Source organism: Roseovarius maritimus, from assembly GCF_043355895.2.
GTDB lineage: Bacteria > Pseudomonadota > Alphaproteobacteria > Rhodobacterales > Rhodobacteraceae > Roseovarius > Roseovarius maritimus.
Genome location: NZ_JBHFPF020000014.1, coordinates 1 through 56,364, shown reverse-complemented (window position 1 = coordinate 56,364; position 56,364 = coordinate 1). Strand labels below are relative to the sequence as shown.

General features: G+C 64.7%; 53 protein-coding genes and 1 pseudogene (1 of these 54 only partly in view). 29 read left to right on the top strand and 25 right to left on the bottom strand.

Annotation, left to right across the window (positions count from 1 at the left end; genetic code table 11):
* The 4 genes from ACEWPM_RS17880 to ACEWPM_RS17865 form a co-directional block, all read left to right on the top strand.
* Nucleotides 1-1,946: the 3' portion of an efflux RND transporter permease subunit gene (locus tag ACEWPM_RS17880; RefSeq protein ID WP_420768093.1), read on the top strand. 1,159 nt of this gene lie to the left of the window's left edge; 1,946 of the gene's 3,105 nt are visible here — the last part of the coding sequence; its start codon lies beyond the left edge, outside the window; the stop codon is at nucleotides 1,944-1,946.
* 81 nt (nucleotides 1,947-2,027) lie between these two features.
* Entirely contained in the window at nucleotides 2,028-2,489 is a 462-nt protein-coding gene (locus tag ACEWPM_RS17875) for a (2Fe-2S)-binding protein (RefSeq protein ID WP_420768092.1), read from the top strand.
* 3 nt (nucleotides 2,490-2,492) lie between these two features.
* On the top strand, nucleotides 2,493-4,655 hold the full coding sequence (locus ACEWPM_RS17870) for a xanthine dehydrogenase family protein molybdopterin-binding subunit (RefSeq protein ID WP_420768091.1): 2,163 nt from the start codon (nucleotides 2,493-2,495) through the stop codon (nucleotides 4,653-4,655).
* A gap of 14 nt (nucleotides 4,656-4,669) precedes the next feature.
* On the top strand, nucleotides 4,670-5,263 hold the full coding sequence (locus tag ACEWPM_RS17865; protein WP_420768090.1) for an Isoquinoline 1-oxidoreductase subunit: 594 nt from the start codon (nucleotides 4,670-4,672) through the stop codon (nucleotides 5,261-5,263).
* Here ACEWPM_RS17865 and ACEWPM_RS17860 read toward each other — a convergent pair.
* The 6 genes from ACEWPM_RS17860 to ACEWPM_RS17835 all read right to left on the bottom strand — a co-directional run bounded on the left by ACEWPM_RS17860 (nucleotide 5,260) and on the right by ACEWPM_RS17835 (nucleotide 10,298).
* Nucleotides 5,260-6,258 (bottom strand): LLM class flavin-dependent oxidoreductase, encoded by a 999-nt coding sequence (locus ACEWPM_RS17860; protein ID WP_420768089.1) that lies wholly within the window; start codon nucleotides 6,256-6,258, stop codon nucleotides 5,260-5,262. The genes ACEWPM_RS17865 and ACEWPM_RS17860 overlap by 4 nt on opposite strands.
* Before the next feature lie 69 nt (nucleotides 6,259-6,327).
* Complete coding sequence (locus ACEWPM_RS17855; RefSeq protein ID WP_420768088.1) at nucleotides 6,328-7,134, bottom strand: metallophosphoesterase family protein; 807 nt, start codon at nucleotides 7,132-7,134, stop codon at nucleotides 6,328-6,330.
* A complete protein-coding gene (locus tag ACEWPM_RS17850; protein ID WP_420768087.1) occupies nucleotides 7,131-8,063 on the bottom strand; it encodes a diacylglycerol/lipid kinase family protein in 933 nt (310 codons plus the stop codon). The genes ACEWPM_RS17855 and ACEWPM_RS17850 overlap by 4 nt, the downstream gene beginning before the upstream one ends.
* A gap of 76 nt (nucleotides 8,064-8,139) precedes the next feature.
* Nucleotides 8,140-8,871 (bottom strand): amino acid ABC transporter ATP-binding protein, encoded by a 732-nt coding sequence (locus tag ACEWPM_RS17845; protein ID WP_420768086.1) that lies wholly within the window; start codon nucleotides 8,869-8,871, stop codon nucleotides 8,140-8,142.
* Complete coding sequence (locus ACEWPM_RS17840) at nucleotides 8,868-9,542, bottom strand: amino acid ABC transporter permease (protein WP_420768085.1); 675 nt, start codon at nucleotides 9,540-9,542, stop codon at nucleotides 8,868-8,870. Before ACEWPM_RS17840 ends, ACEWPM_RS17845 begins: the two co-directional genes overlap by 4 nt.
* Before the next feature lie 3 nt (nucleotides 9,543-9,545).
* A complete protein-coding gene (locus ACEWPM_RS17835; RefSeq protein WP_420768084.1) occupies nucleotides 9,546-10,298 on the bottom strand; it encodes an amino acid ABC transporter substrate-binding protein in 753 nt (250 codons plus the stop codon).
* Between the two features lie 251 nt (nucleotides 10,299-10,549).
* Here ACEWPM_RS17835 and ACEWPM_RS17830 point away from each other — a divergent pair, with 251 nt between their 5' ends.
* The 5 genes from ACEWPM_RS17830 to ACEWPM_RS17810 all read left to right on the top strand — a co-directional run bounded on the left by ACEWPM_RS17830 (nucleotide 10,550) and on the right by ACEWPM_RS17810 (nucleotide 15,775).
* Entirely contained in the window at nucleotides 10,550-12,091 is a 1,542-nt protein-coding gene (locus ACEWPM_RS17830; RefSeq protein WP_420768083.1) for a bifunctional aminoglycoside phosphotransferase/ATP-binding protein, read from the top strand.
* Between the two features lie 67 nt (nucleotides 12,092-12,158).
* Nucleotides 12,159-12,494: a carboxymuconolactone decarboxylase family protein gene (locus ACEWPM_RS17825; RefSeq protein ID WP_420768082.1), complete on the top strand. Its 336-nt coding sequence runs from the start codon at nucleotides 12,159-12,161 to the stop codon at nucleotides 12,492-12,494.
* 101 nt (nucleotides 12,495-12,595) lie between these two features.
* The gene (locus tag ACEWPM_RS17820) at nucleotides 12,596-13,852 is read left to right on the top strand and encodes an efflux RND transporter periplasmic adaptor subunit (RefSeq protein WP_420768081.1); all 1,257 of its coding nucleotides are present in this window, start codon (nucleotides 12,596-12,598) and stop codon (nucleotides 13,850-13,852) included.
* Nucleotides 13,849-14,574, top strand: coding sequence for an ABC transporter ATP-binding protein (locus ACEWPM_RS17815; RefSeq protein ID WP_420768080.1), 726 nt, complete (start codon nucleotides 13,849-13,851; stop codon nucleotides 14,572-14,574). The genes ACEWPM_RS17820 and ACEWPM_RS17815 overlap by 4 nt, the downstream gene beginning before the upstream one ends.
* Nucleotides 14,564-15,775 carry an ABC transporter permease gene (locus tag ACEWPM_RS17810; protein ID WP_420768079.1) on the top strand — a complete coding sequence of 404 codons (1,212 nt, stop codon included), beginning with the start codon at nucleotides 14,564-14,566 and terminating at the stop codon, nucleotides 15,773-15,775. The genes ACEWPM_RS17815 and ACEWPM_RS17810 overlap by 11 nt, the downstream gene beginning before the upstream one ends.
* A gap of 6 nt (nucleotides 15,776-15,781) precedes the next feature.
* Here ACEWPM_RS17810 and ACEWPM_RS17805 read toward each other — a convergent pair whose 3' ends face one another.
* The 5 genes and pseudogenes from ACEWPM_RS17805 to ACEWPM_RS17785 all read right to left on the bottom strand — a co-directional run.
* Nucleotides 15,782-16,633 carry an ABC transporter permease gene (locus ACEWPM_RS17805; RefSeq protein ID WP_420768078.1) on the bottom strand — a complete coding sequence of 284 codons (852 nt, stop codon included), beginning with the start codon at nucleotides 16,631-16,633 and terminating at the stop codon, nucleotides 15,782-15,784.
* A 3-nt stretch (nucleotides 16,634-16,636) separates the two neighbouring features.
* Nucleotides 16,637-17,494 (bottom strand): ABC transporter permease, encoded by an 858-nt coding sequence (locus ACEWPM_RS17800; protein ID WP_420768077.1) that lies wholly within the window; start codon nucleotides 17,492-17,494, stop codon nucleotides 16,637-16,639.
* Nucleotides 17,495-17,497: 3 nt separating this feature from the next.
* Nucleotides 17,498-18,610: an ABC transporter ATP-binding protein gene (locus ACEWPM_RS17795; RefSeq protein ID WP_420768076.1), complete on the bottom strand. Its 1,113-nt coding sequence runs from the start codon at nucleotides 18,608-18,610 to the stop codon at nucleotides 17,498-17,500.
* 64 nt (nucleotides 18,611-18,674) lie between these two features.
* Complete coding sequence (locus ACEWPM_RS17790; protein ID WP_420768075.1) at nucleotides 18,675-19,742, bottom strand: extracellular solute-binding protein; 1,068 nt, start codon at nucleotides 19,740-19,742, stop codon at nucleotides 18,675-18,677.
* 251 nt (nucleotides 19,743-19,993) lie between these two features.
* Nucleotides 19,994-20,395, bottom strand: a pseudogene (locus ACEWPM_RS17785) (transposase); the annotation flags it as partial.
* A gap of 233 nt (nucleotides 20,396-20,628) precedes the next feature.
* Here ACEWPM_RS17785 and ACEWPM_RS17780 point away from each other — a divergent pair.
* The 8 genes from ACEWPM_RS17780 to ACEWPM_RS17745 all read left to right on the top strand — a co-directional run bounded on the left by ACEWPM_RS17780 (nucleotide 20,629) and on the right by ACEWPM_RS17745 (nucleotide 27,971).
* Complete coding sequence (locus tag ACEWPM_RS17780) at nucleotides 20,629-20,829, top strand: hypothetical protein (protein WP_420768074.1); 201 nt, start codon at nucleotides 20,629-20,631, stop codon at nucleotides 20,827-20,829.
* Nucleotides 20,830-21,263: 434 nt separating this feature from the next.
* Entirely contained in the window at nucleotides 21,264-21,731 is a 468-nt protein-coding gene (locus ACEWPM_RS17775) for a GNAT family N-acetyltransferase (protein WP_420768073.1), read from the top strand.
* Nucleotides 21,728-22,777: a dipeptidase gene (locus tag ACEWPM_RS17770; RefSeq protein WP_420768072.1), complete on the top strand. Its 1,050-nt coding sequence runs from the start codon at nucleotides 21,728-21,730 to the stop codon at nucleotides 22,775-22,777. Before ACEWPM_RS17775 ends, ACEWPM_RS17770 begins: the two co-directional genes overlap by 4 nt.
* Before the next feature lie 22 nt (nucleotides 22,778-22,799).
* Nucleotides 22,800-24,395, top strand: a complete 1,596-nt coding sequence (locus ACEWPM_RS17765; RefSeq protein WP_420768071.1) for an ABC transporter substrate-binding protein — start codon at nucleotides 22,800-22,802, stop codon at nucleotides 24,393-24,395.
* Nucleotides 24,396-25,451 (top strand): ABC transporter permease, encoded by a 1,056-nt coding sequence (locus ACEWPM_RS17760; RefSeq protein WP_420768070.1) that lies wholly within the window; start codon nucleotides 24,396-24,398, stop codon nucleotides 25,449-25,451.
* Nucleotides 25,448-26,362, top strand: a complete 915-nt coding sequence (locus ACEWPM_RS17755) for an ABC transporter permease (protein ID WP_420768069.1) — start codon at nucleotides 25,448-25,450, stop codon at nucleotides 26,360-26,362. Before ACEWPM_RS17760 ends, ACEWPM_RS17755 begins: the two co-directional genes overlap by 4 nt.
* The gene (locus ACEWPM_RS17750) at nucleotides 26,359-27,222 is read left to right on the top strand and encodes an ABC transporter ATP-binding protein (RefSeq protein WP_420768068.1); all 864 of its coding nucleotides are present in this window, start codon (nucleotides 26,359-26,361) and stop codon (nucleotides 27,220-27,222) included. Before ACEWPM_RS17755 ends, ACEWPM_RS17750 begins: the two co-directional genes overlap by 4 nt.
* A complete protein-coding gene (locus tag ACEWPM_RS17745; RefSeq protein WP_420768067.1) occupies nucleotides 27,219-27,971 on the top strand; it encodes an ABC transporter ATP-binding protein in 753 nt (250 codons plus the stop codon). Before ACEWPM_RS17750 ends, ACEWPM_RS17745 begins: the two co-directional genes overlap by 4 nt.
* A 518-nt stretch (nucleotides 27,972-28,489) precedes the next feature.
* Here the strand turns inward: ACEWPM_RS17745 and phoU (ACEWPM_RS17740) are convergent.
* From phoU (ACEWPM_RS17740) to ACEWPM_RS17715, 6 genes are all read right to left on the bottom strand, one after another.
* Nucleotides 28,490-29,212, bottom strand: coding sequence for a phosphate signaling complex protein PhoU (gene phoU, locus ACEWPM_RS17740; RefSeq protein ID WP_420768066.1), 723 nt, complete (start codon nucleotides 29,210-29,212; stop codon nucleotides 28,490-28,492).
* A gap of 10 nt (nucleotides 29,213-29,222) precedes the next feature.
* A complete protein-coding gene (pstB, locus tag ACEWPM_RS17735) occupies nucleotides 29,223-30,047 on the bottom strand; it encodes a phosphate ABC transporter ATP-binding protein PstB (protein ID WP_420768065.1) in 825 nt (274 codons plus the stop codon).
* A complete protein-coding gene (pstA, locus tag ACEWPM_RS17730) occupies nucleotides 30,041-31,333 on the bottom strand; it encodes a phosphate ABC transporter permease PstA (protein WP_420768064.1) in 1,293 nt (430 codons plus the stop codon). The genes pstB and pstA overlap by 7 nt, the downstream gene beginning before the upstream one ends.
* 11 nt (nucleotides 31,334-31,344) lie before the next feature.
* Nucleotides 31,345-32,721: a phosphate ABC transporter permease subunit PstC gene (pstC, locus tag ACEWPM_RS17725; RefSeq protein WP_420768063.1), complete on the bottom strand. Its 1,377-nt coding sequence runs from the start codon at nucleotides 32,719-32,721 to the stop codon at nucleotides 31,345-31,347.
* Between the two features lie 69 nt (nucleotides 32,722-32,790).
* The gene (locus ACEWPM_RS17720; RefSeq protein WP_420768062.1) at nucleotides 32,791-33,837 is read right to left on the bottom strand and encodes a PstS family phosphate ABC transporter substrate-binding protein; all 1,047 of its coding nucleotides are present in this window, start codon (nucleotides 33,835-33,837) and stop codon (nucleotides 32,791-32,793) included.
* A gap of 284 nt (nucleotides 33,838-34,121) precedes the next feature.
* Entirely contained in the window at nucleotides 34,122-34,850 is a 729-nt protein-coding gene (locus ACEWPM_RS17715) for a GntR family transcriptional regulator (protein ID WP_420768061.1), read from the bottom strand.
* 196 nt (nucleotides 34,851-35,046) lie between these two features.
* Here ACEWPM_RS17715 and ACEWPM_RS17710 point away from each other — a divergent pair, with 196 nt between their 5' ends.
* The 12 genes from ACEWPM_RS17710 to ACEWPM_RS17655 all read left to right on the top strand — a co-directional run bounded on the left by ACEWPM_RS17710 (nucleotide 35,047) and on the right by ACEWPM_RS17655 (nucleotide 49,166).
* On the top strand, nucleotides 35,047-36,042 hold the full coding sequence (locus ACEWPM_RS17710; RefSeq protein ID WP_420768060.1) for an NAD(P)H-quinone oxidoreductase: 996 nt from the start codon (nucleotides 35,047-35,049) through the stop codon (nucleotides 36,040-36,042).
* A gap of 72 nt (nucleotides 36,043-36,114) precedes the next feature.
* Nucleotides 36,115-37,320 carry an ABC transporter substrate-binding protein gene (locus ACEWPM_RS17705; protein ID WP_420768059.1) on the top strand — a complete coding sequence of 402 codons (1,206 nt, stop codon included), beginning with the start codon at nucleotides 36,115-36,117 and terminating at the stop codon, nucleotides 37,318-37,320.
* 86 nt (nucleotides 37,321-37,406) lie between these two features.
* Complete coding sequence (locus tag ACEWPM_RS17700) at nucleotides 37,407-38,291, top strand: branched-chain amino acid ABC transporter permease (RefSeq protein ID WP_420768058.1); 885 nt, start codon at nucleotides 37,407-37,409, stop codon at nucleotides 38,289-38,291.
* Entirely contained in the window at nucleotides 38,288-40,093 is a 1,806-nt protein-coding gene (locus ACEWPM_RS17695) for a branched-chain amino acid ABC transporter ATP-binding protein/permease (RefSeq protein WP_420768057.1), read from the top strand. The genes ACEWPM_RS17700 and ACEWPM_RS17695 overlap by 4 nt, the downstream gene beginning before the upstream one ends.
* On the top strand, nucleotides 40,086-40,790 hold the full coding sequence (locus ACEWPM_RS17690) for an ABC transporter ATP-binding protein (RefSeq protein WP_420768056.1): 705 nt from the start codon (nucleotides 40,086-40,088) through the stop codon (nucleotides 40,788-40,790). The genes ACEWPM_RS17695 and ACEWPM_RS17690 overlap by 8 nt, the downstream gene beginning before the upstream one ends.
* A 1-nt stretch (nucleotide 40,791) precedes the next feature.
* On the top strand, nucleotides 40,792-41,598 hold the full coding sequence (gene fabG / locus ACEWPM_RS17685) for a 3-oxoacyl-ACP reductase FabG (RefSeq protein WP_420768055.1): 807 nt from the start codon (nucleotides 40,792-40,794) through the stop codon (nucleotides 41,596-41,598).
* 30 nt (nucleotides 41,599-41,628) lie between these two features.
* Complete coding sequence (locus ACEWPM_RS17680) at nucleotides 41,629-42,423, top strand: shikimate dehydrogenase family protein (RefSeq protein ID WP_420768054.1); 795 nt, start codon at nucleotides 41,629-41,631, stop codon at nucleotides 42,421-42,423.
* Nucleotides 42,423-43,823, top strand: coding sequence for an FAD-binding oxidoreductase (locus ACEWPM_RS17675; RefSeq protein ID WP_420768053.1), 1,401 nt, complete (start codon nucleotides 42,423-42,425; stop codon nucleotides 43,821-43,823). Before ACEWPM_RS17680 ends, ACEWPM_RS17675 begins: the two co-directional genes overlap by 1 nt.
* Entirely contained in the window at nucleotides 43,816-45,414 is a 1,599-nt protein-coding gene (locus tag ACEWPM_RS17670) for a GMC family oxidoreductase (RefSeq protein WP_420768052.1), read from the top strand. Before ACEWPM_RS17675 ends, ACEWPM_RS17670 begins: the two co-directional genes overlap by 8 nt.
* A gap of 9 nt (nucleotides 45,415-45,423) precedes the next feature.
* A complete protein-coding gene (locus tag ACEWPM_RS17665) occupies nucleotides 45,424-46,215 on the top strand; it encodes an SDR family NAD(P)-dependent oxidoreductase (protein ID WP_420768051.1) in 792 nt (263 codons plus the stop codon).
* Nucleotides 46,216-46,232: 17 nt separating this feature from the next.
* Entirely contained in the window at nucleotides 46,233-46,976 is a 744-nt protein-coding gene (locus ACEWPM_RS17660) for an SDR family NAD(P)-dependent oxidoreductase (RefSeq protein WP_420768050.1), read from the top strand.
* Between the two features lie 12 nt (nucleotides 46,977-46,988).
* Nucleotides 46,989-49,166 carry an alpha-ketoacid dehydrogenase subunit alpha/beta gene (locus tag ACEWPM_RS17655; RefSeq protein ID WP_420768049.1) on the top strand — a complete coding sequence of 726 codons (2,178 nt, stop codon included), beginning with the start codon at nucleotides 46,989-46,991 and terminating at the stop codon, nucleotides 49,164-49,166.
* Here ACEWPM_RS17655 and phoB read toward each other — a convergent pair whose 3' ends face one another.
* The 8 genes from phoB to ACEWPM_RS17615 all read right to left on the bottom strand — a co-directional run.
* The gene (phoB, locus tag ACEWPM_RS17650; protein WP_420768048.1) at nucleotides 49,167-49,871 is read right to left on the bottom strand and encodes a phosphate regulon transcriptional regulator PhoB; all 705 of its coding nucleotides are present in this window, start codon (nucleotides 49,869-49,871) and stop codon (nucleotides 49,167-49,169) included.
* A complete protein-coding gene (gene phoU / locus ACEWPM_RS17645) occupies nucleotides 49,868-50,587 on the bottom strand; it encodes a phosphate signaling complex protein PhoU (protein WP_420768107.1) in 720 nt (239 codons plus the stop codon). Before phoU (ACEWPM_RS17645) ends, phoB begins: the two co-directional genes overlap by 4 nt.
* Nucleotides 50,588-50,676: 89 nt before the next feature.
* Entirely contained in the window at nucleotides 50,677-51,708 is a 1,032-nt protein-coding gene (locus tag ACEWPM_RS17640; RefSeq protein WP_420768106.1) for a sensor histidine kinase, read from the bottom strand.
* A 70-nt stretch (nucleotides 51,709-51,778) separates the two neighbouring features.
* Entirely contained in the window at nucleotides 51,779-52,138 is a 360-nt protein-coding gene (locus ACEWPM_RS17635) for a cupin domain-containing protein (RefSeq protein WP_420768047.1), read from the bottom strand.
* A 24-nt stretch (nucleotides 52,139-52,162) separates the two neighbouring features.
* Entirely contained in the window at nucleotides 52,163-53,266 is a 1,104-nt protein-coding gene (locus ACEWPM_RS17630; RefSeq protein WP_420768046.1) for a mandelate racemase/muconate lactonizing enzyme family protein, read from the bottom strand.
* A complete protein-coding gene (locus tag ACEWPM_RS17625) occupies nucleotides 53,263-54,873 on the bottom strand; it encodes a GMC family oxidoreductase (protein ID WP_420768045.1) in 1,611 nt (536 codons plus the stop codon). Before ACEWPM_RS17625 ends, ACEWPM_RS17630 begins: the two co-directional genes overlap by 4 nt.
* Nucleotides 54,874-54,878: 5 nt before the next feature.
* Entirely contained in the window at nucleotides 54,879-55,697 is an 819-nt protein-coding gene (locus ACEWPM_RS17620; protein WP_420768044.1) for an ABC transporter permease, read from the bottom strand.
* On the bottom strand, nucleotides 55,697-56,364 hold a 668-nt coding region (locus tag ACEWPM_RS17615), incomplete at its 5' end, for an ABC transporter permease (RefSeq protein WP_420768043.1). The genes ACEWPM_RS17615 and ACEWPM_RS17620, both read right to left, overlap by 1 nt.

Below are 56,364 nucleotides of genomic sequence, written 5' to 3'. Positions count from 1 at the left end.
GCTTTTCGATCAATACGCTGACCATGCTGGCGATGGTTCTGGCCATTGGTCTGCTGGTGGATGACGCCATCGTGGTGGTCGAGAACGTCGAGCGGATCATGGAGCAGGAGGGTCTCAGCCCCAAGGAGGCGACGCGCAAGTCGATGGACCAGATCACCGGCGCGCTGATCGGCATCGGCGTGGTGCTGTCGGCGGTCTTTGTGCCGATGGCGTTCTTTCCCGGCTCGACCGGGGTGATCTATCAGCAGTTCTCGGTCACGATCATCTCTGCCATGGCGCTGTCGGTGCTGGTGGCGCTGACGCTGACTCCGGCGCTCTGCGCGACGATGCTGAAATCCAAGGATCATGGCGGGCACAAGCGCGGCCCCTTGGCCTGGTTCAATACCGGCTTTGACAAGGTGCTGGGCGGCTATGCCGCCACCGTCGGCGGCATCGTGAAGCGGCCCGTGCGGCTGGGTATCGTGTACCTGATCATCGTCGCGGTGATGGTTGGCCTTTTCATGCGCACGCCGCAGGGTTTCCTACCCGAAGAGGATCAGGGCATCCTCTTCACGCTGATCCAGGGTCCGACCGGCACCACGACCGAGCAGACGCTGGACGTGGTCAAGCAGGTCGAGGAGTATTTCCTGACGCAGGAAAGCGACGTTGTGCAGAGTGTATTCGGCGTGGCGGGGTTCAGCTTCTCGGGGCAGGGGCAGAACCTGGGGATCGCCTTCGTGCGGCTCAAGGACTGGAAAGAGCGCGAGGCGGCGGGGACCAGCGTTCAGGCGCTGGCCGGGCGGGCCTTTGGCGCGTTCAGCCAGATCGAGGGCGCGATGGTCTTTCCCATCGTGCCGCCATCGGTGATCGAGCTGGGGAACGTGTCGGGCTTTGACTTCTACATTCAGGCGCGCGGCGGGCAGAGCCATGAGCAGCTCCTGGAGGCGCGCAACCAGATGCTGGGCATGGCGGCGGAAAGCCCGCTGATCGCCAGCGCGCGGCCCAACGGGCTGGAGGATGCGGCGCAGTTCAACCTTGATATCGACTGGCGGCGCGCCGGGGCGATGGGCGTATCAGCTACCGATGTGGGCAGCCTGCTGAGCACCGCCTGGGCCGGGCAATATGTCAACGATTTCGTCGATGAGGGCCGGATCAAGCGGGTCTATGTGCAGGGCGAGGCGGATGCGCGCGCCGTGCCCTCGGATATCGAGAAATGGCGCGTGCGCAACGCCAGCGGCGGGCTGGTCCCGTTTTCGAACTTTGTCGACGCGTCCTGGACCTACGGACCGCAGGGCGTGAACCGCTATAACGGCGTGCCCGCGATGCAGATCCAGGGCTCGCCCGCGCCGGGGGTGTCCACCGGCGACGCCATTGCCGAGATCGAGCGGCTTGCCCAGCAACTGCCGCCCGGTTTCCAGATCTCGCTGACCGGTCTGTCGCTGGAAGAGCAGGAATCGGGCAGTCAGGCGCCGCTGCTTTACGGACTGTCCCTGGCGGCGATCTTCCTGGCTCTGGCCGCGCTCTACGAGTCGTGGTCGATTCCCTTTGCGGTGATGCTGGCCATGCCCGTGGGCGTTGTCGGCGCGCTGGGAGGCGCGTGGCTGGGCGGGTTCGAGAACGGGGTCTTTTTCCAGGTGGGCCTGCTGACGGTGATTGGCCTGACCGGCAAGAACGCGATCCTGATCGTGGAATTCGCGCGGGATAAACGCGAGGCGGGCGAGAGCATATACGAGGCCGCCGTCGATGCCGCGCGCCAGCGTTTCCGCCCCATCCTGATGACCTCGATGGCCTTCAGCCTTGGCGTGCTTCCGCTGGTCCTCAGCACCGGGGCCGGCTCGGGCGGACGGACGGCCATCGGGTCGGGGGTATTGTCGGGCACGATCACCGGCACCGTGCTGGGCGTTCTCTTCGTGCCGCTCTTCTTCGCGATGATCGCCCGGCTGGGGCGCAAGAAAAAAGCCGCCTAAGCGCAGGGGGGTGGACGCGCCCCCCCTCGCCATCCTTTGGCCGAGCGCTACCTTTTGCCGCACAAGCCAAAGGAGAGCCCCATGGCCATTTCATTGACCGTCAACGGCAACGCCGTGACGCTGGACGCCGACCCCGAGACACCCCTGCTGTGGGCGCTGCGCGACGAGTTGCGGCTGACCGGGACGAAATTCGGCTGCGGCATTGCGCAATGCGGTGCCTGCACCGTGCTGCTGGACGGCATGACCCGCCGGTCCTGCGTCACGCCCATCGGCACGCTGGAGGGCGCGGATGTGCGCACCATCGAAGCATTGGAAGGCGCCGAGGCCGAGGCTGTCCAGGCCGCCTGGGTCGGGATCAACGTGCCGCAATGCGGGTATTGCCAATCGGGGCAGGTGGTGGCCGCGACGGCCCTGCTGCAAGAGGTGCCTAAACCCACTGATGAGGATATCGACAACGCGATGGCCGGCAATATCTGCCGCTGCGCGACCTATGCCCGTATTCGCCAGGCGATCCGCCAGGCGTCCGACAGTCTGGAGGGCTAAGCCATGCATCCGAGCATCAAGAAATTGACCGCCCCGCGCCCCACGCGGCGCGGATTTCTGGCCGGGTCCGCCGGTCTGGTTCTGGGCCTCTACCTTGCGCCCAAGGCGCGGGCGAGCGCCACTGGTGAGGGCTATGCCCCCAATGCCTTCGTTCGGATCGCGCCTGATGACAGCGTGACCGTTCTGGTCAAGCATATCGAGATCGGGCAGGGGGCCAATACCGGCCTGCCCATTCTGGTGGCCGAGGAGATGGATGCCGACTGGTCCCAGATGCGGGCCGAGCAAGCGCCGGTGGATCCCAGCCGCTATGTGAACACCGCCTTTGGCGTGCAGGGCACGGGCGGCTCGACCGGCCTGTCGAACAGCTACATGACGATGCGTCAGGCGGGCGCGGCGGCGCGCGCGATGCTGGTTGCCGCGGCGGCTGATGAGTGGGGCGTGCCGGCGGGCGAGATCACCGTTACCAAGGGCGTGGTGGCGCATGAGGGCAGCGGCCAATCCTCGGGCTTTGGCGCGCTGGCCGAGGCGGCGGCAGGAATGCCGGTGCCGGAAAATCCCGCGCTGAAGGATCCGGCGGAGTTCACCCTGATCGGGGGCGAGGGGGTAATGCGCCTCGATGCCGAGGCCAAGACCAATGGCAGCGCGCAGTTTTCCATCGACGTCTACCGCGAGGGGATGCAGGTGGTCGCCATGGTCCATCCGCCCAAATTCGGCGCGGTGGTGGCGTCATTCGATGGCAGCGCGGCGATGGAGATCGCAGGTGTCAGCGCCGTGCGGCAGGTGCCATCGGGCATCGCCGTCTATGCGGGCAATACCTTTGCCGCCTTCAAGGGCCGCGATGCGGTGACGGTCGAATGGGACGAGAGCGGGGCCGAGACGCGGTCCTCGGACGAGATCGCCCGCGTCTTTGCCGAGGCGGCGCGTGCCCCTGGCAAGGTGGCCGAGGCGGCGGGCGATGTGGATACGGCGCTGGAGAATGCGGCCGAGGTGATCGAGGCCGATTACCTCTTTCCCTACCTCGCCCATGCCGCGCTGGAGCCGCTGGACGGCGTGATAGAGCTGCGCGAAGACGGCGCCGAGGTTTGGGCCGGGGAGCAGATCCCGACGATCAGCCGCCAGGCGATGGGCGGCGTTCTGGGCATGGAGCCGGGCAAGATCGAGATGCATACGATGTTCGCGGGCGGCAGCTTTGGCCGCCGGGCGACGCCGGACAGCCATTTCGCCGCCGAGCTGGCCAATGTCGCCAAGGCGGCGGGGCAGGGCGCCTACAAGCTGGTCTATACGCGCGAGAATGACATGCAGGCGGGCTATTACCGCCCGCTGACGGCGCATCACCTCAAGGCGGGGCTGGACGCCGATGGCAACATCACCGCCTGGCTGAACACCGTGGCCAACCAGTCGATCATCGCGGATACGCCCTTTGCCATGATGATGAAGGACGGGCTGGATCCTACCTCCTACGAGGGGTCGAACGATCTGGCCTATGATCTGCCCAATACCCGGCTGAGCTGGGCGCAGATGGATGCAGGGGTGCCAACGCTCTGGTGGCGCTCGGTCGGGCATACGCATACGGCCTACGCGGTCGAGACGTTTCTGGACCGGGTGCTGGAGGCCGGGGGCAATGATCCGGTGGAGGGCCGCATGGCCCTGATGCGCGAGGACCGGCCCCGCGATGCCGCAGTGCTGAGCCGGGTGGCCGAGATGGCCGGATGGTCCGGTCCCGGCATGGGCGACAAGCGCATGGGCGTCGCCGTGGTGCGCAGCTTCGGCAGCTATGTCGCACAGATCGTCGAGGTCGAGGACCGGGACGGCAGCCCGCATGTCACCCGCGTCTGGTGCGCGGTGGATTGCGGCCTGGCGGTCACGCCCGACGTGGTGCGCGCGCAGATGGAGGGTGGCATCGGCTTTGGCCTTGGCTCCATGCTGCATGATGAGATCACGTTGGATGAGGGCGGCCGTGTGAGGCAGTCCAATTACGACGGCTACCCCATGCTGCGCATCGGCGAGATGCCGCAGATCGAGGTGTCGATCATTCAGAGCGAGGAGAACCCGACGGGCGTGGGCGAGCCGGGCACGCCGCCCATCGCGCCCGCCGTGGCCAATGCGTGGCGCGCCCTGACCGGCAAGATGCCCTACAGGCTTCCCTTTGCGCGGGGGGCGGCATGATGCGGATGTCTGCCATGATGAAGCCCGCCCTGTTTGCCCTGCCTTTTCTGGCGCTGCCCGCGCTCGCCGGGGATCTGGCCGCGCCGGGCAGCTTTGCCGGGATCGAGGACGAGGGCGCGCGCGCGGCCGCGATCTTTACCGAGATGGGCAAGGTGCTGCAGCATCCGCGCTGCCTGAATTGCCACCCGGTTGATGGCTCGCCCCGGCAGGGGGATGATCTGGCGCTGCACCAGCCGCCGGTCGTGCGCGGCGGGCCTGCGGGCTTTGGCGCGCCGGGGATGCGCTGCATCACCTGCCATGGGGCAGAGAACGTGGCCTATGTTGGCGCCGAAGGGTCGGTGCCGGGGCATCAGCCATGGCATCTTGCGCCGCTGTCGATGGGGTGGATTGGGCTGACCCTGCCCGAGATCTGCGCGCAGATCAAAGATCCCGAGCGCAATGGCGGCAAGAGCCTGGCCGAGTTGCAGGACCATAACGCCAATGACGGATTGGTCGGCTGGGGCTGGGAGCCGGGCGAGGGGCGCGAACCTGCGCCAGGCAGTCAGGAGCGGTTCGGCGCGCTGACGCAAGCCTGGATCGACGCCGGGGCAGGGTGCCCCAGCGGCTAGGCGGCCTCGGCCTTGGCCATGTCCGACAGCGCCTCGGCGGCGATCTGGAAGGATCGCTGCCGGGCATCGGGATCGTGGATCTGGCCTGTCAGGATCATCTCATCGGGGGCGTAGCGCGCTTGCATATCCTCAAGGGCGCTGCGCACCGACGCCTTGCTGCCGGTCGCGGTGACACGCAAGGCGTGGTTCACGCCGCGGGTCATGTCGGGGCCGATGGCGGCCTCGATATCCTCGACCGGGGCGGGCAGTTTGCCGGGCTTGCCGGTGCGCAGGCGGGCGAAGGCCTGCTGCATCGAGGTGCGCAGGTACGCGCCCTCGGCATCGGTGTCCGCGGCAAAGATGTTGGCGGCCAGCATGAAATAGGGCCGTTCCAGATGCTCGGACGGCTGGAACCGGTCGCGGTAGATCTCCAGCGCCTGATCCAGCGCGTCGGGCGCGAAATGCGAGGCGAAGGCATAGGGCAGGCCCAGATGGGCGGCCAGCTGCGCACCGTAAAGGCTGCTGCCCAGGATCCAGACGGGCACATGCGTGCCCTGGCCGGGATGGGCGGCAACGGGCGCGCCGGGGCGCGCATCGCCCAGATACTGGATCAGCTCCATCACATCCTCGGGAAAGCGGTCCTGTTCCAGCCCGCGGCGCAGCGCCCGCGCGACCGCCATGTCGCCACCGGGCGCGCGGCCAAGGCCCAGATCGATCCGGCCCGGATGGATAGTGGCAAGCGTGCCGAACTGCTCGGCAATCGCCAGCGGCGCATGATTGGGCAGCATGATGCCCCCCGCGCCGATGCGCATGGTCCGGGTCGCGTCCGCGATATGGCCGATCAGCACCGAGGTCGCGGCGCTGGCGATGCCGGGCATGTTGTGATGCTCGGCCAGCCAATAGCGGTGATAGCCCCACCCCTCGGCCTTTTGCGCAAGGGAGACGGAATTGGCGATGGCGGTGCGGGTATCGCTGCCCTCGGCGACGGGGGCGAGATCGAGAACGGAGTAGCGCATGGCGGCCTCTTTTTGAAGTCCGGTTACGGTTAATCTGGGGGCGGCGGCGCCTTGGTGCAAGGCTGCGGATCAGCGTGCGGGGATCAGCGCCCAGCCAGTTCCGTCCGCGCCGAACCGGCGGGATTCGACGATATCGAACGCCTTGTCGCCCATCCCGGCCGCATAGCGCGTGACGGTGATGGCATCGGGCGCGGTCTCGATCAGGTTGAAATCATTCTCCTCGCCGCGCAGCCGGGTCGAGAGGCCCGTGCCCGCATGGACCTGCAGCACCGCGCGCCGCCCGTCGCGATGCGCAAAGGGCGCGGCGCGCCAGCTGTGCAGATGCCCGGTCAGGACCAGATCGGCCCCCAGCTCGGCAAGCCGGTTGGCGGCGCGCTCGGCCCCGCGCATCGGCTTTTTCTTGTCGGTCGCGCGATGCTCCAGCGGATGATGCGCGACGATCACGCGGGTGCGCGGGCCGGCCTCATCAAACGCGCGGGCGATGCGGGCCAGCGCCGAGCGGGTGAAACGCCCGCTTTGATGGGCAAAGCGGTTGACCGTGTTGACGCCCAGCACGACCATGCCGTTGTCGATATGCTCGGGCTCCAGATCCTGCGAGATGATGCGGCGGTAGTTGCGCCAGGGGTGCAGGATGCGGCTGATCGGGTCATGCAGCGGGATGTCGTGATTGCCGGGCACGACCAGCGCGGGCGCGTCCAGCGCGTCGATGAAGGCCTGCGCCTCGCGGAACTGGGCCGAGCGGGCGCGCTGTGTCAGATCGCCCGAAATGGCCACCAGATCGGGGGCAAGCGCGTTGATCTGCTGTTTCAGCGGGTCCAGCAATTCGGGCCGGGCACGGCCGAAATGCAGATCGGAAAGGTGCAGGATCCGGCTCATCTGGTGCCGGCCTGCCTGTCTTCTGGGACGATGACGGTCAGCTCATCCTCCAATGCGCGCAGGCCAAAGGGGGCACGCATCCGCGCCCGCTCGCCATCGCAGGCCACGTCGCATCCGCGACGGTCGGTCTGGATGTCGATGCGGTCGGCGGCGATCAGGCGAAACTCGACACCCTGCTGCGCGCGGCCCATCGCCAGCGCCAGCGCGTTGCGCAGCATTCCCCAGCGGCCCGTATCGGGCGCCACGAAAAGCGCGATCTGCCCCTTGGCGATATTGTCGCGCCCCTCCAGCCCCATCTCGTTCAGCTGAAAGGCGTTGTTGACGGCGAAGGCCAGCGGCGTGCGGTGATGCGTGGTCTGCCCGTTCGCCTCGATGGACAGTTTCAGAGGGCGGCGCAGTGTGACCAGCGTGATCAGCACGGACCAATAGGCGGCCACGCGGCTGCGGCCCCATTTGCGATAGGTCTCTTCGCGGGTGCGCAGGATGGCGGGGTAGGCGCCGAGGCTGGCATTGTTCAGGAAGGTGCGGCCATTGATGGTACCGATGCGCACGGCGCGCTTTGCCCCGGTGGCGATGAGGTGCGCGGCCTCTTCGACCTCTTCGGGGATATCCAGCGAGCGGGCGAAATAGTTGAACGTGCCCAAGGGGATGATGCCCATTGGCGTCCCCTTTCCGCGCAGGACGCCTGCAATGCCCGCGATGGTGCCGTCGCCGCCCGCCGCGACGATGATATCAAAGCCATCGTCAAGCGCGCCGCCCGCCGTTTCCTCGATCTGATCGCCCTTGGCCATCATGCGGATCTCGGCGTGCCCTCCCGCCTCGCGAAAGGCGGCGTCGATGCGCGCGCGCGCGCTCTTCGCATCATTCTTGCCCGAGCCGGCATTCATCAGCACGCAGATACGTGGCTGGGTTTTGGTCTGATCATTCATCTGCGCGGAGCCCCTCTTGCAGCGGATCAACTGCGGCGGGGCCGGGATGTTCCACGGCAATGGCGAGAAAGCCCGGTCACGCGACGCGGCGCAGGAAGGCGCGAGTGCGCGCGTCCTGTGGATTGCCCAAGAGCTGCTCGGGCGGGCCCTGCTCAATGATGCGGCCGCCGTCCATGAAGAGGATACGGTCCGCGATCTCGCGCGCGAATTGCATCTCGTGGGTGACGATCAGCATGGTCTGGCGCGTCTCGGCCAGCGCGCGCATGAGGTCCAGCACCTCGCCCACCCATTCGGGATCGAGCGCGCTTGTCGGCTCGTCGAAGAGCAGGAGTTCGGCGTCCAGCGCCATCGCCCGGCCAATGCCGACGCGCTGTTGCTGACCGCCCGAGAGGGCGGCGGGATAGGCGTCTGCCTTGGCCTCCAGCCCCGTCTCGCGCAGGATCTGGCGGGCGCGTTTCTCAGCCTCGCTGCGGCTTTGGCCTTTGACGGTGATCAGCGCCTCGGTGATGTTCTGCAGCGCCGTCTTGTTGGCAAAAAGCGCGTAGTTCTGAAAGACAAAGCCGGTGCGGCGGCGCAGGCCGAGGATGTCCTTCTTGGTGGCATTCGCGGCATCGACAGTCAGATCGCCGATGGTGATGCGGCCCTTGTCCGGTGCATCGAGGAAATTGAGACAGCGCAAGAGCGTCGATTTGCCGGTGCCTGACGGGCCGATCACGACGATGCGCTCGCCCGGCTGGATGTCGAGGCTGATATCGTCCAGCACGGTGTTGCTGCCGAAGCTTTTGGAGAGGTTTTGGATATGGATCATCGCGCGTGCGCCTTGTTAAGCCATGTCTCCAGCCGGCGCTGCCCCCATGACAGCGCCTCGACCAGAATCCAGTAGATCGCGGCGACCACCAGGAAGGCCTCGAAATAAAGGAAGCTACCGGCCGCCTCCTTTTGCGCCGCGCCCATGAGTTCGGTCACGCCCAGCGTGAAGGCCAGCGAGGTGCCCTTGACCATGTCGATGAAGTAATTGACCAGCGTCGGCGCCGCGACGCGGGCCGCCTGCGGCAGGATGATGCGGCGCATCAGCTGGCCCTGGGTCATGCCGATGGCCTGGCCCGCCTCCCATTGGCTGCGATCGACGCCGAGGATGGCCGCGCGGATGCTCTCGGCCATATAGGCCGAGAAATGCAGCGTCAGCCCCATGATCGTCGCCGTCACCCCGTTGATCTGGGTGAGGAAGGACAGCATCTGTGGCAGGCCGAAATAGAAGAGGAAGAGTTGCACCAAGAGCGGCGTGCCGCGAAAGAAGCTGATGAAGAGGCGCACGAGCCAGTCGAGGACCGGCACCTGCGCCACGCGCTCGACCGCCATCAGCGCGGCCAAGACCAGTGCAAAGACCATGCCCACCCCCGCCATGAAGAGCGTGAGCGGGACATAACCCAGCAGCACCGGGATCAGCCCCAGCATGTAGTCCAGATCGAGCGCGCGCATGGGTCAGTCCGCCGAGGTGATGTCGGTGCCGAACCATTTCTGCGAGATCCCGGCCAGCGTGCCGTTTTCCTTGAGCGTGGTGATGGCGGCGTCGATTTCCTCGCGGAGGGCGCGGCCTTCGTCGTCGTCGCGGAAGGGCAGGGCGTTGCGGATCTCGGAGAACGGCTGACCCGCGAGGGCGAGGGGCAGGGGGCTCTCTGCGATCAGCTGGGCCGACGAGACGCGGTCCATCACGAAGGCGTCGACGCGGCCAAGCGCGGTGTCCTGCGCGATGTTGCTCTCATAGGTCTTGATGTCGATCTCGCCCGCGTTCGGCAGATCGTTCAGAAGCTGCTCGAAATTCGAGCCGAGATTGACCGCGACCGTCTTGCCCGACAGATCCTCGGGGCCGGTGATGCTGCCCTCGTTGCCTTCCTTGACCACGACCTGCGCGCCATCAAAGACATAAGGCTGCGAAAAGGCGAATTTCGCCTCGCGCTCGGGGGTGATTGTGATCTGGTTGGCGATCGTGTCGATGCGGCCCGATTCCAGCGCGCCGATGAGGCCGGAAAAGGCCATCGTGACGAAATTCACCTCGTTGCCGGTCTCCTCGGCCAGCGCGTTGATGAAGTCGACTTCGAAGCCCTGAAGCTCGTCCAGTTGCACGAAGGTGAAGGGGAAATAGCCGCCCGACATGCCGACATCCCACGTCTCGGCCTGCGCCATGGGCGCGGCGAGCGTGGCGGCAAGGGCGGTGGCGGCGAGAATGCGTTTCATGGGAGGTGCCTTCCGGGTCTGTGTCAGTTTGATGGGCGGCAGATAACATCTGTCCTTGCAGGGACAACGCAGGCGCAGCCGAAAGGTCCATCGTGAGGGGGCGATTGGCGGAAGGGGAATCTTGTTCTGAAAATCTGCCATGAGGAGGAAAAAAATTTTCCGTGAGCGATTGCGCGAGGTCAAGGCGCGGGGGCTGGGGGCAATTATGCTGCGATTCTAAGGGTGATACGGCAAAGGTGAGGCTGCACGGCATGGCGCAGAAGGGCAATTCGCAGGCCGAGGTGACGGCGTTCCTGTCCGGGCGCGGGGCACTGGAGGAAGGCGCCGTGGCAGAGGTGGTCGAAACGCATGGCGCGCTGGTTTTTCTGACGCAGGACACGGCCTACAAGATGAAGCGCGCGGTGAGGTATGGTTACCTTGATTACTCGACGCCCCGGCTGCGCCGCGAGATGCTGGCGCGCGAGCTGGAGCTGAACAAGGGCTTTGCGCCCGGCATCTACCGCGATCTGGTTCCGGTGACGCGGAACGGGGCGGGTGCGCTGGCCGTGGGCGGCAAGGGCGCGCAGGTCGAGTGGCTGTTGCGGATGCGGCGGTTTGCCGCCTCGGACGAGATGTCGAATATCGCCGCGCGGGGCGATTTGACGGCTGACATGGCGCGCGACATGGGTGTGGCCATCGCCAGCTATCATGCCGCCAGTCCACGGCGCGAGGCGGATGGCGCGGCCTTGATCGAAGGGGTTATCCAGCAGATGCAGGCGGCTTTCGCCGATATGGAGGCCGAATTTGGTGCGGCGCGGATTGCCGCGTTGGGGGCCGGACTGCGGCGCCAGTTCGAGGCCGCCGCGCCCATCCTGCGCGCCCGCGCCGAGGCGGGCCATGTCCGGCGCTGTCACGGCGATCTGCACCTGCGCAATATCGTGCTGATGAACGGCGTGCCGACGCCTTTCGATGCGCTGGAATTCGACGAGCGTCTGGGCACTTGCGACACGCTTTATGATCTGGCCTTTCTGCTCATGGACATGATGCAGCGCGGGTTGATGCAGGCGGCCAACCAGACCCTGAACAGCTATATAGACACCGATTGCGCCTTCGATCCGGTGGGCCTGCGGGCCTTGCCTCTGTTTCTGGGGCTCCGCGCCGCGATCCGCGCGATGGTGGGCATTCAGGCTTACCGGCTGCACCCCGAGGACCGCACGGCCCATTGTGCGGCGGAGAGCTATCTCGATCTGGCGCTGTCCTGTCTTGCGCCCGCGCGGCCCCGGCTGGTGGCGGTTGGCGGGCTGTCGGGCACGGGCAAGACGACTATCGCGCGCGCGGTGGCGCATCGGCTGGCCCCCGCGCCCGGCGCGCGGCACCTGCGCAGCGATGTGGAGCGCAAGCGCATGTTCGGCGTGGCTGCCTTGGACCCTTTGCCGGATGACGCCTATGCACCCGAGGTCGGCGGCCGTGTGTACGCGCGGCTACGTGCCGAGGCGGGGCGCTATCTGGGGGCGGGGATATCCGTTATCATGGATGCGACGCATCTGAGCCCGGAGGACCGTGCCGCCTGTGAAGGCGTGGCGGCGGGCGTGCGTTTTGACGGGATCTGGCTGGAGGGCAGGCTGGACACTTTGAAAAGCCGTGTCGACGCGCGCCGGAATGATGCGTCGGACGCGGATGCCGGGGTGTTGGCGAAAATGGCAACGCGCGATGTGGGCGTGGTCACCTGGGCGCGGCTGCGCTGCGATGGCCCGGCGGCAGAGGTGGCCGCGCGCGTCTGGGACCGGCTGGCCGCCACGCCGCCCGAAGATTGACGAAAATCAAACCTCGCCCACCGCGACGCCATAGGCGTCGGGCGAACCATACAAAAGGACGAATCGCATGAAGAACTACATAGAGATCGCCAGCGAGTATCACGATGGCTACCGCAAGCTGAAGGGCGACATTCCCGAGCCCCTGAAGGCATTCGGCGAGCTTGTGGGCGCTGCGACCAAGGACGGCGCGCTGTCGCGCAAGGTCAAGGAGCTGATTGCCATGGGCATCGCCATCTCCGCGCGCTGTGACGGGTGCATCGCTGCCCATGTCGCCGCGCTGCGCAAGGCCGGCGCCACGCGCGAGGAGGTGGCCGAGATGGTCGGCGTCGCGATCATGATGGGCGGCGGGCCGTCCACCGTCTACGGCGTCGAAGCGATGCGCGCCTTTGACGAGCTGGATTGATTGCGCGGGCCTGAGCACATGGCCCGTTGGATTTGCATCATGGCAGGCGCCGTGCGCATCCGGCAGACTGAGGCGGAAGCCTTGATACGAGGAGGCGCGCCATGGCCGCCCGGCAAAAGACAGGCATAGACCAGATCGTCGCCCAGCGGGGCGGCGGTCATTCCGTGCGCCGCTGGCTCATCGGTTTGGCACTGGTGGCTGCGGTTCTGGGCGGCGGCTGGCTGTGGCTGGTGCGCGGCGGGGCCGAGGATGGCGCGCTTTATAGCGCGCAGGCGGTGGTGCGCAGCCCGATCACGGTGACCGTCACCGCCACCGGCTCGGTCGAGCCCACCAACCTTGTCGAGATTTCCAGCGAGCTGAGCGGCACGATCCGCAGCGTTGCGGTGGATTACAACAGCCCCGTCACCAGCGGCCAGGTGCTGGCCGAGCTGGACACCGACAAGCTGGAGGCGCAGCTGGAGCACAGCCGCGCCACGCTGGCCGCGCGCGAGGCGCGTATCAAGGAGGCGCAGGCGACACTGACCGAATCGCGCGACGATTACGACCGCGCGACCGAGCTGGACCGGCGCGGCGTGACCACGACGCAGACGGTGCAGGCCGCCCGCGCCAAGCTGACCCGCGCCGAGGCGGCGCTGACCAGTGCCGAGGCCGATATGCGCGTCGCCGCCGCCGATCTGAAGGTGGACGAGGCCAATCTGGCCAAGGCGTGCATCTGCTCGCCCATCGACGGGGTGGTGCTGGAGCGCAATGTCGATGTCGGCCAGATCGTGGCGTCGTCGCTGCAGGCGCCGGTGCTCTTCTCGATCGCCGAGGATCTGACGCGCATGGAGTTGCAGGTGGATATCGACGAGGCGGATATCGGCAAGGTCAAGGTGGGCGATGCGGCCGAGTTCACCGTCGAGGCCTATCAGGACCGCAGCTTTCCGGCGGAAATCTCGGAATTGCGCTATGCCTCGCAGACGATTGACGGGGTGGTGACCTATACGGGCATCCTGACCATCGACAATGCCGATCTGCTGCTACGTCCGGGCATGACGGCGACCGCCGAGATCACCGTGGCGCAGATCGAGGATGCGCTGGCCTTGCCCAACGCCGCGCTGCGCTTTGCGCCGCCTGCCGAGCCCGAGGAGGAGGCCGAGCGCAGTGGCCTTCTGGGCATGATTCTGCGCCCACCATCGCGGGACACGGCCAGCACCCCTGAGAGCACCAGCGGGATGCGCACGGTCTGGGTGCTGGAGGCGGGCGAGATCACTCCGGCGGAAATCACCGTGGGCGCGTCGGACGGCATGCTGACGCAGATCACCGGCGGCCCGCTGAGCGAGGGCGACCGCGTGGTCGTGGACATGGCAACCGAATGAGTGAAGCGCCGCTGATTGCCCTTGAGGGGATCACAAGGACCTATGGCACGGGCGATGCCGAGGTCCATGCGCTGCGCGATGTGGACCTGACGATAGAGACGGGCGAATTCGTAGCCATCATGGGCCCCAGCGGATCCGGCAAATCGACGGCGATGAACGTGATCGGCTGCCTCGATACGCCGACCAGTGGCACTTACCGGTTTCTGGGGCATGAGGTGGGCGATCTGGGGCGCGATCAGCGGGCATTGCTGCGGCGCAATTACCTGGGTTTCGTCTTTCAGGGCTACAACCTTCTGGCGCGCACCTCGGCGCTGGACAATGTCGAGCTGCCGCTGATCTATCAGGGCATGGCCCGCGCCGAGCGGAGCGCCCTGGCGCGCGAGGCGCTGGTCCGTGTCGGGCTGGAGGGACGCGAGAAGCATGACCCGTCGCAGCTCTCGGGCGGCCAGCAACAGCGCGTCGCCATCGCGCGGGCCATCGTGACGCGGCCCGATGTCCTCTTGGCGGACGAGCCGACGGGTAACCTGGATACCGCGCGCAGCGGCGAGATCATGGAGCTTCTGACCCGGCTGAACCGCGATGACGGCATCACCATCGTCATGGTCACGCATGAGCCTGACATGGCCGCATATGCGCAGCGCCTGGTGCATTTCGTCGACGGGCAGATCGAATCCGACACGCGGCTGCCGGACCGGGCAGGGGAGGCGTCACATGTTTCCTGAAACCGTCCGGCTGGCGCTGCAGGCGATCCTGCGAAATGCGATGCGGTCCTTTCTGACGGTGCTGGGCATCGTCATTGGCGTGGCGGCGGTGATCGCGATGGTGACGGTGGGCCAAGGCTCGACCGCGCAGGTGCAATCTGACGTGGCCAAGCTGGGCACCAACCTGCTGATGATCCGGCCCGGCCAGGCGCAGTCGGGGCCGGGCGGCGCCCCGGTCAGCGCGCCCAGCCTGACGCTGAAGGATGTCGAGGCGATCGAGACGCAGATCGGCAGCGTCAACGTGGCGACGCCTGCGGTGTCGTCGGTGATGACGGCGATCTACGGCAACACCAACTATTCGACCACCATCACCGGGACCGACAACCGATATCTGATTGCCACGCAATCGCCGGTTTCGGAGGGGCGCGAGTTCTATGACAGCGAATTGCGCAGCGGCACTGCGGCCTGCATCCTGGGTGAGACGGTGCGCAAGGAGCTCTTCGGCGCCGCCAGCCCCCTGGGCTCGGTGATCCGGCTGAACCAGATTTCCTGCCGCGTGATCGGCGTGCTGGAGGCCAAGGGCGCATCCAGCTTCGGCAGCGATCAGGATGACCGGTTGCTGATGCCGATCCGCGCCTTTCATCGCCGCGTGGCGGGCAATCGGGACGTCTCGATGATCTTTGCCGCGGTCAAGGACGGCATTTCCACCGAAAAGGCGCAGGCCGATATCGAGCGGCTGATGCGCGAGCGGCGGCGCATCACCTATGGCGAAGAGGATGATTTCAATGTCTTCGACATGAAGCAGATCACCTCGATGCTGACCGGGATCACCAGCGTCCTGACCGGGCTTTTATCCGCCGTGGCGGCGGTCAGCCTGCTGGTGGGCGGGATCGGCATCATGAACATCATGCTGGTGTCGGTGACCGAGCGCACGCGCGAGATTGGCATCCGCCTGGCCGTGGGCGCGACCGAGCGGCAGGTGCTGACGCAGTTCCTGGTGGAGGCGACGGTGCTGTCGCTCCTGGGTGGGCTGATCGGGATCCTGCTGGGCCTGACCCTGGGCCTGATCGGGGCCAATCTGCTGAACATTCCCTTTTCGCCCGATCCGCTCATCACCTTGCTGGCCTTCGGGTTTTCAGCGGTGATCGGCGTGATCTTCGGCTATTTCCCTGCGCGCCGCGCCGCCCGGATGAATCCGATCGACGCGCTGCGCCACCAGTAGGTTGCCTTAGCTGCGCCGCTGAAACGCGATCATCACGAGCGCCAGAAGGGACGAGCCGATCATCAGAAGCAGTGACACGGCGTTGAGCAGGGGGGTCGAGCCCTCTTTCAGCCGGTCGAACATCGCGATGGTCAGCGGCGCGTCCGAGCCGACCAGCATCAGCGTGGTGTTGAAATTCTCGAAGCTCATCAGGAAGGCGACGACGGCGGCGCCAATGATGGCGGGCATGAGGAACGGGATGGTGATGGTGCGCACCGCCGTCAGCCGGCTCGCGCCAAGGTTCAGCGCCGCCTCTTCCAGCGACTGGTCGAACTTTTGCAGCCGGGCCGAGATGACCAGCGTGGCGATGGTGGTGATGAAGGAGAACTGCCCGAGGATGACCAGCACGAGGCCGGGCCGCAGGACCTGCGCGTCGATCTGGGCCGAGTCCCAGAGGCCGTTGGCCACGGTCGATGAAAAGACGAGGATCGAGATGCCCAGCACGATCCCCGGCACGACCAGCGGCAGGAGCATCAGCACATACAGAAGGCCCCGCAGGCGGAACTTGTAGCGGTTGAACAGGAACGCGTTGGACGTGCCCACCGCCACCGACAGGACCGAAACGCAAGCGCCGACGAGCGCCGAGGTGCCGATGGCGCCAAGGATGCTGCGCTCGTGAAAGACGCCGATCTTGGGGTCTGAATCGCCGAAGAACCATTCGAGCGTGAACCCCTCCCACGGCAGCGACGGGAACTGGCCGTCGTTGAAGGCAAAGACGGCGACGACCAGCAGGGGCAGCGTCAGGTAGATGAAGAAGAGCGTGACGTAGCCCGTCCAGATGACGTTCAGCGCACGGGGGGTAGGGATAGTGGGGATCATGGCTTAGCCCATCGTCCTTTCCAGCGTCTGGCCCGTCAGGCGCAGCATTGCCCAGATGATGAACGATGACGCGGCCAAGAGCATGAAGCCGAAGGCGGCGCCCAACTCCCAGTTGAAGCGGACGATGAACTGCGAATAGATCATTTCGGTGAACCAGAGGCTGTCCTTGCCGCCCAGCATGGTGGGTGTCAGGTAATTGCCGAGGCTCAGCATGAAGACGACGATGCAGCCCGACACGATGCCCGGCACCGCATGGGGGATCACGATCTCGCGCATCACGGACCAGCTGGAGCCGCCCAGATCATAGCCCGCCTCGATGATGGCATCGTCGAGGCTGTCGAGCGTGGTGACGAGGGGCACGACCATGAAGAGCATCGAGGTATAGACGAGGCCCGTCATGATGGCGGCGTCGTTGTAGAGCATTTCCACCGGGCCTTGGGCGATGCCGGACCATTGCAGGAATTGCGAGATGACGCCGGTTTCCCGCAAGAGGATCATCCAGCCGAAGGTGCGCACCAGCTCGGACACCCAGAAGGGCACGAGGCACAGCAGGAACAGGACCGAGCGGGCGCGGCCGCGCACCATCTTGGCGATGTAGTAGGAGACCGGAAAGGCTACAGCCAGCGTGATCAGCGTGGCGAGGATCGACATAACGGCGGTGCGCAGAAACGTGCGCATGTAAAGCGGCTCGGTCAGGATGGTTTTGTATTGGGCGATGCTGGGGGCGTATTCGCCCACGCCCACACGCTCGCGCAGGGACAGCATCAGCATGTCCACATGCGGGATCAGGATCAGCAGGCTGAGCCACAAGAGCAGCGGCGTCAGGAGCAGGATGAATCCGAGGCGAGCGCTATTGGCCATCGCCTAGACCTCGCCCGCGGCAAAGCAGTTGGATTGCTCGGCGGACCAGCCGATATGGACGGGCGCGCCGCGCCTCAGGTCGGCAAATTCCCCCGATTGGGGCAGGGTCACCTCGACCTCGCTGCCCGCCTCGGTCGTGACGATCACGCGGCTGGCGGCACCGTTGAACAGAAGGCTGGAGGTAGTGCCGGAGAGCTGGTTGTCGAACTGCGCCAGATCGGCGGCACTCCGCCCGATGCGGATCGCCTCGGGGCGCACGAAGATATCGACCTGCGCGCCCTTGGCGGTCGCGTCTTTGGCGGCGGCGCGCATGGTCAGGCCCGTGTCGGTGCGCAATTCCACGGTTCCCCCGTCGACCCGCTCGACCGTGCCGCGCCAGCGGTTGCTGTCACCGACGAAACTGGCGACGAAGGATGTCTCGGGCCGGTAATAGAGATCCTGCCCCGTGCCGACCTGCTCGAACTTGCCGTGGTTCATCACGGCGATGCGGTCCGACATCACCAGCGCCTCGGACTGGTCGTGGGTGATATAGACGAATGTGGTGTCGAACGCGGCCTGAAGCGATTTCAGCTCGACCTTCATGCGCTCGCGCAGCTTGAGGTCCAGCGCGCCCAAAGGCTCGTCCAGCAGCAGCACATCAGGCTCCAGCACCATGCAGCGGGCGATGGCGACGCGCTGTTTCTGGCCGCCGGACAGCTCGTCCGTCTTGCGCTTGTTGATGCCCGGAAGGCCGATGCGGTCCAGCACCTCATCCACCTTGCGCGCGATTTCGGCCTTGGAATTGCCCGCGCGGCGCAGACCATAGCCGATATTATCCTCGATATTCATCATCGGAAAAAGCGCGAGATGCTGGAACACCATGTTCACCGGACGCTTGTTGGGCGGCACGTCGAGGACCGAGCGGCCCTTGATCGCGATGTCGCCCGAGGTCGGCTCCAGAAAGCCCGCGATCATCCGCATGATGGTGGTCTTGCCGCAGCCCGACGGGCCGAGGATGGAAAAGAACGATCCCGCAGGGACCGAGAACGAGACGTCATCGACCGCCAATGTCTCGCCGAAGCGGCGGGTGAGATGGGTGCATTGCAGATCAGGGGCCAGATCGGGGGCGGCGGTCATAAAGGTCTTTCCAAAGGTAAAAAAGCGGGCGGCCCGGATCATGGGCCGCCCGCGATTGCAAGAGTTACTGAGCCGCCTTCACCCGGTCCAGCACGCCGCCTTCGATGGCTTCAAGGCCGGCGGGGACGGGCGGATACCACTTGATGTTGTCCACGGCCTCGGGTGGAAAGCTGGCCTGATACTGGGCCTTCAGCGCATCCGAGGCGAACTCGTCCGCGCCGGCCGATGCGGTGAAGTTACCGGCGGATTCGGTGATCATCGCGGCCACTTCGGGCTGCATCACGAAGTTGATCCAGTCATATGCGGCCTGATCGGCCTGGCCCTTGGCCGGGAGGACAAAGGTATCGATCCAGCCCAATGCGCCAGCGGCGGGCGCGACGAAGGTGATGTCGGTATTGTCGGCGTTCAGCTTCCAGCCGCCGGTATCCCATGCCATCGCGGCGACGACTTCGCCCGAGCGGACGAGGTTCAAGAGCTCATCCCCACCGGACCAGTAGGTTTTGACGACGGGCTTGCACTCGACCAGCTTGGCCTCGACCTGTTCCATGATGCCCTTGTAGGCCGCCTCGTCGCCATAGGCGGCGAAGGGATCGAGGCCCATGGAATAGGCGAAACCGATCAGCGTCGGGCGCTTGAGACGGTAGGATACCTTGCCCTCCAGCGCGGGATCGCACAGGTCGGTGTAATCGGCGACACCCTCGGCCTCGGCGCTGTTCACGATCAGGCCGCTGGTGCCCCAGATATGCGGGACGCCGTAAACTTCACCATCGACGGTGGTGTTGGTCTTGGTGGCTTCCAGCATCGAGGGGATGAAAAGATCGCTGTTGATCTGGCTCAGGTCCATCGGCTTGTAGATGCCGAACTCGGCCTGCGGGCCAGCGATGCGATCCTGGCTGGGCTGGGCCAGATCGAAGCCGCCGCCGCCGGTGGCGCGCAGCTTGGCGATCATTTCCTCGTTGTTGGACATGGTGACTTCGACGGTGTGGCCCGTCTCGGCCTCGAATTTCTCGATGACATTCTCGGGGGCGTAGCCGCCCCATGTCAGCAGGCGAAGCGTTTCGGCGGAGGCTGCCGAAGCCAGCAGCGCGGAGGTGGCAACACTGGCGGTCAGTGTGAGCAGATGGTTTTTCATAGGTCTCTCCCTAAGGGTTTTTCCGGTTGGTCGCGCCGCGCATATGTGCATGTCTTTGCAACAGATTCGTGACACGCGCCGGCCCTCGGTTTGATCAGGTGAGGCCGGGTCCGGTGCGCATCAATAGGCAGCACTGGGCGATAGGCGTCAACCATTCCTGCGACCTCGCGCCGGATTTTTTAACAATCGGTAAAATATTGCGGTGGAGCAGGCGGCGATATCGCCTCATCCGGGGAACATGTTCATCTTGTCCTCGACGCGCTCTTTGGATTGCCCATCAGAGGCTCGAACCAGGCATGGATCGTCTCGTGGCTGACACGCACAGGTTGACCGTCGTACTGCAAGCGACCGGCGATTTGCTCAGGCGACCGTCCGGCCTCCAACTGCTTGATCACGTGCGCTCGACGATCGGTGAGCCGCACCAGTTTGCGCCGCCGCGCACGACGCTGGACGGCCGACCTCTGCGCGGTCATCCCATAATAGCCGTTCAGTTGTGGCAGCTCGTCATCGACAAAGCTGCTCCGCTTGATCTCGCGGAACACGGTCGAGCGATGCCTGCCAATCTCAGCCGCGATCTTGTCTACAGACATCTTCGCGTTCAGCATTTCTTCGATTGTGCGCCTTTCGCGCAATCCTAGCTCCGTATGGGCCACCTTCCGTTCTCCTTGCTTTCCAGCAGAATAGGGGATTTGTCGCAACGCAGTTCAGAATGTGCCCCCGCCTTCAAGATTGTGTCGAATAAGGTTTATTATGTAATTGTTATACCAATGGATGTTCTGCCCGATCATCAAATTGACCGCGAAAAAGCAGAAAGGAAACGCCCCCCTTGGATAAGGAGGGAGGCCGATGGATCGGTGCGCCGAAACTCCGCACAAGGAGAGCTTTGATGCTCGATACGTCCACGTCCTCTTTGACTCCGTCTTGCGACCCAGATTGGCATGACAGCCTGTTCTACGGCGATATTCTGAAATTCCGGTTTCCCGGCCCGGGACAGCCAGCGGCGGCGCGCCCGGCGACGCAGGCCAGGGGTCATACGCTGGCACGCGGCGCGTCTCTCAGTCTCGAGCAACTGACAGGATGCCTCTGAGTACCCCTGCCCGGCCGTCAGGCAGCCTGGCAATTTCTTTCACGCACGGGGGCTTCAGAATGGAACGCAATCTCACGATAAGCTGCATCTACTCGTGCGACGACAAAAGCTGCGGCGTTTTTTGCAATTTCCATCGCGTTCACAAGCCTTTGAAAGTGCAACTTCCGAACTCCGTGCAGATTTGCAACATGCGTGAGCGCGCTCCCGAATGCCGCGGTAATCGCAACAGTTGCTTCTTGCCCTCTGGTGCGGCCCAAAGAAAGACTTGCATACACCCCGCCTACGGTTCCGTCCGGGTCTAAGAGGAGACGCAGTCGGCCCGGTCAAGAGCCCCGGAGCAATCGTTCCTGCCAGAGGGCTGCACTTCAGGGTTGTGGTAGACAGTCTGGAGAATCCTTATTGCGCATTGGTGCGTATTCGCCAAAGCTGACCGGATGACACGCCGCCAGCTTTCCATCAGGTCCGCACGACGAGACGACCTTGCCGAACTGATCGCGCTCTATCGGGACGATGACATCGGCGCGACGCGGGACGTGGCGCAGATCGACTCCGCCTATGAAAACGCATTCGATACCATCGACGCAGACCCGAACCATCTGCTTGCAGTTGGCGAAACAGACGCTCTGATCGTTGCGACGCTGCTTTTGTCTTTTCTGCCCGGTCTGTCGCGTCATGCCGCATGGCGCGCGCAAATCGAATCCATGCGCGTGGCAAGGGCGTTTCGCGGACAGGGCATTGGCACTGTCATGCTGGATTGGGCCGTCGGCGAGGCGGAGAGCCGTGGATGCGCGCTTGTCCAACTGACGTCCGACTGCCGCCGCGCTGACGCTCATCGCTTTTACGAAAGCGCCGGATTCCAACCGACCCATGTCGGCTTCAAACTTTTACTGGAGACATCATGACCGAATTTCCCGTCTTTGACGGCCACAATGATCTGGTCCTTCGCCTGCTGAACGGCGACATCACCGCCAGCGGCGTGGCCTCGGGCCTGCCTGATGGCCATATCGACAAGCCGCGCGCGCAGCGCGGCGGATTCGGCGGCGGAATGTTTGCTATCTTTGTGCCAAGTCCAGGCAATAAATCGATGCGCCATGACGAGATGCAGAAGGCGGCATATGACATTCCCTTGCCCGATCCCGTGCCTGAGGACGAGGCCGCCCTTTGGACCGAACGCGGCTTTGCGGCGATAGAAGAGCTTGCCGGAGCCGGGGCTGTGCGCATCTGCCGGACCGCCGCCGAAATCGAAGCCGCCCTGCCCGCAGAAGAGATGGCCGCCATCATCCACATCGAGGGCGCAGAGGCCGTTGATCGCGAATTCGAGCGGTTGCACGGATGGCATGCGCGCGGGCTGCGCTCGCTCGGGCCGGTCTGGAGCCGCGAGACGGTCTGGGGCCATGGCGTGCCGTTCCGTTACCCGTCGGATCCGGACACAGGTCCGGGGTTGACCGATGGTGGCAAGGCATTGATCCGCGAATGTAACCAGCTGAAGATCATGGTGGATCTGTCGCATCTGAACGCGAAAGGCATCGAGGATGTCGCGCGTATCTCCGACGCCCCGCTGGTCGCGACCCATTCCAACGCTTGGGCTGTCTGCCCGCATTCACGCAATCTGACCGATCGCCAGCTGGACGTGATCCGCGACAGCGACGGAATGGTGGGCATCAATTTCGCCAGCGCCTTCTTGCGCCCCGACGGGCGGATGGACGCGGAGTTTGAGCTTGACATCGTACTCCGACACTTTGACCATTTGGTTGCTAGATTGGGCGAGGATCGGGTCGGTTTGGGATCTGACTTCGACGGCGCGCTCGTGCCAGAACCGATCGGGGATTGCGCCGGCCTGCCCAACCTGCTTGCCGCGATGCGTTCGCATGGTGTGGATGATGGGCTGATGTCCAAGATCACGCATGGGAACTGGCTAAGGGTCCTGCGAAAAACGTGGGGCGCATAGAAATAGAACAGGGAGTTTCACCATGAAAAATTCGTTCGTTGCCGCGGCTGTCGCGTCGATTTTGGCAGTTGGCGTGGCCGCGCCCGGCATTGCCGAGACACCGCCGAACATGTTGGTCATTGCCAACCGGATCGACGACATCAAGACCTTCGATCCGGCAGAAAGCTTTGAATTTGCCGGGGCTGACGTCAGTCGCAATGTCTACGAGAAGCTGGTCAATTTCGACCCTCTCGATCTGGATGCCGGATTTCAGCCACAACTGGCTGAAAGCTGGGAAATTTCCGAAGATGGCAAGACGATTACATTCACAATGGCCGAAGGCCATGTCTTTGCCTCCGGCAATCCGGTGACGGCGAAGGACGCCGAGTTTTCGCTGCGCCGCGCGGTGCAATTGGACAAGACACCGTCCTTCATCCTGACGCAGTTCGGCTTGACCCCGGATAATGTCGAACAAACCATCGTCGCAAAGGATGACAAAACCCTGGTTCTGACACTCGACAAGCCGTACGCGCTGTCCTTCGTGCTGAACTGTCTGACAGCGACTATTGGCGGCATCGTCGATATGGAAACCGCGATGGCGAACGAAGTCGACGGTGACATGGGCAGCGACTGGCTGCGCACCAACACGGCCGGCTCCGGCCCCTACAAGGTCGTCAGTTGGAAGCCGAGCGAAAGCGTGCTGATGGACCTCAACCCGAATTATTCGGGCGACACACCGGCGATGGAGCGCGTGATTGTCCAGCACATTCAGGAAAGCGCGACGCAGCGCCTCCAGCTTGAGCGCGGCGATATCGACGTGGCGCGCAACCTCTCCCCCGAGGACGTGGCAGGGCTGTCCGATGTCGAAGGCGTCAAGATCATCGACGAATTGCGCGGCCGTTTGATGTATTTCTCCGCCAACCAAAAGAACGAGATGCTGTCCGATCCCAACGTCCTCAAGGCACTCAAACTGGCGACCGACTATGCAGGCATGTCGGATTCCTTCCTCAAGGGGCAGTACACCGTGCATCAGGCGTTCCTGCCACGGACATTCCTTGGCGCGTTGGAGGAGACGCCCTATTCCTACGACATCGAGGCCGCCAAGGCCGCGTTGGCCGAGTCCGGCTATCCTGACTGCGGTCCGATCAAGATCTCGGTGCGCGAAGCGCAGGAACGTCTGGATATCGGCCAGTCGCTGCAGAATACCTGGGGCCAGATCGGCTGCGAGGTCGAGCTGATCGTGGGCACCGGTGCGCAGACGCTGGACAGATACCGGGCGCGGGAACATGACATCTACCTTGGTGCATGGGGCCCGGACTATCCGGATCCGAACACCAACGCAGGCACCTTCGCCGTAAATCCCGATAACTCGGACGAGGCCGGCGCGACAGGTCTTCTGGCGTGGCGAAATGCCTGGGATATCCCAGAAATGACCGAGAAGACGCTGGCCGCCGTGGTGGAGAACGACACCGAGGCGCGCGCCGAGATGTACCGCGAATTGCAGCGCGAACACCAACAGGTCAGCCCGTTTGGCGTGATGTTCCAGCAGATCGAACAGAACGGCATGGGTGCGAGCGTTGAGAATTTCGTCGCAGGTGGCGCGACGACGGCAGTCTCTTACTGGGTCATCACCAAGTAGATGGCGGATGCAACGCATGGTGAAGGACGGCTGCGGCCGTCCTTCCCTCCTTGGCTGAAGAAAACCCTGACGACGCTGGCAACTGTAGCTGCGACGATCCTTGGCCTTCTCTTCGTGACCTTCATGATCGGGCGCGTCATGCCGATCGACCCCGTGCTGGCCGTGATCGGCGAACGGGCCACGCAGGCGCAATATGACCAGACCTACCGCGATCTCGGGCTGGACCAGCCGCTGCTCGTGCAATTCTGGATCTATGTCACCGACGTCTTGCAGGGTGATCTGGGCCAGTCGATCCGCACCGGGCAGGACGTCACGACTGACATTGCCCGCGTGTTTCCGGCCACGCTGGAACTGGCCACGCTGGGCACGTTGTTTGGCATCGTGCTGGGAGTTCCGCTGGGCGTCGTAGCCGCAGTACGCCGTGGAAGCTGGATCGACCAACTGGCGCGGATCGTCGGCTTGATCGGGTATTCCATGCCGATCTTCTGGCTTGGCCTTGTGGGCCTGCTGATCTTTTACGGCATTCTGGGATGGGTGGCCGGCCCAGGCCGTCTGGGCATATTCTACCAAGGCATCGTCGAGCCTATTACCGGCATGTTGCTGGTGGACAGTGCGCTGCGCGGCGAATGGGCCGTGTTCCGCAGTGCGTTTTCACACATCATCCTTCCCGCGTCCCTGCTGGGTTACTACAGCCTTGCCTATATCAGCCGGATGACGCGATCCTTCATGCTCGAACAACTGGGCTCGGAATATGTCACCACCGCGCGGGTCAAGGGCCTCAGCGAATGGCAGGTGGTCTGGGGCCATGCGTTCCGCAACATCCGAATCCAGTTGGTGACGGTGATTGCGCTGGCCTATGCCAACCTGCTGGAAGGGTCCGTGCTGACCGAGATCATCTTTGCGTGGCCGGGCCTTGGGCAATATATCACCACGTCGTTGCTGGCGAATGACATGAATTCTGTCTTGGGAGGGACCATCGTCATCGGCACGATCTTTGTCGCAATCAACATATTGTCTGACCTTCTGTACCGTTTCTTCGATCCGAGGTCCAAATGAGCACATCACAAGGATTGCGCGACTGGCTTTTGACCGAAGAGCCGACATCCCGCCGGCAGGCGCGGTTTTCGTCATGGTACCAAGGCTGGCTGAAGCTGCGCTCGAACACGCTGGCGATGCTGGGTCTGTTCGTACTGGCATTCCTGATCCTGTCAGCGATTTTTGCGCCGCTCTTGGCTACGCATGACCCGTTTGCCCAGAACCTTGGTCAGCGCCTGCTGGCGCCAGGGGAAACCGGTCATCTTTTCGGCACGGACAGTCTTGGGCGGGACATTTATTCCAGGCTGCTCTATGGCGCACGTATTTCGATTTATATCGTTCTGCTTGTCATCATGGTGGCACCGCTCGTCGGGCTGATCGTGGGCACCGTCTCGGGCTATGCCGGCGGCTGGATCGATGTGCTGCTCATGCGCGTCACCGATATTTTCCTCGCCTTTCCGCGCCTTATCCTGGCACTTGCCTTTGTGGCGGCACTGGGTGCAGGTATCGAGAACGCGGTTCTGGCGATCTCGCTTACCGCCTGGCCACCCTATGCGCGTATCGCGCGGGCCGAGACGCTGACCATCCGCAACACGGATTTCATCCACGCCATCAGGCTTCAGGGCGCGGGACCGATCCGCATCGTGACCCGCCATATCTGGCCGCTATGCATTTCCTCGCTGGTGATCAGGGTCACGCTGGACATGGCGGGGATCATTCTGACCGCAGCGGGCCTTGGCTTTCTGGGTCTCGGGGCGCAGCCTCCCAGCCCGGAATGGGGGGCGATGATCTCGGAGGGGCGCAGGTACATCCTCGATTATTGGTGGGTCGCCACGATCCCCGGTATAGCAATCTTTGCCATCAGCCTCGCGTTCAACCTGCTTGGCGATGGTCTGCGCGACGTTCTTGACCCGAAAGATGACCACACATGACGGATGCCCCCCTTCTGGATGTCGAAAACCTCTGGGTTCGGTTTCGCACCCGGTCCGGCGTCTTCGACGCCGTGCGCGGCATCTCGTTCACTTTGGGCAAGGAACGGCTGGGCATCGTCGGCGAAAGCGGCTCTGGCAAGTCCATGACGGGCCGCGCTGTGCTGCGGCTGATCCGCCCCCCCGGCATGATCGAGGCGGACAGGTTGGACATGCATGGCGAGGATATCCTGACCATGCCCGAAAAACATATGAGGAAATTGCGGGGCGGGCGCGTGTCCATGATCATGCAGGACCCCAAGTTTTCGCTGAACCCCGTGATGACCGTCGGCCAGCAACTGGTCGAATCCCTGCGCGCGCATGAGCGCGTCTCGCGCAGCGAGGCGCGCAAGCGGGCCTTGGAAATGCTTGACGAAGTGGCGATCCGCGACCCCGGCCGGGTCTATGATCTTTATCCGCACGAGGTGTCGGGCGGCATGGGCCAGAGGATCATGATCGCGATGATGCTCCTGCCCAACCCCGAGATCCTGATCGCGGACGAGCCGACCTCGGCACTGGATGTGTCGGTCCAGCTTCAGGTGCTGGACATCATTGACAAGCTGGTGCGGGACAGGGGCATGGGCCTCATGTTCATCAGCCATGATCTGAACCTCGTCGCGAAATTCTGCGACCGTATCGTGATCATGTATGCGGGCCGCATCGTCGAAACCTGCAAGGCGGACGAGTTGCGAAATGCCCAGCATCCCTACACGCTCGGCCTGCTCAACTCGGTCCCCGATCTGGAGCATCCCCGCGACAAGCTGGAGGTTCTCAAGCGCGACCCGGCATGGCGCGAGGCCCCTTCCGTGAGCGCCCGCCAATGAGCGCTATTGAAATCCATGACCTCAATGTCTGGTTCGGCTCCGGTCCCGACCGGGCAGACGCTGTCCGCGATGTCAGCTTCGACGTTGCCGATGGCGAAAGCTTCGGCCTCGTCGGTGAAAGCGGATCGGGCAAATCGACGATCCTGCGCACCATTGCCGGTCTGGTGCCAACCTGGTCAGGCCGGATGACGATTGCGGGCGAGCCTCTTGGCGCGCTGCGCAGCAAGGCGTTCTACAGCAAGGTTCAGACGGTCTTTCAGGATCCCTACGCCTCGCTGCACCCGCGCCAGACCGTAGATCGGATCCTGTCCGAGACGATGGGTCTGCATGGCTTGGACGATATAGATTCGCGCATCACGCGTCTGCTTGACGATGTGGGCCTCGGCTCCGGTTTCCGCTTTCGCTATCCGCATCAGATGTCCGGCGGTCAGAGACAGCGCGTCGCCATCGCCCGTGCCCTGGCGTGTGATCCGTCCATCTTGCTGCTGGACGAGCCGACCTCCGCCCTTGACGTCTCCGTCCAGGCCGAGATCCTCAACCTGTTGGTGGATCTGCGCCGCGAGCATCAGCTGACCTATGTCATGGTCTCGCATGATCTGGGTGTCGTCAGCCATCTGTGTGAAAGGATAGCTGTCATGCAGGACGGCCGCTTCGCCGAAGTGCTGGCGGTCGAGGACATGCGACGCCTCAAAGCCAAGTCGCCCTACACCCGGCACCTATTGGAGAGCTCGATAAACTCGATCCGTTGAGTCTGCCCGGCATAACACGGCGTTTTTTGTCACGGGGCATGAAGTTGGCGGCTGATGTGCGGCCCTCGAGCTGGACCAATCATGCGGCGCTTGCGGGTTATGGCGTAGCGCCTCCTTTTTTCGGGTAGATTTGCCGATACTCACGGAACGTTTTCTTTAACCTCCCAGGTTTGGGAAGAGGGAGATGTTCATGACCGGATCATCGCGCGCATAAAGACCTCAACACTCTGATCGAAGGGTCCCACCGGGCGACGCGGCGACAGGAAAAGATCATGGGAGGGTTCAAATCGCCGAGGCAGGCGCAAAGGTTCCCTGCTGCCCACGGCCAGATAGCACCATCTTCCGCCCCCGTCCCCGCCACTATCCACGTTCCACCATCGTCTACCGTGATGCCAGAGCCGATGCCTTCGGCCTGTGGGACGGCTATGCCGCCGAGATGAGGGCCTGAGAGCGAGAAAGAACCTCTCTTGCAAGCCACGCCAAATAACGTGGCAATGCCCATCGGGCGCTGCTGGCCGTCATGCCCCGTCCGGTTCCTCCATGGCGGCCAGCGAGGTGCGGTCGCCCTTGGGCCGATCCTCGTCCGGCAGATCGCCCGTGACGAGGTAGACCACCTGCTCGCAGATCGAGGTGGTGTGATCACCCATCCGCTCGATATTCTTGGCGATGAAATGCAGGTGCATGCAGGCGGTGATCTGATGGCTGTCCTCCATCATATGCGTCAGCAGCGAACGGAAGACGAGGTTGTACATCTCGTCCACGTCGCGGTCGCGCGCGCGCACCTCCTCGGCCTTGTCCGGATCGCGCTGGATATAGGCGTCGATCGCGTCCCTGATCATGGCGCCAACCATCTTCTGCATCCGGCGCAGCGCCGTGGAGATGCCCTCAACCGGCTTGGTCTCGGCCAGGACGGTGGTTCGCTTGGCGATGTTCTTGGCATAGTCGCCGCAGCGCTCAAGGTTGGTGGCGATACTCATCACCGACAGCACGATGCGCAGATCGCCGGCGGTGGGCGCACGGGTGGCCAGGATGCGGGCGCAGTCCAGCCTGATCGCCTCGTCCAGCTCGTCGATGGCGCGGTCGCTCTTGCGGACCAGCTCGGCCTTCTCGACGTCGTGATCGGCCAGCGCGTCCGCCGCACGGCCCATCGCCTCTTCGACAAGGCCGGCCATCCGCATGACCATGGCCTGCGCGCCTTCCAGGTCGCGGTCGAAGGCGCTGGAGATATGTCTCATTGTCATCGCGGCTCTCCTATCCGATCCGGCCAGAGATGTAGCTTTCGGTGCGGCTGTCCTTGGGGTTCGTGAAGATCTCGTCGGTATCGCCGTATTCGACGAGGCTGCCGAGATGGAAGAAGGCGGTTTTCCGGCTGACCCGCGCGGCCTGCTGCATCGAGTGGGTGACGATGACCACGGTGTATTTCCCGCGCAGAGTGTCGATCAGTTCCTCGACCTGCGAGGTCGCAATGGGGTCGAGCGCCGAGCACGGCTCGTCCATCAGCAGCACTTCGGGGTCGGTGGCGATGGCGCGCGCGATGCACAGGCGCTGTTGCTGGCCACCCGACAGGCCGGTACCGGGCGCGTGCAGGCGGTCCTTGACCTCGTCCCAGATGGCGCCGCGCCGCAGCGACCGCTCGACGATCTCGTCCATGTCGGCCTTGGACCGGGCCAGCCCGTGGATCTTGGGACCATAGGCGATGTTGTCATAGATCGACTTGGGGAAGGGGTTTGGCTTCTGAAACACCATGCCGACGCGGGCGCGCAGCTGCACCGGGTCGATGCTGCGTTCATAGATGTCGTCGCCGTCGATGCGGATATCGCCCTTGACCCGGCAGATGTCGATCGTGTCGTTCATCCGGTTGATGCAGCGCAGGAAGGTGGATTTGCCGCAGCCTGATGGGCCGATGAAGGCCGTGACCGAGCGTTCCTTGATCTCCACCTCGACATCCTTGATCGCGTGGGTGTCGCCGTAATGGACCTGCACGCCGCGCGCGCTGATCTTGGTGGCGTAGGTATCGGCATCTCGGGTGATGGCTCTGAGGTCGTTCACGGCCTCTCCTTTCGGGTGTTTTACCATTTGCGTTCAAACTTGCTGCGCAGGTAGATCGCGATGGCGTTCATCATGATGAGGAAGGTCAAGAGCACCAGGATGGCCGCCGATGTGCGGCTGACAAAGCCGCGCTCGGGGCTGTCGGCCCAGATGAAGATCTGCGTCGGCAGGGCGGTCGCGCTATCAAAGGGTGTGGCGGGCGCCGAGGTGATGAAGGCGTTCATCCCGATCAGCAGAAGCGGCGCGGTCTCGCCCAAAGCCTGCGCGAGGCCGATGATGGTGCCGGTCAGGATGCCGGGCATTGCCAGCGGCACGACGTGGCCAAAGACCACCTGCTGCCTGGATGCGCCCACGCCCAACGCCGCCTCGCGGATCGAGGGCGGAACGGCCTTGAGCGCGGCGCGCGTGGCGATGATGATGGTCGGCATCGTCATCAGGGCCAGCGTCATGCCGCCCACGAACGGAGCCGAGCGCGGCAGGCCGAACCAGCCGATGAAGACCGCCAGCGCCAGCAGGCCGAAGACCACCGACGGCACGGCGGCGAGGTTGTTGATGTTGACCTCGATGAAATCGCTCAGCCTGTTCCTGGGCGCGAATTCCTCAAGATAGATGGCCGCGCCGATGCCCAGGGGAAACGAGATCACGAAGCAGGTCAGCAGCGCCCAGAACGAGCCCATGATCGCGCCCTTGAGGCCCGCCAACTCGGGAAAGCGGCTGTCGGCATTGGTCAGAAGGCCGGTATTGAGGCTGGAGGTGATCGCGCCCGCCTCGGTCAGACGGTCGTAATAGCCGATCTGCGTGTCATCGAGGCGGCGCAGGCTCTCGGGCGTGTCCCTGTCCAGCAGATCCTTGTAGAGCTGGTCATAAGGGTCCGAGACGGGCACGCTGATGCGGACCCTCTGGCCGATCAGCGACGGGTCGGCAACGATGCGGTCGCGCAGCTGAAACTGCGCGCCGTTCGACAGGATGCCGCCCACTACGCGCATCGCCGCGCCGTCGCCGGTGTCGACCGAGGGCAGGTCCGCCGCCACCGCCGCCGCCAGCACATCGTCGAAATTGCCGCGCGGCAGGCGCTCGGCGCTGATCTCCTCGGGGTCGATGAAAACTTCCAGCGTGATCTCGGTCTGGGTAAAGGCCTTGTAGCCGGTCGAGATCAGCGAGGCGAGCAGGATGAAGAGCATCAGGAAGGCGAGGCTGATCGCCGTGATGCCAAGGGCCTGCAGGATCACCTGCTTGCGGTGCCGCCGCGAGAGGCTGCCGCGCACCTTGTCCATCGGGGTCCGGGGCATGGGGCCAGAGGGGATATCGGTCATGGGATCAGGCCTCAATCGTAGGCTTCGCGGTATTTCCGGACGATCCGGAGCGCGAAGATATTGATGACAAGAGTGACAAGGAACAGCATCATCCCCAGCGCGAAGGCGGCCAGCGTCTTGGGGTTGTCGAAGGACGTATCGCCGATCAGCAGCGTGACGATCTGCACGGTGACGGTGGTCACGCTCTCCAGCGGGTTGAGCGTGAGGTTGGCCATCAGACCCGCCGCCATGACGACGATCATCGTCTCGCCGATGGCGCGGCTGACGGCCAGAAGGACACCGCCGACGATGCCGGGGATGGCCGCCGGGAACAGCACGTTCAGCACGGCCTCGGCGCGGGTGGCGCCAAGGGCCAGCGCGCCGTCGCGCATCGCGCGGGGCACCGCCGACAGCGCGTCATCGGCAAAGGACGAGATGAACGGCACCAGCATGATCCCCATCACCCCGCCCGCCGCCAGCGCGGTATTGGGCGCAACGGGGATGCCCATGGACGCCCCGAAACTGCGGATCGCAGGGGCCACGACCAGGATCGCGAAAAAGCCGTAGACGACCGTCGGCACCCCGGCGAGGATTTCCAGCATCGGCTTGGCCACCGCGCGGATGCGCTTTGGCGCAAATTCGAAAAGGTAGATGGCCGACAGCAGGCCGATTGGCACGGCGATGACAATGGCAACGATTGTGATGACGATGGTGCCGACGATCACCGGGATCCAGCCAAAGGCACCAGCGGCGGCGATCTGATCGGCGCGGATCGGGATCTGCGGCTCCCAGTTGAGGCCAAAGAGGAACTCGGTCAGCGGCACCAGCCGCAGGAACTTGTAGGTCTCGAAGGCCAGAGAGGCGACGATGCCGACGGTGGTAAAGATGGCAACGACCGAGCAGAAGATCATCAACCCCGAGACGATCCGCTCGACCCCTTGGCGCGCACGGAACTCGGCGGCCACCTTCTGCCGGGCAAAGACCATGATGATAAGGCACAGCAGCGCGGTCAGCAGCACAAGGCCCAGCGAGGCCAGCTGACGCAGCGCGGTCAGACGCTCGGCGGCGGCCAGTTTCCACGGCTCGGGCTGGCCAAAGACGCGGCCCCCGGCGATGGACTGGATCTCGGCCAGGATCAGATCGACCTGGCCCTTTTCCAGCCCGGTCAGCGTGCCGTCCGGCAGCCCGCCCATCACCACGGCGTTGACCGCAGGCCCTTGCAGCACCAGCCAGGCCAGGATCACGACCATCACCGGCACCAGCATCAGCAGCAGCGCGAAAAGGCCGTGGTAATTCGACACCGAATGCAGCCTTGCGCCGCCATCGCGGATGCCGCTCGCGGCGTGCCGGTTCAGCGCATAGGCCGCAAGGCTGGCAACAAGAAGGATAGCGAAGGCCAGGGTTGTCATCGGATACACCCGCTCTTGGTAGAATGCCCGGGCCAGGCAGGGCTGGCCCGGGCAGGATCAGACAGGCGCTCAGCTTGCGGGGGTTTCCATCGACTGACCGTTCAGGACGCTCTCCTGCAGGGTCTGCATGCGGTCCCCGGCCAGCGGCACAAGGCCCCGCTCGGAGAGGTAGCCGCCGGGTGCCAGCGCGTCGCCCGACATGTATTCCTGGATGAAGGCATCGAGATTGGGGATCACGCCGCGATGCGCGTTCTTGATGTAGAAATAGAGCGGGCGCGACACGGGATAGGATTTGTCGGCGATGGTCTCGATCGACGGATCGACACCTTCGATCTTCACGCCCTTCAGCTTGTCCATGTTCTCGTAGAGGAAGGAGTAACCGAAGATGCCCATCGCGTTCGGGTCGGCCTCGATGCGCTGGACAATCAGGTTGTCATTCTCGCCCGCCTCGACAAAGGGGCCATCGGTGCGCATACGCGAGCAGTTGTCCTTGACCCAGTCGCCGCCCAGATCGCCACCCGCGACATAGTCCAGCTCTTCGCAGCCCGCATGCATCGCCAGCTCGACAAAAGCGTCGCGCGTGCCGGATGTGGGCGGGGGGCCATAGGCCAGGATCTCGGTATCGGGCAGGTCGGGGTTGATGTCCGACCACCTGGTATAGGGATTGTCGACCCATTCGCCATCCACGGGCACCTGCGCACCAAGTGCTTGGTAGATCTCGCCCAGGGTCAGGTTCCACTCGGTGTCGTTCGCGCGCGAGATCGCCAGCGACAGCCCGTCAAAGCCGATCAGCGCCTCGGTGATGTCGGTGACACCGTTCTCCTGGCACAGATTGTATTCCGAGGCCTTCATGGCGCGGGACGCGCCGGTGATGTCGGCATGCGCTTCGCCTATGCCGCCACAGAAAATCTGCATGCCGCCGCCAGTCCCGGTGGATTCGACGATGGGCGACGGGGCGCCCGTCATGTTTGCGAACTGCTCGGCAACGGCCTGGGTGTAGGGAAACACGGTCGACGAGCCGACGATGCGGATGGCATCCCGGCTCTGCGCGACAGCGGTGCTGGTGGAAATGGCGGCAACGGCGCAGGCCGTGGCGGTGAGTTTCAGATAAGACATGTTTGCTCCCATGATCATCGGCCGCCAGCGCGACCTCGGGGGCCGTATACGCCGCGTTTGTGATGGTTATGTAAGACGCATGTTACAGTTTCATGACAAAGCATGCCTGTCCGCTCGCAGCGGCCTACCCCGGCCTGCGACTCCATTCTATCTGATTGTTATAGAATGATTTTATGTGGATCAGGCGCGGCGGAACAAAAGGGGTTTTTCCACCCTTCGGCCCCCGGATTGCCTGTCTGCCGCGCCCGCTCCACGCCTTTTTCAACGCTTCTGTCGCCTCTGGCTCAGCCCTCGGTCGGAGCCGACTCGGGGTCGGGGCGCGCGTGGCGCAACAGGCCCTGCCCGCCATGTTCGATATCATGGCAGATCGCGCGGCGTGTCATTTCGGGATCTCGCGCGCGCAGCCCCTCGATCACCGTGACATGCGGGTGGATATCATGGAACGGATTGCCCCCGTCATAAAGATGCGACAACAGCGGGCCGCAGCGGACCCATAGCGTCTCGACGATTTCCAGCATGATCGGCATGCGCCCCGCGCGGCACAGATGCAGGTGAAATTGCGTGTTCAGGTCAATCGCCCGCGCGTGATCGCCCGCCTCGAAGGCGCGCGACAGCTCGTCATGCATCGCCTCCAGCGCGTCGATCTCGGCCTCGGTCGCGCGGGTCGCGGCGGCGGCGGCGGCGCGCCCTTCCAGATCTATGCGGATGTTGCGGATCTCGATCAGCTCGTCTCGGGTCAGCTCGGGCACCATCGCAGTGCCGCGCGCGTCCAGTGCCAGCGCATCCAGCGACACGAGGCGCAAAAACGCCTCGCGCATCGGGGTCGCGCTGATTCCGAATCGCTTGGACATGGGCCGCAGGCGTAGTTTTTCGCCGGGCTTCAACTGCCCTCCCATCAGCGCCGCGCGCAGGGCCAAGTATGCGCGATCACCCAGGTTTTCCTTGGTGATCGGGCTGGCCCATGCGTGGGTTTCGGCCCCCTCCGAGACGTTTTTCAAACTCCGCGTTGACAAGTGCGCATCTCCCCTGCTTATTCTTGTTATAACAAATAACGCATTCGCGCCCATAGCCAGATCTTACGCACAGACTTCTTTCAAAGCGAGGTCCAAGCACAAGCCAAGGCAAAGGGTTCGCGGGGTGTCTGCCGTTCCGGGGAGGGAGCGGGCAGGTGCGTGACCCCGCCGCGATGCCACATGGGAGGAGACAACGATGAGCGAGACCATGAAGGCCGTGACGGCCAGCGGTGCAGGCGGCCCCGAGGTTCTGGACGTGGTGGATCTGCCGCGCCCCACGCCCGGCCCCGGCCAGGTTCTGGTGCGGGTCCATGCCGCGGGCATCAACCGCCCCGACGTTATGCAGCGCGAGGGCAATTACCCCCCGCCTCCCGGCGCCTCGGACATCCTCGGGCTTGAGATGGCCGGTGTCGTCGAGGAATTGGGGGCCGGCGCCAGCCGGTTCGCCGTGGGCGACCGCGTGATGGCGCTGGTGCCCAGCGGCGGCTATGGCGAGTGGTGTGCCGTGCACGAGACGAACGCCCTGCCGGTGCCGGATAGCCTCAGCATGATCGAGGCAGGCGGCATCCCCGAGACCTATTTCACCGTCTGGTCCAACGTCTTTCAGCGCGCGGGCCTGAAAAAGGGCGAAACGATCCTCATTCATGGCGGCACGTCGGGCATCGGCACGACGACGATCCTTCTGGCCAAGGCGCTGGGGTGCCGGGTGATCGTCACCTGCGGCAGCGATGAGAAATGCGAGGCCGCCAAGGGTAACGGCGCGGATGTCGCGATCAATTACAAGACGTCCGATTTCGTCGAGGAGGCGAAGAAGGCCACGGATGGCAAGGGGCCGGAGGTTATCCTCGACATGGTCGGCGGCGATTACATGCAGCGCAATCTTGATGCGGTGGCCATCGACGGGCGCATCGCGCAGATCGCCTTTCAAAAGCCGCCCAAGGCCGAGATGAACATGCTGCAACTGCTGACCAAGCGGCTGACCTGGACCGGCTCGACGCTGCGCGCCCGCCCGGTCGAGATGAAGGCCGAACTGGCCGCCGCATTGGAGGAACATGTGCTGCCCCTGCTGGCCAAGGGCATCGCCAAGCCGGTGATCGACAGCACCTATCCGCTGAGCGATGTGCGCGGCGCCCATGCCAAGATGGACAGCGGCGGACATGTCGGCAAGATCGTGTTGACCATGACGGATTGACCCAACGGCCGGTCGGCGCGGAGGAGCGCGCCGCAGGGCCAGACGAAAACCACCAATGGGGAGGAGAACCCAATGAAACTGAGCAATATTCTGAAGACCACCGTTGCCGCGGGCGCCATTCTGGGCGCGCAGGCAGCCTCTGCCGAGGTCACGTTCGGCGCGCTTTACCCGTTCAGCGGGCAGCTGGCCCTTCTGGGCGAGGAATCCGCGCGCGGTCTGGAACTGGCCGTGGACGAGATGAACGCCGCGGGCGGCGTGCAGGGCGAGCAGGTCGTGCTGGAGCGCGGCGATGCCGTCGACAACAACCAGGCCATCGGTGAGGCCCGCCGCCTGATTTCGCGCGAAGGCGTCAAGGCGATCTTCGGCACCTATTCCTCCAGCCGCTCGATCGCCGCCAGCCAGGTGGCCGAGCTGTCGGGCATCCCTTATTTCGAGCTGGGCGCCGTCGCCGATGAGGTCACTGGGCGCGGCCTGAAATATCTCTTCCGCGTCAACCCGACCGCCGAGGACATGGCGGCGACCATTACCGACATGATCGTCGACAAGGTGGCACCGGCCGCCGGCAAGGAGCCCGGCGATCTCAAGATCGGCATTATTCACGAAGACAGCAGCTATGGCACCTCCGTCGCAGCGCACCAGGAGGCTTTCTCGGAGGAAAAGGGTCTGAACATCGTGACCACACAGGCCTATCCGGCCTCGACGGTCGACATGTCGTCCATCGTGCTGGACCTGAAACAGCGGGGGATCGACGTGGTGCTGCAGACCTCCTACCAGAATGACTCGGTCCTCTTCCTTCAGCAGGCGAACGAGGCCGATTTCAAGCCTCTGGCGATCATCGGCGGCGGCGGCGGCTATTCGATGCAGCCGACGGCCGAAGCGGTCGGCGAGGATGTGATCGACGGTGTGCTCAACACCGACTTCACGCAATATATCGTCAACAAGGAGTTCACCCCCGGCATTGACGATTTCCTGTCGGCCTACCAAGAGAAATACGGCTCCGAGCCGCGTTCTGGCCACTCGCTGACCAACTATGTCGGCGCGATGGCGGTGCTGCAGGCGCTGAACGAGGCCGACGGGTTCGACGCCGACACGATCATCGAAACGGTCTCGGCCATCGACATCCCAGAGGGCACCACGGCAGCAGGCTATGGCGTCAAGTTCGGCGAGAATAACCAGAACGAGCGCGCCCGCATGATGGGCCTGCAATGGCAGGACGGCAAGCTGGTGACGGTCTATCCCGACGATGCCGCCGCCGCCGAGCTGCGCACCAAGAACTGATCTTGGCACTCTGATCCCTCTCATGGGATCGACCGGGGCGGGCCACATCAGGCCCGCCCCCTTTCCGGACAAGGTGGGATCGGTCGATGGACGTTTTTCTTCAAGTCGTGGTGAACGGGCTGCTTCTGGGCGGTCTCTTTGCCATCACCAGCGTCGGCCTGACGCTTATCTTCGGTATCGTGAAGGTGGTGAATTTCGCCCATGGCGAATTCCTCATGATCGGCATGTATGCGACCTTCCTGGTCAGCACGCAGCTGGGCCTGCATCCCTATGCCGCCGTTGCCGCCATCGTGCCGCTGCTTTTCGTATTGGGGATGCTGACGCAAAAGCTGCTGATCGAGCCGCTGATGTCGGCACGCAATCACGACATCCAGATCTTCGCCACGGTCGGCCTCTCGACCGCGCTGATCAACCTCGCGCTGCTTATCTTCGGCGCCGATATCTACACCACGCCCAGCTACGGCCTGCGCACCGCGATCGAGATCGGGCCCATCCGCCTGCTGACCGGGCAGGTCATCATGTTCGCCGTCGCCACCTTGCTGGTGATCGGCCTGCACCTTTTCCTGCAGCGCACGCAGGCGGGCCGGGGCATCCGGGCCGTCGCTCAAAACCGCGCCGCCGCGCAGCTGATGGGGATCAATGTCAGCCGCGTCTACATGATCACCTTCGGCCTCGGCGCCGCCTGCGTCGGCATTGCGGCCTGCCTTGTGGCTCCGCTCTATCCGACCTCGCCGGGGATCGGGACGTATTTCGTGCTGACCGCCTTCGTGGTCGTGGTCCTCGGCGGCCTCGGCTCGATCGGGGGCGCGTTCGTCGGCGCGATGATCATCGGCCTGATCGACAGCCTCGCGGGCTTCTACATCGGCTCTGACATGCGCGAAGTCGCGGTGTTCAGTGTCTTTCTTCTCATCCTGATCCTGCGCCCGCAGGGCCTGTTCGGAGGGCGGCAGACCTTGTCGCACGTATCATGACGGACCAGACCAGCACCCAATCCGACACGATCAGCCCGACGGCCAAGCGCAGCACCGGCGCCGCCATCGCGCTGGCCGTCCTTCTGGCCGCGATCTTCATCACCCCGGTCGCGGTGGACGATCAGTTCGTCTATCATATCTTCATCACGATCTGCATCTTCGCGGGCCTCTCGACCGCGTGGAACATCGTCGGCGGCTTTGCCGGTCAGTTGTCGCTGGGCCATGCGATCTTCTACGGGATCGGCGCCTATGCGGGCATCATGCTGACCAATATGGGCATCTCGCCCTGGTTTGGCATGTTTGTGGGCGCGGGCATCGCCGCCGTGGTCGCGGTCATCATCAGCTATCCCTGCTTTCGCCTGCACGGGCCGTTCTTCGCCCTTGCCACCATCGCCTTTCTCGAAGTGTTCCACCAGCTCGCCCTGCATTTCCGCGACTTCACCGGCGGCGCGACGGGCATGATGATCCCGCTCAATATCGGTTGGGAATGGATGGTCTTCCGCGAGCGTCTGCCGGCCCTGATCATCGCGTTTGGCATGATGTGCTTCATCCTCGCCGTTGCGTGGTGGATCCGCTCGCATCGCCTTGGCTTTCAACTGGTCGCCACGCGCGAACGGGAATCCGCAGCGCGCGCGGCAGGTGTCGGCACGGTCAAGGTGCGTCTGGTCGCGGTTGCCATTTCCGCCGGACTTACCGCGATGATGGGCACGTTCCACGGCATGTACCTGACCTTCATCGAGCCTGAATCGGCCTTCTCGCTCGCCTTCTCGATCCAGATCGCGATGTTCGCGCTGATCGGCGGGCTGGGCAGCGTGTTCGGTCCGCTTCTCGGCGCGGTCCTCTTGGTGCCGATCACCGAATTCGCGCGCGGCGCGCTGGGGGCCGAGGCGGTGGGCCTGCATGGCTTCGTCTATGGCGCGGTTCTGGTGCTGGTCGTGATCTTCATCCCGAACGGCCTCATGGGTGTCGTGGGGCGCTGGTTCAAACCAAAGGGGGGCAGCGGCAAGCAAGCCGCCGCCGTCGCCGCTCCCGATGAGGTGCGCGCCTCCACACCGCCCGAGCCGGGCGAGGAAGTTGTGCGCGTGCGGAACCTCAACAAGCATTTCGGCGGTCTGCATGTGACCAATGACGTGTCCTTCACCCTGCGCGAGGGCGAGATCCTGGGCCTGATCGGCCCCAACGGGGCGGGCAAGACGACGCTCTTCAACATGATCTCGGGCTTTCTGGATGCCGATAGCGGCACGGTCGAGATCAAGGGGCCGGACGGCAAATGGCACAAGCCCAAATCCCCTGCCGATTTCGCGACGCTGGGCGTCGGGCGCACCTTCCAGATCGTCCAGCCCTTCGCGGCCATGACGGTCGAGGAAAACATCATGGTCGGCGCCTTCCACCGCTATCCGCATGTGGAGGATGCCCGCGCCGCGGCCCGCAGGACAGCGGAGAAAATGGGCCTCGCGCCATTTCTTCAGGCCGAGGCGTCGTCGCTCACCATCGGCGGGCTGAAACGGCTGGAGGTCGCCCGCGTCATGGCGATGGAGCCGCGCGTCCTGCTGCTGGACGAGGTGATGGCCGGCATCAACCAGGCCGATGTGCGCCGCGCGATCGACCTGATGCTATCCATCCGCGACGAGGGCGTGTCGATCATCGCGATCGAGCATGTGATGCAGGCCGTCATGTCCCTGTCGGATCATGTCATCGTGCTGAGTTCCGGCGAGGTCATCGCCGAGGGCAAGCCGAAGGCCGTGGTCGAGGATCCCCAAGTGATCGAGGCCTATCTTGGCAAGGAGTTCACCCATGCTTGAGCTAAAGGGCATCCATTCGGGATATGACAGCACCACGATCCTGCACGACGTGTCCCTCACCGTGAACGAGGGCGAGGTTGTCACCATCGTCGGCGCCAATGGCGCGGGCAAGACGACGACCTTGCGCACCGTCTCGGGCCTCATCAAGCCGTCGCAGGGCAGCATCCATTTCGACGGCCAGGACATCACGCGCCTCAGCTCGCATGAGGTGGTCGAGCTGGGCATCACGCTCATTCCCGAGGGGAGACAGCTTTTCCCGGACATGACGGTGCGCGAAAACCTGCAGATGGGCGCTTACCGCAAGGGCGCGCGGGCCAGCCAGTCGCAACTGATGGACGAGGTGCTGGACCTCTTCCCGCGCGTCAAGGAGCGGCTGGAGCAGAAGGCCAACTCGCTCTCGGGGGGCGAGCAGCAGATGGTCGCCATCGCGCGCGGTCTCATGGCCAAGCCGCGGCTGCTGATGTTCGATGAGCCGTCGCTGGGCCTTGCCCCGATCATCGTAAGCCAGGTTTTCGGGGTGATCGACAGCATCGTGAAGACCGGCGCGACGGTGCTGATCGTCGAGCAGAACGTCTTTCACACGCTGAAGGCCGCCGACCGGGGTTATGTTCTGGAGAATGGCGAGATTGTTCTCAGCGACGACGCCGACGCGCTGCTGGAAAACCCGCATGTGCGCAAAGCCTATCTGGGGATCTGAGATGGAGCGCACCGAAATCACCCCCGAAGAGATCGACACCCGCCCCAGCCACGCGGGCCGGCATGTTCTGGTCACCGGCGCCGGCAACGGGATCGGGCGCGCGATCGCGCTCGGGTTTGCCCGGCGCGGCGCGACCGTGGGCGTCGCGGACATGAACGAGGACGCGATTGCCGAGACAGCGGCGCTGATCGGTGAGCGCGGCCTTGGCGCTGCCGTGCCGCTCGCGCTCGACGTGGCCGATTGGGACGCGGTGAGCGGCACCTGCGCCCGCTTTGCCAGCGACCATGCGCCCTTCGATACGGTCATCAACAATGCCGGCATCTCGCCCAAGCATGACGGCAAACCGCACGGCGTCTGGCAGATGGACCCCGCCGAATGGCGCCGGGTCGTCGATGTGAATCTCACCGGCAGCTTCAACACGATCCGCGCGCTGACGCCTGCCATGCGCGAGGCCGGGCGCGGCTGGATCGTCAACATGTCCTCGGTTGCGGGCAAGACCCACTCGCCCATCGTGGCCAGCCATTATGCCGCGACGAAATCCGCCATCGTCGGTTTCACCATCCACCTCGCCGCCGAGCTTGGCCCCTTCGGCATCCGCGTCAACGCGCTGGCCCCCGGCCGGATCGAGACGCCGATGGTCGCGGGCGCGGGCAAGGCGGCCAATGACGCGCAGATCGCGCTGACCCCGATGGCGCGCCTCGGCCAGCCCGCCGAGGTGGCAGATACTGCGCTGTGGCTGACGTCCAGCGAGGCCAGCTTTGTCACCGGCCAGACGATCGACGTCGCCGGCGGGCTTTATATGACGTGAGCCACGCGGCTCGAACCTGAAGGCAGATACATGACCCAGATCACCGGCAATACGAAGCTCTACGGCATCCTCGCCGACCCTATCCATCACGTCAAAACCCCGCAGGTGATGAACCCGCTCTTTGCCGAGCTGGGCCATGACGGCGTGCTGGTCCCGCTGCATGTCGCCGCCGAGGGGCTGGAGGATGCGGTGCGCGGGCTGCGCCGGATTCAGTCCCTGAACGGCTTCATCGTGACCGTTCCGCACAAGACGGTGATCCCCGATCTTTGCGACGATCTGACGGATCAGGCCCGCATGGTGGGAGCGGTCAACTGTATCCGCCGAGACGCGGATGGCCGTATGACCGGCGCGATCCTCGATGGCGTCGGCTTTGTCGAAGGGTTGCGCGCTGCGGGCTACGATCCGAAGGGGCTGCGCGCAATCCTCGCCGGTGCGGGCGGCGCGGCCAGCGCCATCGCCTTTGCCCTCGCCGAGGCTGGAATCACCGAGCTGACCATCGCCAACCGCACCGAGGCGCGCGCGCAGGATCTGGCGGACCGCGTGGCCAAAGCCTATCCGAATGTCACGCTCTCGACTGACGCCAGCGCCGTCATGGGCGCAGATCTGGTGGTCAACGCTACGTCGCTCGGCATGCGCGAGGGCGACGCCCTGCCGCTCGACACGTCTCAACTTCACGATGGCCAGATCGTCGCCGAAGCGATCATGGATCCCGCCGTCACCCCCCTTCTGGCCGCCGCCGAAAAGGCAGGCGCGCGCACCCATCCGGGCCTGCCCATGCTGCAAAGCCAAGCACGCCTCATGGCCGAGTTCATGGGCGCGATCTGATGAGCGTCCCCGCGTCCCTGCTAGACTCGCTGCGCAGCATTTGCGGCAACGCCGCCGTGCTGACCGGCAGTGACATGGACGCTTATGCCACCGACTGGCGGGGCATGTTCCACGGCAAACCGCTCTGCGTGGTGCGGCCTGCCAGCACCGACGAGGTCGCGAAATGCGTGCGCGCCTGCGCCGAGGCGGAGACCGCCATCGTCCCGCAAGGCGGCAATACCGGCCTCGCGGGCGGCGCTACCCCCGACGATAGCGGCACGCAGGTCATCCTCTCGCTCGACCGTATGACGGCTATTCGTCAGATAGACCCTGTCGGTATGTCTGTCGAAGTCGAGGCGGGCGCGATCCTGAAAAACGTCAAGGACGCTGCTCAGGACGAGAACCGCCTGCTGCCCATCAGCCTCGCCGCCGAAGGTTCGGCCCGGATCGGGGGGCTGATCGCCACCAACGCGGGCGGTGTCGACGTGCTGCGCTACGGCATGACGCGCGCGCTGGTGCTGGGCCTTGAGGTGGTGCTGCCCGATGGGCAGATCCTCAGCCGCCTGCGCCATCTGCGCAAGGACAATGCGGGCTATGATCTGAAACAGCTTTTCATCGGGACGGAAGGCACGCTCGGCATCGTCACCGCCGCCGTTCTGCGCCTTGTCCCCCTGCCCCGCCACCGCGCCACCGCGCTGATCGCGGTGCCGGATATCACCAGCGCCATCCGCCTCTACGCCCGTGCGCAGGCCGAGATCGGCGAAGCGCTCTCGGCCTTCGAGCTGATATCGGGAGACGGCCTGAAACTGGTCGCCGAGCATATGGGGCAGGACGCGCCGGTCAGCGCAGACTGGGTGCTGCTGATCGAGGCCGGCTCCTCCCTGCCCGGCCTGCGCGAGGCGGCGGAAACCCTGCTGGAAACCGCCTTCGAGGAAGGCTGGGCGACCGATGGCGTTCTGGCGGAATCCGAAGCGCAATCGGGTGCGCTCTGGCAGCTCCGCGAGAGCCTGACCGAAGCCGAGGGCAAAGCCGGCGGCGCAATCAAGCATGACATTTCGGTCCCGATCACGGGCATCGATGCCTTCCTGCAGGAGGTCGGCGAGAGGCTGCGCAGCATGGCGCCCGAGGCGCGGCTCAACGTTTTCGGTCATCTGGGCGACGGGAACCTGCATTACAACGTGATGAACGTGGCCAAGGATAACGCGGCCCGCGTCAATGCCGCCCTGCATGACATGGTCGCCGCGCATCACGGCTCGATCTCGGCCGAGCATGGGCTGGGGCAATACCGCACCCTGGAATGGGCGCGGCTGGCCAGCGCCACCGAACATGACCTGACCCATCGGATCAAACATGCGCTCGACCCCGGCGGCCTGATGAACCCCGGCAAGGTGGTGCCACCGCAAGAGAGCGACCATGACTGACAGTTTCGACTATATCATCGTCGGCGGCGGCAACGCGGGCTGCGTTCTGGCAAACCGGCTGACCGCGAGCGGCAAGCACACTGCCTTGCTGATCGAGGCCGGGGAGGAGGGGCAGAGCCCTTGGGTTGATATCCCCGCCGGTTTCTCGAAACTCCTGACCAATCCGCGCCACAACTGGCGCCTGACCAGCGAGCCGGAAGAAGCGACGATGAACCGCGTCATCTCGATCCCCAAGGGCAAGGGGCTGGGCGGCTCGACCCTGATCAACGGCATGATCTATGTGCGCGGCCAGCCGCAGGATTTCGACGGCTGGGCGCAGCGCGGCTGCACCGGCTGGGGCTTTGACGATGTCCTGCCCTATTTCAAAAAGATCGAGGATTGGGACGAGACCGAGGGCGCGTTGCGCGCGCGCGGCGGCCCCCTGCCCCTGACCACGGTCAAGGAGCGCCCCGAGATCGGCCGCGCCTTCATCCGCGCGGCCAAGGCGGCGGGGCATCCCGAGAATGACGACTATAACGGCGCGTCGCAGGACGGCTTCGGCTATTATCAGGTGAACCAGAAGGACGGCCGCCGCGTGTCAGCCGCCGCCGCCTATCTGGACCCGATCCGCAATCGCCAGAACCTGACCATCTGGACCGGCGCGCAGGCGCGGCGCGTCCTTTTGAACGGCCGCCGCGCCACCGGCGTCGAGGTGGTGCAAAAGGGCCAGACACGGCAGGCCCAGGCCCGCGGCGAAGTAATTCTGGCCGCAGGCGCCTTTCACACGCCGCAACTCCTGGAACTGTCGGGCATCGGCGATCCGGAGGTGCTGAGCGCAGCGGGCATCGACGTGGCGCACGCCGCGCCCGGCGTGGGCGCGAATTACATCGATCATTATTGCACGCGCATGAACTGGCGTGTCACGCAGCCGGTGACGCTGAACGAGATGACGCGCGGCCTCAGCCTCGTGAAATCGGTCCTGCAATACGCGCTGACGCGCAAGGGTATCCTGACCTACGGCACCGGCCTCGTGCATGGCTTCATGCGCACGCGGCCCGATATGATCGGCCCGGATGTGCAGCTGTTCTTCCTGCACGCCAGCTACGCCAACGCCGCCGAGCGCAAGCTGGACAAGATGCCCGGCATGACAATCGGCGTGACGCAACTGCGCCCCGAGTCGCGCGGGACCGTGCATATCGGCAGCGCTGATCCGGCGCAGCCCCCCGTGATCCGTCCGAATTTCCTCGCCACGCCCGAGGATTGCCGCGCCATGGTGGACGGGATGAAGATGACGCGGGACATCGTGGCCCAATCCCCGATGGACGCCTTTCGCGGCCCCGAAATCAGCCCCGGAGAGGCCTGCCAGAGCGATGGCGACTGGCTGCAATTCGCCCGCGACAACGGGCAAACGATCTACCACGCCAGCGGCACCTGCCGGATGGGTGCGGATGACGCCTCGGTCGTCGATCCGGCGCTGCGGATGCGCGGAATCGACGGGCTGCGCGTCGTCGATGCATCGATCATGCCAACGATCGTTTCGGGCAACACGCAGGCCGCCGTGTTCATGATCGCGGAAAAGGGCGCGGACCTGATCCTGCAGGACGCTTGCTAGGAGGACATGATGAGAGAGTTCGCCCCCGCCACCTATCCCGGCCTTGCAGGCCGCGCCGTGCTGAATACCGGCGGCGCGCGCGGCATCGGCTATGCCATGGCCGAGGCTTTTGCCCGCCACGGCGCATATCTGATGTTATTCGATCTGGATGGCGATGCGTTGAGCGAGGCCGCCAAGACGCTGCGCGCCGCGTTCCCCGACGCGCGCATCGAGACGCATCAAGGCTCGGTCACCGAGGAGGCCGACGTTGCCGCCGCCAGCGCCGCCTGCAAGGACGCCTTCGGCAGTCTCGATATCCTGTTGACCAATGCGGGTATCTCCATGAACCGGCCCAGCATCGAATTGACGCTTGCCGACTGGCGCCGTGCCATCGACATCAACCTCACCGGCACGTTCCTATCCTGTCAGGCCGCCGCGCATCACATGATCGCTCAAGGCGGCGGTGTGATCCTGAACACGGCCTCGATGTGGGGCCTCAGCGCTTCGGCCAACCGCGCCGCCTATTGCGCGTCCAAGGCCGGGGTGATCTCGCTGACCGAAGTGCTGGCGGACGAGTGGGCGCAGCACGGCATCCGCGTCAACGCGATCTGCCCGGGATATATCCGCACCGCCCTGACGGACGAGTTGATCGCGCAAGGCAAGCTGGACCTTGCCAGGATAGAGGCCCGCACACCGCAGGGCCGCATGGGCACGCCCGAGGAAGTGGCCGAGATGGCCGTCTACCTTGCCTCGGACGCGGCGGTTTTCATCAACGGGCACGCGCATCTGTCAGATGGCGGCTTTCGCGCCCGAGGATTCTGAAAGTGGGGTTCTGAGCCATGAACGCGAGCTTTGATTTCAGCGGGCGCACGCTGCTTCTGACCGGCGCGGCAGGCGGCATCGGGCGCTGCATCGCCGAGCTGTTCCATCGCTCGGGCGCAAATCTGGTGCTGGGCGACCGGGACGAGGCGGCACTCACTGAACTGGCCCAAAAGCTGGGCGGCGCGCGCATCGCCGCGCTGGCCGGAGACGCCGCCGATCCCGGCGATGCCCAAAAGCTGACCGATCTGGCCGTCGCCACCTTCGGCGGCATCGACACCCTGATCCCCGGCGCGGGCATTTACCCCGCGCAGCCCTTCGCGCAGATGTCGGACGAGGACTGGCGCCGCCTCATGGCGATCAATCTCGACGGTGTGTTCTACATCTGCCGCCGCGCGCAGCCGCATTTGAAACCGGGCGGGGCGATTGTCTTCCTGACCTCCCTCGCGCCCCATCGCGGCGCACAGACCAACGCGCATTACGCCGCAGCCAAGGGCGCGGTCGGCGCGCTGATGCGCTCGCTCACCCGCGAGCTGGCGCCGGATATCCGCTGCAACGCCATCGCGCCCGGCATCATCGACACCGCCATGATCGGCGATTTCAAGAAAACCCGCAGCGAAGAGACGCTGAAACTCACCCCCCTCGCCCGGCTTGGCCTGCCCGAGGAGGTGGCGAGTGTCGCCGCTTTCCTCGCCAGCGACGCCGCCAGCTTCGTCACCGGCGAGACGATACAGGTCAATGGCGGCCTCTACATGGTCGCTTGAGAGGAACCCAGAATGCCCGATTTCACCGACCTCAGCCCCCTCGCCCCATGGCGCGAGATCACCGTCACCGACGAGGATCGGGGTGCCATCGACGCTCAGACCGGCTGCACCATCCTCGCGCAGTTGCACCTCATCCGCGCCTTCGAGGAAAAGGTGCTGGACCTTGCCGGTCGGCTGCTGGTCCATGGCCCCGCGCATTCCGCCATCGGGCAGGAGGGCGGCGCGGTGGGGTCCGCCATGACGCTGGGGGACGGCGATCAGGTCAACGGCTCGCACCGGGCGCATCACCAGTTCCTGGCGAAATCGCTGCGCCACGTCGCCGCCAGCATTTCCGCGACGGAGGCTTTCCCCACGGATATCCGCGACCTGTCGAAACGCACCATGGCCGAGATCATGGGCCTTGCCCAAGGCTTCTGCCGGGGGCGCGGCGGCTCGATGCATCTGCGCTGGGAAGAGGCCGGGAACCTTGGCACAAACGCCATCGTCGGCGGCGGTGTGCCCATGGCGGCTGGGGCGGCCTGGGCGCATCGGAACGCCGGGACGGACCGCGTCGTCTATAGCTATTTCGGCGATGGCGCGACGAATATCGGCTCGGTGCTGGAGACGATGAACATCGCCGCAGCGTGGAAACTGCCCATCTGCTTCTTCATCGAGAACAACCGCTACGCAGTCTCGACGACGGTCGAGGAATCGACAGCCGAGCCGCGCCTGTCGTCGCGCGGCCTCGCCTTCGGCATCCCCGCCTTCAAGGTCGACGGGATGGACCCGGTGGCCGTCTATCATGCGTCACTGGCTGCGAACGAGATCATGCGCGGCGGAGGTGGCCCCACCGTGATCGAGGCCGATCTCTACCGCTATTTCCACCAGAACGGCCCCCTGCCCGGAAGCGCCTTCGGCTATCGCGACAAGGAGGAGGAGGCCGAGTGGCGTTCGCGCGATCCGCTGGACGCGATGGCGCGGAACCTGATGGAGCGGCAAGTGCTGGGCGAGGATGATATCGCCAGCTTGCGTGACCGATCCGTGGCATTGATGGAGGATGTCGCGGGCGAGCTGACGGAGATGCACGAGGGCCGCCCCCGCATCATCCCCTCGCTCTGGCCCGAGGAGGATTTCCGCGATGCCGGTCTGCGCGGTGATCTGTCTGAGTTCAAAGGTCAGCGCACTGCCGAAGAAGCCAGTTTCGACGGCACGCTTCAAGAGACGAAATTCGTCGACACCGTCGCCGACGTGATGCATCGCCGGATGGATCAGGACGAACGCATCGTCGTGCTGGGCGAGGATGTTCACCGCCTCAAGGGCGGCACCAACGGCGCGACGCGCGGGCTGGCCGATGCCTTCCCGAACCGCATCCTTGGCACGCCGATCAGCGAAAATGCCTTTACCGGCATCGCGGCGGGCATGGCCGCGGATGGGCGCGTGCGGCCCGTCATCGAGTTCATGTATCCCGATTTCATGTGGGTCGCCGCCGATCAGGTCTTCAACCAGATCGGCAAGTTCCGCCACATGTTCGGCGGCGATGCGGATATGCCGCTGGTGCTGCGGACCAAAGTGGCAATCGGCACCGGCTACGGCTCGCAGCATTCGATGGACCCGGCGGGCATCTTCGCCACCGCCCCCGGCTGGCGCATCGTCGCGCCCTCGACGCCCTTCGACTATGTGGGGCTGATGAACGCCGCCCTCCTTTGCCGCGATCCGGTGCTGGTGCTGGAGCATGTGGAGCTTTACGGCTCGAAAGGCACCGCGCCGGTCGATGATCTTGACTACATCATCCCGCTGGGCAAGGCGAAGGTCTTGCGCCCCGGATCCAAGCTGACCGTGCTGACCTACCTCGCCATGGTCGAAAAGACGCGCCAAGTGGTCGAAGAGCTCGGCATCGATGCCGAGATCATCGACCTGCGCAGCCTCGACCGCGCGTCGCTCGATTGGGAAACGATTGAGACGTCGATCCGCAAGACGAACAACGTGCTCATCGTCGAGCAGGGGGCGCAAGGCACCTCTTACGGCGGATGGCTGGCCGACGCATTGCAGCGCCGCGTGTTCGACTGGCTGGACCAGCCGATCCAACGTGTCACCGGGGCCGAGGCGTCGCCGAGTATTTCCAAAGTGCTGGAATCCGCCGCCAGCGCGGGCAAGCGCGAGATCGAGGCAGGTCTGCGCCAGATGATGGCCGATATGGGCGCGCCGCTGTAGTTATCCCAGCGCGTAGCCCACGCCGCGCACGGTGCGGATCACGTCAGGCACCAGCGCGCCGCCCTCTCCGCTTGGCCCCAGCGCCTTGCGGAGCCTGCCCACATGCACGTCCACCGTGCGGCTGTCGACATGGATGTCGCGGCCCCAGACCCGGTCGAGAAGCTGCTCGCGGCTGAGCACGCGGCCCGGCTTTTCCATGAAGGTGGCCAACAGGCGAAACTCGGTCGGGCCCAGCTTGACCTCGTTGCCCGCGCGGGTGACGCGGTGCGTCTCTCCGTCCAACACGATATCGGAAAACTCCAGCCGCGCGCCCGCAGCGGCGGGGCGCGAGCGGCGCAGCTGCGCCTGCACGCGGGCCATCAGCTCGGCAACAGAATAGGGCTTGGTCATGTAGTCGTCGGCGCCCGTGTCGAGGCCACGCAGCATGTCCACCTCTTCGCTGCGCGCCGAGAGCATGATGATCGGTACCGCCCGCGTTTCGCCGCGCGCCTTGATCTGGCGGCAGACCTCGATCCCCGAGACATGCGGCAGCATCCAGTCCAGCAGGATCAGGTCCGGCGCGGCCTCGGCCACGAGCAGCAGCGCCTCCTCCCCATCCGAGGCGCGCACGACCTCCAGACCGGCGGCCTCGAGGTTATAGGCCAGAACCTCGCGCTGCGCCGCCTCGTCCTCGACGACAAGGACGGTGGGACGCGCCGCGCTCATGCCGGGGCCACGCGACTATCGACCGAGGTTCTGTCGCCCTTCGGGCGGTCCTCGTCGGGATGGGCGCCGGTGACGATGTAGATCACCTGCTCGGCGATGGCGGTGGCATGGTCGCCCATCCGCTCGGTATTCTTGGCGATGAAATGCAGATGCATGCAGGGCGTGATGTTGCGCGGATCCTCCAGCATGAAGGTCAGGAACTCGCGGAAGATGGCATTATACATCTGGTCGATCTCCTGATCGCGCCGCAGCACCTCGCGCGCCAGGTCCACGTCGCGGCGCACATAGGCGTCCAGCGCGTCCTTCAAGAGAAGCCCCACCTCCCGCGCCATGCGGCGCAGCGCCGATGTGCCGCCCTCGACCTGCGGCAACCCGGCCAGAACGGTGGTCCGCTTGGCCATGTTCTTGGCATAGTCACCGATCCGTTCGAGATTTCCGGAAATCCTGATCACCGACAGGACACTGCGCAGATCGCGCGCGGTGGGCGCCCGCAGGGCGATGATGCGCGCCGCCTCGTCGTTCAACTGATCTTCCAGCGCGTCGATGGCGCGGTCGGCGCGGCGCACCTCTTTGGCGGCTTCCTCATCCTGCGCCTCAAGGGCCGAGGCAGCCTTGAGGATCGCCTCCTCGACCAGCCCGCCCATCCGGGTGATCAGCACCTCGATCGAGTCCAGCTCGTGGTCATAGGCGGATGAGATGTGCTCGCTCACGTCGATCCCCGGCTTGAGAGTGCTGATGTCGCAGCTATCCTAGCAGACGCACCGCATGGGGCAACGCGCAATTCTGCAGCGCGGCATAGGGCGGCCTATTCGGGCGCGGCCAGCGGCAGGGCCACCTGGAACGTGCAGCCCTCGCCCGGCTGGCTGTCGATGCTGAGGCGGCCGCGATGGCGCTGCGCCACGTGCTTGACGATGGCAAGGCCCAGCCCCGTGCCCCCCTTCTGGCGCGAGCGGTGGCCGTCGATGCGATAGAACCGCTCGGTCAGACGCGGGATATGCACCGGATCAATTCCCGGCCCGTAGTCGCGCACCGACAGGATGGCGGCGGGTCCGCGCAGCGCGCCGTGCTGCGTCTCGACGCTGAGCGAAATGTCCACCCGGGCCCCCTGCCCGCCATATTTGAGCGCGTTCTCGATCAGGTTGATGCAGACTTGGCGCAACTGGTCGGCGTCGCCCGGCACGATCACCGGCGCGTCGGGCAGGGCCGCATTCAGCGTGATCCCCGATTTTTCGGCCACACCGCGCAGCCCCTCCAGCGCGGCCAGAACCACGGCGCACAGATCGACCCGCGCGGTCGGACGCTGGCGCTGCTGCGCTTCGACCCGGCTCAGCGACAGCAAATCCTGCACCAGACGCTCCATCCGGCGCGCCTCGTCCTGCATGATGCCAAGGAAGCGATCGGTCGCCGCCACATCGCCCTTGGCCGGGCCGCGCAGCGTCTCGATAAAGCCTGACAGGGCGGTGAGCGGCGTGCGAAGCTCGTGACTGACATTGGCGACGAAATCGCTGCGCATCCGGTCGGCCTGCATCGCGCGGCTGACATCCGACAGGCACAGCAGAACCGCCCCGTCGACCGGCGCGCAACTGACATCGTAAAGCGCATCTTGCCCCGCATCATCGGCCAGGAACTGCGCCTCGGTGCGGGTATCGGTGTTGCGGCATTCCTCGATCGCGTTCAGCACGGCGGGATAGCGCAGCACCCGCGCCACATGCCCGCCCACGCCGGAGCTGCCCAGAACCTGAACCGCACCCGCATTGGCCGCGCGCACCCGCATGTCGCGCGCGATCAGCAGCGCCGGCAAGGGGATGGCGGCCACCAGCGCCTCGTTTGAAATCATCCTCACGGCCCTTCCCGAATCGCCTCGTCACCGCATTAACACGGCAACGCGTCCGCTTTGTGAAGGCCGCCTAGCTGGACGGGCTGATGATGTAGAGCTTGCGCATATGCTCGTGGATCTCCCACTCGCCCTTCCAGCCCTGCGGCAGGACCAGCAGATCACCGGGGCCGATGTCACGCGGGTCCGAGCCGTCCTCGTTGCGCACCGTCGCGCGACCCTTGATGATATGGCAATACTCGCCCGCCGATGTACGGTCGGCGGTAAAGCGGCCCTCGGTGCATTCCCAGACACCGATATTGGTCATCCCGTCGGGCGAGGACCAAAGGTTCTGCGCCGATTCCTCCTGCCCCTCGGTCAGGGTGGTCGGCTTGGGCTTGAACGCGCCCAGTTCGATATTCGCGAGGTCCTTGAAACTCTCCAGGTTGATCATTCTCGTCTCTCCCTAAATACGTCTCTATCCGGCGGTCGAGACACTGTAATGCGCGCGAGCCAGCCAATCAGGGCTGACCTCGATGCCCCAGCCGGGGGCGTCCGTGACCGTGGCATGGCCATCCTCGATGCGGTAAGGGTTCGTAGTGAATAGCCCCTCCTGCCACGGGTAATAATCGGCACCCTCGATGCTGAACTCCAGGTATTTCCCGGCATTCGGAATGGCGCGCAACAGATGCATGGTGAAGAGCGTGACCAGCGACAGGTTGGCGCAATGCGGCGTGACCGGAAGGCCCGCCTGCCTGGCCATGTTCACCACGCGCAAGGTGCGCGCAATGCCGCCCAGGTAGAGGATGTCAGGCTGCACGATATCGACCGCGCGCATGTCGATCATCCGCTTCCATGTCGGCAGATCGCAATCCTGCTCGCCCCCCGTGACGGCGATGTCGAGCGCCTCGGTGACTTGCCTCGTCTGCTCCAGCTCCCAATAGGGGCACGGCTCCTCGAAATGCTCATAGCCGTGATCCTCCAGCATCCGGCCCACTTCGATGGCCTGCTTCGGCGCGTAGCAGCTATTGGCGTCGATCAGCAGCGCGGCCTCATCGCCCAGCTCGCGGCGCATGGTGGGGATGATCTCCTCGGTCCTGCCCGGCCACTCATCCCGGCCCCGGCCCACCTCGGCGCCGGCGCGCACCTTGAAGGCGTCAAACCCATGGACATCCCGCAGCCGTTTCATCCGCGCGGCCTCGCCTTCGGGCGTGATGTCGCGCTTCATCGAGCTGGCATAGGCGCGGATGCGGCCCGGCGTGCCGCCCAAAAGCTCGGCCACGGATTTGCCCTCGCGGCGGCCCCGCAGATCCCAGATCGCGGTATCGACCCCCGCCATGGCCCGGCGCAGGTAGGAGCCGGGGAATTTATGCTCGCGCTCGACCACGAGATCCATCAGGTCGTCCAGATCCGCGATATCGCGGCCTATCACATGCGGCGCAACCTGCCGGTGCAGCACCTTGCAGGTGATGTCAGAATGATAGGTGGAAACCTGCCCCCAGCCGGTGCTGCCATCCTCCACCGTAAGGCGCACGAAACCGACGAATTCGGTGGTGAACGTCTCGATCCGGGTGATCTTCATGTGTCTCTATCCGATGTAATAAGGTCGAAGGCCCGCTCGCCCACCATCACGGCGGGGGCGTTGGTGTTGCCCGTGGGGATGGTGGGAAAGATCGATGCATCTGCGACGCGCAGCCCGTCGATCCCGTGCACGCGCAGCTTGGGATCCACGACCGACTGCGCCGGATCCTGCCCCATCCGGCAGGTGCCGCATTGATGGAACACGGTCCAGGAATCTCGCCGCGCGAAATCGAGGATCTCGTCATCGCTCTGGCAGTCCGGGCCGGGGTCAAGCTCGGCCTCGATCACGCGGGCCAGCGACGGCATCGACGCGATGCGCCGCACCTCGCGCGTGCCGCGGACCATCAGATCGCGGTCATGCTGCGTGGCAAGGTATCCGCCCCGCATCACCGGCGCCGCCATCGGATCGGCAGAGCGCAGCGTGATGCTGCCCGTGCTGGTCGGCTTGGCCGGGTTGAAGCCGATGCGCACCGCCGGGAAGCTGTCGGGACTCATCAGCGGGCGCTTGCCCGTCGGCGCGCTGGAATAGCTGAGCGGCGAGAAATAAAGCTGTGTGTCGGGCGGCCCGTTGCCCTCGGCCAGCCGGATGAAACCGCCACCCTGATTGAGGCTCATCGCCAGCGGGCCGGATTGGCGCAGCACGTATTCCATCCCCGCCAGCGCCTTGCCCCACCACGGCCGCAGCACCTGGTTGAGACTTTCGCTATTCGTGCGGAAGAGGTGATCGCTGCCCAGATGATCCATCAGGTTCTGGCCGACATGGGGGCTGTCCTGCACCACCTCGATACCATGTTCTTTCAGATGCACGGCGGGGCCGATCCCCGACAGCATCATCAGCTGGGGCGTGTTGATCGCGCCGCCGCTGAGGATCACCTCAGCGCCATGGGCGGTCCGCGTCTTGCCGCGCTGCACATATTCAACGCCGGTCGCGCGCTTGCCTTCCATCAGCAGGCGCGTTGCCATCGCGCCCGTCTCGATCCGGAGGTTCTTCAGCTTGCGCGCCGCCAAGAGATAGGCCTGCGCGGTCGAGGCGCGGCGGCCCCCGGCGGTGGAAATCTGGTAGAAACACGCGCCCTCAAGGGCCGCGCCGTTGTAATCGGTATTGGTCGGAATCCCGGCCTCTTCCGCCGCCTTCACATAGGCGCGGGTCAGCGGGTGCATCCAGCCGTCCATATCGGTCACGCTCAGTGGGCCGAGACCGCCGCGATGCTCGCTCTCGCCATGGGTCCATTTTTCGAGCCTGCGAAAGACGGGCGCGACATCCTCCCAGCCCCAGCCGGGCGCGGCGGCGCCCCACTCGGCATAGTCATTGGGATGGCCGCGTACCCAGACCATCGCGTTGATCGCCGAGGACCCGCCCAGCACCTTGCCACGCGGCCAGTAGATGCCGCGCCCGTTCAGCTCGGGCTCGGGCTCGGTCGTGTATTTCCAGTTGAAGCGGGCATCATAGAACACCTTGCCATAGCCCAGCGGGATATTGACCCAAGGATGCCGCCCCGTGCCGCCCGCCTCCAGAAGCAGCACCGACTTGCCAGCCCCGGCCAGCCTGGCCGCCAGCGCCGCACCGGCCGAACCTGCGCCGACCACGATATATTCACAGCGTTCCATAGAGGTCAGGACTTATCACGCCCGAATAGCGCCGCAAGCACCATCATCAAAGTTGTGACCAGGATCATGATCGTCGAGATCGCGGCAATCGTCGGGTCGATCTGGTCGCGCAGCGCATTGAACATGTTGCGCGTCAGCGTCGGGTTATCCCCGCCCGAAATGAACATGGCGATCACCACCTCGTCAAAGGAGGCAAGGAAGGAGAGCAGCATCGAGGTGACGACCGCGAACCGGATCTGCGGCAGGGTTATGGTCAGGAACGCCTTCCACCGCGGCGCGCCCAGGGCCCGCGCGGCATTCTCGAGGTTCATGTCAAACCCCTTGAGCGCCGATCCGGTCACGATCACAACCAGCGGGATCGCCAAGAGGCTGTGCGCCAGAACGAGGCCGGTGATCGTGTAGAGGATCTGCAGCTTTACATAGGCATAAAACGCGCCCACCGCGATCAGCACCACAGGCACCATCATCGGCGTGATCAAAAGGACAAAGGCCGCGCGGATATAGGGCAGTTTCGACGCGTGCAGCGCATAGGCCGCCAGCACCCCGATAGGCGTCGCCACCAGCATCGTCAGCACCGCCGTCTTGAACGAGGTGCGCGTCGCGAGCATCCATTCCTCGGATCCGAAATAGTGCCGATACCAGCGCAGCGACCATGTCTCGGGCGGGAATTCCAGGTATTGCGAATCCGAGAAGGACATCGGGATCACGATCAGCGTCGGCAGCACCAGCAGGGTCATCGCAATCCCCGCAAAGACATAGAGCCAGAGGCGCTGGCCATGGGTCACTTGCGTCTCTGATGCAGGGGATTTGAGCCATGTCAGCATCAGTGACCCCCTCCCGCCATCTGCTCGAGCCTGAGAAACCGTGACGCGATCCAGAGGATGATCGCGGTCATTACCAGAAGAACCACGCCCAAGGCGCTGGCGGCGCCCCAGTTCACGAAAAGCTCGATGTTGGACACGATCTTCATCGACACCATGATGACGCGCCCGCCGCCCAGCACGGCGGGCGTGACAAAAAACCCGAGGCAAAGCACGAAGACCATGAGCGAGCCGGCAAAAAGACCCGGTGTCGAGAGCGGGAAAAACACGGTCCAGAAGGCGCGCTTGGGACTGGCGCCAAGGTTGGAGGCGGCCTTGAGATAGTCCGCATCAATCGCCCGCATCGCGCCATAGACCGGCAGGATCAGGAAGGGCAGCATGATATGTACCATCCCGATCAGCGTGCCGGTCATGTTATGCACGAATTTCAGCGGCTCGTCCCAGAGGCCCAGACTGATCGCCCATTGGTTCACCAGACCCTGTTTCTGCAACAGCACCAGCCACGCATAGGTCCGCACCAGGAGCGAGGTCCAGAACGGCAAAAGCACGGTGACAAGGCACAGGCCCGCCCATTTTGCCGGCAGCTGCGACATGAAATAGGCCAGCGGATAGCCGATCAGGATGCAAAGACCGGTGGTCAGCACACTGACCTGAAAGGTGGTGATGAAAA

Bases quoted from the DNA above. Each gene is read 5' to 3' on its own strand.
- ACEWPM_RS17875 (WP_420768092.1), top strand. From the start codon at position 2,028: ATGGCCATTTCATTGACCGTCAACGGCAACGCCGTGACGCTGGACGCC.
- ACEWPM_RS17870 (WP_420768091.1), top strand. From the start codon at position 2,493: ATGCATCCGAGCATCAAGAAATTGACCGCCCCGCGCCCCACGCGGCGC.
- ACEWPM_RS17865 (WP_420768090.1), top strand. From the start codon at position 4,670: ATGATGAAGCCCGCCCTGTTTGCCCTGCCTTTTCTGGCGCTGCCCGCG.
- ACEWPM_RS17860 (WP_420768089.1), bottom strand. From the start codon at position 6,258: ATGCGCTACTCCGTTCTCGATCTCGCCCCCGTCGCCGAGGGCAGCGAT.
- ACEWPM_RS17855 (WP_420768088.1), bottom strand. From the start codon at position 7,134: ATGAGCCGGATCCTGCACCTTTCCGATCTGCATTTCGGCCGTGCCCGG.
- ACEWPM_RS17850 (WP_420768087.1), bottom strand. From the start codon at position 8,063: ATGAATGATCAGACCAAAACCCAGCCACGTATCTGCGTGCTGATGAAT.
- ACEWPM_RS17845 (WP_420768086.1), bottom strand. From the start codon at position 8,871: ATGATCCATATCCAAAACCTCTCCAAAAGCTTCGGCAGCAACACCGTG.
- ACEWPM_RS17840 (WP_420768085.1), bottom strand. From the start codon at position 9,542: ATGCGCGCGCTCGATCTGGACTACATGCTGGGGCTGATCCCGGTGCTG.
- ACEWPM_RS17835 (WP_420768084.1), bottom strand. From the start codon at position 10,298: ATGAAACGCATTCTCGCCGCCACCGCCCTTGCCGCCACGCTCGCCGCG.
- ACEWPM_RS17830 (WP_420768083.1), top strand. From the start codon at position 10,550: ATGGCGCAGAAGGGCAATTCGCAGGCCGAGGTGACGGCGTTCCTGTCC.
- ACEWPM_RS17825 (WP_420768082.1), top strand. From the start codon at position 12,159: ATGAAGAACTACATAGAGATCGCCAGCGAGTATCACGATGGCTACCGC.
- ACEWPM_RS17820 (WP_420768081.1), top strand. From the start codon at position 12,596: ATGGCCGCCCGGCAAAAGACAGGCATAGACCAGATCGTCGCCCAGCGG.
- ACEWPM_RS17815 (WP_420768080.1), top strand. From the start codon at position 13,849: ATGAGTGAAGCGCCGCTGATTGCCCTTGAGGGGATCACAAGGACCTAT.
- ACEWPM_RS17810 (WP_420768079.1), top strand. From the start codon at position 14,564: ATGTTTCCTGAAACCGTCCGGCTGGCGCTGCAGGCGATCCTGCGAAAT.
- ACEWPM_RS17805 (WP_420768078.1), bottom strand. From the start codon at position 16,633: ATGATCCCCACTATCCCTACCCCCCGTGCGCTGAACGTCATCTGGACG.
- ACEWPM_RS17800 (WP_420768077.1), bottom strand. From the start codon at position 17,494: ATGGCCAATAGCGCTCGCCTCGGATTCATCCTGCTCCTGACGCCGCTG.
- ACEWPM_RS17795 (WP_420768076.1), bottom strand. From the start codon at position 18,610: ATGACCGCCGCCCCCGATCTGGCCCCTGATCTGCAATGCACCCATCTC.
- ACEWPM_RS17790 (WP_420768075.1), bottom strand. From the start codon at position 19,742: ATGAAAAACCATCTGCTCACACTGACCGCCAGTGTTGCCACCTCCGCG.
- ACEWPM_RS17780 (WP_420768074.1), top strand. From the start codon at position 20,629: ATGCTCGATACGTCCACGTCCTCTTTGACTCCGTCTTGCGACCCAGAT.
- ACEWPM_RS17775 (WP_420768073.1), top strand. From the start codon at position 21,264: ATGACACGCCGCCAGCTTTCCATCAGGTCCGCACGACGAGACGACCTT.
- ACEWPM_RS17770 (WP_420768072.1), top strand. From the start codon at position 21,728: ATGACCGAATTTCCCGTCTTTGACGGCCACAATGATCTGGTCCTTCGC.
- ACEWPM_RS17765 (WP_420768071.1), top strand. From the start codon at position 22,800: ATGAAAAATTCGTTCGTTGCCGCGGCTGTCGCGTCGATTTTGGCAGTT.
- ACEWPM_RS17760 (WP_420768070.1), top strand. From the start codon at position 24,396: ATGGCGGATGCAACGCATGGTGAAGGACGGCTGCGGCCGTCCTTCCCT.
- ACEWPM_RS17755 (WP_420768069.1), top strand. From the start codon at position 25,448: ATGAGCACATCACAAGGATTGCGCGACTGGCTTTTGACCGAAGAGCCG.
- ACEWPM_RS17750 (WP_420768068.1), top strand. From the start codon at position 26,359: ATGACGGATGCCCCCCTTCTGGATGTCGAAAACCTCTGGGTTCGGTTT.
- ACEWPM_RS17745 (WP_420768067.1), top strand. From the start codon at position 27,219: ATGAGCGCTATTGAAATCCATGACCTCAATGTCTGGTTCGGCTCCGGT.
- phoU (WP_420768066.1), bottom strand. From the start codon at position 29,212: ATGACAATGAGACATATCTCCAGCGCCTTCGACCGCGACCTGGAAGGC.
- pstB (WP_420768065.1), bottom strand. From the start codon at position 30,047: ATGGTAAAACACCCGAAAGGAGAGGCCGTGAACGACCTCAGAGCCATC.
- pstA (WP_420768064.1), bottom strand. From the start codon at position 31,333: ATGACCGATATCCCCTCTGGCCCCATGCCCCGGACCCCGATGGACAAG.
- pstC (WP_420768063.1), bottom strand. From the start codon at position 32,721: ATGACAACCCTGGCCTTCGCTATCCTTCTTGTTGCCAGCCTTGCGGCC.
- ACEWPM_RS17720 (WP_420768062.1), bottom strand. From the start codon at position 33,837: ATGTCTTATCTGAAACTCACCGCCACGGCCTGCGCCGTTGCCGCCATT.
- ACEWPM_RS17710 (WP_420768060.1), top strand. From the start codon at position 35,047: ATGAGCGAGACCATGAAGGCCGTGACGGCCAGCGGTGCAGGCGGCCCC.
- ACEWPM_RS17705 (WP_420768059.1), top strand. From the start codon at position 36,115: ATGAAACTGAGCAATATTCTGAAGACCACCGTTGCCGCGGGCGCCATT.
- ACEWPM_RS17700 (WP_420768058.1), top strand. From the start codon at position 37,407: ATGGACGTTTTTCTTCAAGTCGTGGTGAACGGGCTGCTTCTGGGCGGT.
- ACEWPM_RS17695 (WP_420768057.1), top strand. From the start codon at position 38,288: ATGACGGACCAGACCAGCACCCAATCCGACACGATCAGCCCGACGGCC.
- ACEWPM_RS17690 (WP_420768056.1), top strand. From the start codon at position 40,086: ATGCTTGAGCTAAAGGGCATCCATTCGGGATATGACAGCACCACGATC.
- fabG (WP_420768055.1), top strand. From the start codon at position 40,792: ATGGAGCGCACCGAAATCACCCCCGAAGAGATCGACACCCGCCCCAGC.
- ACEWPM_RS17680 (WP_420768054.1), top strand. From the start codon at position 41,629: ATGACCCAGATCACCGGCAATACGAAGCTCTACGGCATCCTCGCCGAC.
- ACEWPM_RS17675 (WP_420768053.1), top strand. From the start codon at position 42,423: ATGAGCGTCCCCGCGTCCCTGCTAGACTCGCTGCGCAGCATTTGCGGC.
- ACEWPM_RS17670 (WP_420768052.1), top strand. From the start codon at position 43,816: ATGACTGACAGTTTCGACTATATCATCGTCGGCGGCGGCAACGCGGGC.
- ACEWPM_RS17665 (WP_420768051.1), top strand. From the start codon at position 45,424: ATGAGAGAGTTCGCCCCCGCCACCTATCCCGGCCTTGCAGGCCGCGCC.
- ACEWPM_RS17660 (WP_420768050.1), top strand. From the start codon at position 46,233: ATGAACGCGAGCTTTGATTTCAGCGGGCGCACGCTGCTTCTGACCGGC.
- ACEWPM_RS17655 (WP_420768049.1), top strand. From the start codon at position 46,989: ATGCCCGATTTCACCGACCTCAGCCCCCTCGCCCCATGGCGCGAGATC.
- phoB (WP_420768048.1), bottom strand. From the start codon at position 49,871: ATGAGCGCGGCGCGTCCCACCGTCCTTGTCGTCGAGGACGAGGCGGCG.
- ACEWPM_RS17640 (WP_420768106.1), bottom strand. From the start codon at position 51,708: ATGATTTCAAACGAGGCGCTGGTGGCCGCCATCCCCTTGCCGGCGCTG.
- ACEWPM_RS17635 (WP_420768047.1), bottom strand. From the start codon at position 52,138: ATGATCAACCTGGAGAGTTTCAAGGACCTCGCGAATATCGAACTGGGC.
- ACEWPM_RS17630 (WP_420768046.1), bottom strand. From the start codon at position 53,266: ATGAAGATCACCCGGATCGAGACGTTCACCACCGAATTCGTCGGTTTC.
- ACEWPM_RS17625 (WP_420768045.1), bottom strand. From the start codon at position 54,873: ATGGAACGCTGTGAATATATCGTGGTCGGCGCAGGTTCGGCCGGTGCG.
- ACEWPM_RS17620 (WP_420768044.1), bottom strand. From the start codon at position 55,697: ATGCTGACATGGCTCAAATCCCCTGCATCAGAGACGCAAGTGACCCAT.